Source organism: Klebsiella ornithinolytica NBRC 105727 = ATCC 31898 (genome assembly GCF_001598295.1).
GTDB classification, from domain to species: Bacteria; Pseudomonadota; Gammaproteobacteria; order Enterobacterales; family Enterobacteriaceae; genus Klebsiella; species Klebsiella ornithinolytica.
The window spans coordinates 56,374-111,726 of the sequence record NZ_BCYR01000011.1; the positions used below are offsets into that span (position 1 = coordinate 56,374).

Annotated in this window: 56 protein-coding genes, 2 tRNA genes and 1 pseudogene (2 of these 59 cut by a window edge); 23 read left to right on the forward strand and 36 right to left on the reverse strand. The window is 55.9% G+C overall.

Annotated elements, in window-relative coordinates; genetic code table 11:
* The 3 genes from ROR01S_RS19945 to hpxU form a co-directional block, all read right to left on the reverse strand.
* On the reverse strand, positions 1–195 hold the 5' portion of the coding sequence (locus ROR01S_RS19945) for an amino acid ABC transporter permease (protein ID WP_004860336.1). 471 nt of this gene lie to the left of the window's left edge; 195 of the gene's 666 nt are visible here — the first part of the coding sequence; it begins with the start codon at positions 193–195; the stop codon falls past the left edge of the window.
* Between the two features lie 9 nt (positions 196–204).
* Complete coding sequence (locus ROR01S_RS19950; RefSeq protein WP_004860334.1) at positions 205–990, reverse strand: transporter substrate-binding domain-containing protein; 786 nt, start codon at positions 988–990, stop codon at positions 205–207.
* Positions 991–1,203: 213 nt separating this feature from the next.
* A complete protein-coding gene (hpxU, locus tag ROR01S_RS19955; protein ID WP_004860331.1) occupies positions 1,204–2,043 on the reverse strand; it encodes a MurR/RpiR family transcriptional regulator HpxU in 840 nt (279 codons plus the stop codon).
* 165 nt (positions 2,044–2,208) lie between these two features.
* Here hpxU and hpxW point away from each other — a divergent pair, with 165 nt between their 5' ends.
* From hpxW to hpxZ, 4 genes are read left to right on the forward strand one after another with little or no spacing between them, the layout of a single operon-like run.
* Positions 2,209–3,792: an oxamate amidohydrolase gene (gene hpxW, locus ROR01S_RS19960; RefSeq protein ID WP_004860329.1), complete on the forward strand. Its 1,584-nt coding sequence runs from the start codon at positions 2,209–2,211 to the stop codon at positions 3,790–3,792.
* A gap of 9 nt (positions 3,793–3,801) precedes the next feature.
* Positions 3,802–3,990: an oxalurate catabolism protein HpxX gene (gene hpxX, locus ROR01S_RS19965; protein WP_004860327.1), complete on the forward strand. Its 189-nt coding sequence runs from the start codon at positions 3,802–3,804 to the stop codon at positions 3,988–3,990.
* A complete protein-coding gene (locus ROR01S_RS19970) occupies positions 3,987–5,384 on the forward strand; it encodes an AtzE family amidohydrolase (protein WP_032717658.1) in 1,398 nt (465 codons plus the stop codon). The genes hpxX and ROR01S_RS19970 overlap by 4 nt, the downstream gene beginning before the upstream one ends.
* Positions 5,381–5,767 carry an oxalurate catabolism protein HpxZ gene (gene hpxZ, locus ROR01S_RS19975; RefSeq protein WP_004860324.1) on the forward strand — a complete coding sequence of 129 codons (387 nt, stop codon included), beginning with the start codon at positions 5,381–5,383 and terminating at the stop codon, positions 5,765–5,767. The genes ROR01S_RS19970 and hpxZ overlap by 4 nt, the downstream gene beginning before the upstream one ends.
* A gap of 34 nt (positions 5,768–5,801) precedes the next feature.
* Here hpxZ and puuE read toward each other — a convergent pair whose 3' ends face one another.
* From puuE to ROR01S_RS19990, 3 genes are read right to left on the reverse strand one after another with little or no spacing between them, the layout of a single operon-like run.
* Entirely contained in the window at positions 5,802–6,734 is a 933-nt protein-coding gene (gene puuE / locus ROR01S_RS19980) for an allantoinase PuuE (RefSeq protein WP_004860320.1), read from the reverse strand.
* Between the two features lie 10 nt (positions 6,735–6,744).
* Positions 6,745–7,494, reverse strand: a complete 750-nt coding sequence (hpxA, locus tag ROR01S_RS19985; RefSeq protein WP_004860317.1) for an allantoin racemase — start codon at positions 7,492–7,494, stop codon at positions 6,745–6,747.
* Positions 7,494–8,210, reverse strand: a complete 717-nt coding sequence (locus ROR01S_RS19990) for a GntR family transcriptional regulator (protein ID WP_015584690.1) — start codon at positions 8,208–8,210, stop codon at positions 7,494–7,496. The genes hpxA and ROR01S_RS19990 overlap by 1 nt, the downstream gene beginning before the upstream one ends.
* 145 nt (positions 8,211–8,355) lie before the next feature.
* On the opposite strand from ROR01S_RS19990, the gene ROR01S_RS19995 reads away from it, so the two are divergent.
* Together ROR01S_RS19995 and guaD are read left to right on the forward strand one after the other, a co-directional pair.
* On the forward strand, positions 8,356–9,849 hold the full coding sequence (locus ROR01S_RS19995; protein ID WP_015584691.1) for an NCS1 family nucleobase:cation symporter-1: 1,494 nt from the start codon (positions 8,356–8,358) through the stop codon (positions 9,847–9,849).
* Positions 9,850–9,958: 109 nt separating this feature from the next.
* Positions 9,959–11,275 (forward strand): guanine deaminase, encoded by a 1,317-nt coding sequence (gene guaD / locus ROR01S_RS20000; RefSeq protein ID WP_004860311.1) that lies wholly within the window; start codon positions 9,959–9,961, stop codon positions 11,273–11,275.
* A gap of 33 nt (positions 11,276–11,308) precedes the next feature.
* Here guaD and uraH read toward each other — a convergent pair whose 3' ends face one another.
* Together uraH and uraD are read right to left on the reverse strand one after the other, a co-directional pair.
* The gene (uraH, locus tag ROR01S_RS20005) at positions 11,309–11,635 is read right to left on the reverse strand and encodes a hydroxyisourate hydrolase (RefSeq protein ID WP_004860309.1); all 327 of its coding nucleotides are present in this window, start codon (positions 11,633–11,635) and stop codon (positions 11,309–11,311) included.
* The gene (uraD, locus tag ROR01S_RS20010) at positions 11,632–12,132 is read right to left on the reverse strand and encodes a 2-oxo-4-hydroxy-4-carboxy-5-ureidoimidazoline decarboxylase (RefSeq protein ID WP_004860307.1); all 501 of its coding nucleotides are present in this window, start codon (positions 12,130–12,132) and stop codon (positions 11,632–11,634) included. Before uraD ends, uraH begins: the two co-directional genes overlap by 4 nt.
* A 498-nt stretch (positions 12,133–12,630) precedes the next feature.
* Here uraD and hpxO point away from each other — a divergent pair, with 498 nt between their 5' ends.
* Entirely contained in the window at positions 12,631–13,785 is a 1,155-nt protein-coding gene (hpxO, locus tag ROR01S_RS20015) for an FAD-dependent urate hydroxylase HpxO (protein WP_004860305.1), read from the forward strand.
* On the opposite strand, the gene hpxR is transcribed toward hpxO, so the two are convergent.
* Complete coding sequence (hpxR, locus tag ROR01S_RS20020; RefSeq protein ID WP_004860304.1) at positions 13,782–14,699, reverse strand: LysR family hpxDE operon transcriptional regulator HpxR; 918 nt, start codon at positions 14,697–14,699, stop codon at positions 13,782–13,784. The two genes, hpxO and hpxR, sit on opposite strands and share 4 nt — an antisense overlap.
* A 126-nt stretch (positions 14,700–14,825) precedes the next feature.
* On the opposite strand from hpxR, the gene hpxD reads away from it, so the two are divergent.
* The 3 genes from hpxD to ROR01S_RS20035 all read left to right on the forward strand — a co-directional run bounded on the left by hpxD (position 14,826) and on the right by ROR01S_RS20035 (position 17,413).
* Positions 14,826–15,863, forward strand: a complete 1,038-nt coding sequence (gene hpxD / locus ROR01S_RS20025; RefSeq protein WP_064359824.1) for a molybdenum cofactor-independent xanthine hydroxylase subunit HpxD — start codon at positions 14,826–14,828, stop codon at positions 15,861–15,863.
* Between the two features lie 13 nt (positions 15,864–15,876).
* A complete protein-coding gene (locus ROR01S_RS20030; protein WP_064359825.1) occupies positions 15,877–16,851 on the forward strand; it encodes a PDR/VanB family oxidoreductase in 975 nt (324 codons plus the stop codon).
* A gap of 220 nt (positions 16,852–17,071) precedes the next feature.
* Positions 17,072–17,413 carry a hypothetical protein gene (locus tag ROR01S_RS20035; RefSeq protein WP_044023548.1) on the forward strand — a complete coding sequence of 114 codons (342 nt, stop codon included), beginning with the start codon at positions 17,072–17,074 and terminating at the stop codon, positions 17,411–17,413.
* Positions 17,414–17,589: 176 nt separating this feature from the next.
* Here the strand turns inward: ROR01S_RS20035 and ROR01S_RS20040 are convergent, their stop codons facing one another.
* The 7 genes from ROR01S_RS20040 to ROR01S_RS20070 form a co-directional block, all read right to left on the reverse strand.
* A complete protein-coding gene (locus tag ROR01S_RS20040; protein ID WP_004860296.1) occupies positions 17,590–17,910 on the reverse strand; it encodes a hypothetical protein in 321 nt (106 codons plus the stop codon).
* A complete protein-coding gene (locus ROR01S_RS20045) occupies positions 17,907–18,149 on the reverse strand; it encodes a hypothetical protein (RefSeq protein ID WP_015584697.1) in 243 nt (80 codons plus the stop codon). Before ROR01S_RS20045 ends, ROR01S_RS20040 begins: the two co-directional genes overlap by 4 nt.
* Before the next feature lie 16 nt (positions 18,150–18,165).
* Positions 18,166–18,891 (reverse strand): DarT1-associated NADAR antitoxin family protein, encoded by a 726-nt coding sequence (locus tag ROR01S_RS20050; RefSeq protein WP_064359826.1) that lies wholly within the window; start codon positions 18,889–18,891, stop codon positions 18,166–18,168.
* Between the two features lie 4 nt (positions 18,892–18,895).
* A complete protein-coding gene (locus ROR01S_RS20055) occupies positions 18,896–19,951 on the reverse strand; it encodes a DarT ssDNA thymidine ADP-ribosyltransferase family protein (RefSeq protein WP_064359827.1) in 1,056 nt (351 codons plus the stop codon).
* A gap of 364 nt (positions 19,952–20,315) precedes the next feature.
* Positions 20,316–21,338 (reverse strand): ABC transporter ATP-binding protein, encoded by a 1,023-nt coding sequence (locus tag ROR01S_RS20060; RefSeq protein WP_004860286.1) that lies wholly within the window; start codon positions 21,336–21,338, stop codon positions 20,316–20,318.
* On the reverse strand, positions 21,339–22,913 hold the full coding sequence (locus tag ROR01S_RS20065; protein ID WP_048023103.1) for an ABC transporter permease: 1,575 nt from the start codon (positions 22,911–22,913) through the stop codon (positions 21,339–21,341).
* A 24-nt stretch (positions 22,914–22,937) separates the two neighbouring features.
* Positions 22,938–23,954 (reverse strand): iron ABC transporter substrate-binding protein, encoded by a 1,017-nt coding sequence (locus ROR01S_RS20070; RefSeq protein WP_004860282.1) that lies wholly within the window; start codon positions 23,952–23,954, stop codon positions 22,938–22,940.
* Positions 23,955–24,419: 465 nt separating this feature from the next.
* On the opposite strand from ROR01S_RS20070, the gene ROR01S_RS20075 reads away from it, so the two are divergent.
* Positions 24,420–24,866, forward strand: coding sequence for a GNAT family N-acetyltransferase (locus ROR01S_RS20075; protein ID WP_032717645.1), 447 nt, complete (start codon positions 24,420–24,422; stop codon positions 24,864–24,866).
* A 253-nt stretch (positions 24,867–25,119) separates the two neighbouring features.
* Here ROR01S_RS20075 and ROR01S_RS20080 read toward each other — a convergent pair whose 3' ends face one another.
* From ROR01S_RS20080 to ROR01S_RS20110, 8 genes and pseudogenes are all read right to left on the reverse strand, one after another.
* Complete coding sequence (locus ROR01S_RS20080; RefSeq protein WP_064359828.1) at positions 25,120–26,187, reverse strand: hypothetical protein; 1,068 nt, start codon at positions 26,185–26,187, stop codon at positions 25,120–25,122.
* 47 nt (positions 26,188–26,234) lie between these two features.
* Positions 26,235–26,813, reverse strand: a complete 579-nt coding sequence (locus ROR01S_RS20085) for a hypothetical protein (RefSeq protein ID WP_064359829.1) — start codon at positions 26,811–26,813, stop codon at positions 26,235–26,237.
* A gap of 414 nt (positions 26,814–27,227) precedes the next feature.
* The gene (locus ROR01S_RS27775) at positions 27,228–28,139 is read right to left on the reverse strand and encodes a helix-turn-helix transcriptional regulator (RefSeq protein WP_407046335.1); all 912 of its coding nucleotides are present in this window, start codon (positions 28,137–28,139) and stop codon (positions 27,228–27,230) included.
* A gap of 48 nt (positions 28,140–28,187) precedes the next feature.
* A pseudogene (locus ROR01S_RS27610) lies at positions 28,188–28,301 on the reverse strand (helix-turn-helix transcriptional regulator); the annotation flags it as partial.
* A gap of 561 nt (positions 28,302–28,862) precedes the next feature.
* On the reverse strand, positions 28,863–31,949 hold the full coding sequence (locus ROR01S_RS20095; RefSeq protein WP_064359830.1) for an efflux RND transporter permease subunit: 3,087 nt from the start codon (positions 31,947–31,949) through the stop codon (positions 28,863–28,865).
* Positions 31,946–33,055, reverse strand: coding sequence for an efflux RND transporter periplasmic adaptor subunit (locus ROR01S_RS20100; protein WP_015584704.1), 1,110 nt, complete (start codon positions 33,053–33,055; stop codon positions 31,946–31,948). Before ROR01S_RS20100 ends, ROR01S_RS20095 begins: the two co-directional genes overlap by 4 nt.
* Before the next feature lie 73 nt (positions 33,056–33,128).
* Complete coding sequence (locus tag ROR01S_RS20105; protein ID WP_004860265.1) at positions 33,129–33,743, reverse strand: TetR/AcrR family transcriptional regulator; 615 nt, start codon at positions 33,741–33,743, stop codon at positions 33,129–33,131.
* Between the two features lie 607 nt (positions 33,744–34,350).
* A tRNA-Ser gene (locus tag ROR01S_RS20110) sits at positions 34,351–34,438 on the reverse strand.
* A gap of 146 nt (positions 34,439–34,584) precedes the next feature.
* Here ROR01S_RS20110 and ROR01S_RS20115 point away from each other — a divergent pair.
* Positions 34,585–35,367, forward strand: coding sequence for a hypothetical protein (locus ROR01S_RS20115; RefSeq protein WP_004860193.1), 783 nt, complete (start codon positions 34,585–34,587; stop codon positions 35,365–35,367).
* A 156-nt stretch (positions 35,368–35,523) separates the two neighbouring features.
* On the opposite strand, the gene ROR01S_RS20120 is transcribed toward ROR01S_RS20115, so the two are convergent.
* Both ROR01S_RS20120 and ROR01S_RS20125 read right to left on the reverse strand, forming a co-directional pair.
* Positions 35,524–35,611 (reverse strand) — tRNA-Ser (locus ROR01S_RS20120).
* Between the two features lie 145 nt (positions 35,612–35,756).
* Positions 35,757–37,385, reverse strand: coding sequence for an ABC transporter substrate-binding protein (locus ROR01S_RS20125; RefSeq protein ID WP_015584707.1), 1,629 nt, complete (start codon positions 37,383–37,385; stop codon positions 35,757–35,759).
* Between the two features lie 268 nt (positions 37,386–37,653).
* On the opposite strand from ROR01S_RS20125, the gene yccA reads away from it, so the two are divergent.
* Positions 37,654–38,313: an FtsH protease modulator YccA gene (gene yccA, locus ROR01S_RS20130; protein ID WP_004860189.1), complete on the forward strand. Its 660-nt coding sequence runs from the start codon at positions 37,654–37,656 to the stop codon at positions 38,311–38,313.
* 88 nt (positions 38,314–38,401) lie between these two features.
* Complete coding sequence (gene tusE, locus ROR01S_RS20135) at positions 38,402–38,731, forward strand: sulfurtransferase TusE (RefSeq protein WP_004860187.1); 330 nt, start codon at positions 38,402–38,404, stop codon at positions 38,729–38,731.
* Here the strand turns inward: tusE and yccX are convergent.
* Genes yccX through ROR01S_RS20150 form a run of 3 tightly spaced genes read right to left on the reverse strand, consistent with a single transcriptional unit; the run spans position 38,728 to position 40,424 of the window.
* Positions 38,728–39,009, reverse strand: coding sequence for an acylphosphatase (gene yccX / locus ROR01S_RS20140; protein ID WP_015584708.1), 282 nt, complete (start codon positions 39,007–39,009; stop codon positions 38,728–38,730). The genes tusE and yccX overlap by 4 nt on opposite strands.
* Positions 39,010–39,060: 51 nt before the next feature.
* Positions 39,061–39,849 carry a helix-turn-helix transcriptional regulator gene (locus tag ROR01S_RS20145; protein WP_004860184.1) on the reverse strand — a complete coding sequence of 263 codons (789 nt, stop codon included), beginning with the start codon at positions 39,847–39,849 and terminating at the stop codon, positions 39,061–39,063.
* Between the two features lie 20 nt (positions 39,850–39,869).
* A complete protein-coding gene (locus tag ROR01S_RS20150; RefSeq protein ID WP_044349120.1) occupies positions 39,870–40,424 on the reverse strand; it encodes a kinase inhibitor in 555 nt (184 codons plus the stop codon).
* Positions 40,425–40,614: 190 nt separating this feature from the next.
* Between ROR01S_RS20150 and rlmI the strand changes: the two genes are divergently transcribed.
* Positions 40,615–41,817 (forward strand): 23S rRNA (cytosine(1962)-C(5))-methyltransferase RlmI, encoded by a 1,203-nt coding sequence (gene rlmI / locus ROR01S_RS20155; RefSeq protein ID WP_032717634.1) that lies wholly within the window; start codon positions 40,615–40,617, stop codon positions 41,815–41,817.
* Between the two features lie 59 nt (positions 41,818–41,876).
* Positions 41,877–42,194 (forward strand): heat shock protein HspQ, encoded by a 318-nt coding sequence (gene hspQ, locus ROR01S_RS20160; protein WP_004860177.1) that lies wholly within the window; start codon positions 41,877–41,879, stop codon positions 42,192–42,194.
* A 34-nt stretch (positions 42,195–42,228) separates the two neighbouring features.
* On the opposite strand, the gene ROR01S_RS20165 is transcribed toward hspQ, so the two are convergent.
* Positions 42,229–42,642 (reverse strand): CoA-binding protein, encoded by a 414-nt coding sequence (locus ROR01S_RS20165; RefSeq protein ID WP_004860175.1) that lies wholly within the window; start codon positions 42,640–42,642, stop codon positions 42,229–42,231.
* Positions 42,643–42,795: 153 nt separating this feature from the next.
* On the opposite strand from ROR01S_RS20165, the gene mgsA reads away from it, so the two are divergent.
* Entirely contained in the window at positions 42,796–43,254 is a 459-nt protein-coding gene (gene mgsA / locus ROR01S_RS20170; protein WP_015584710.1) for a methylglyoxal synthase, read from the forward strand.
* A 28-nt stretch (positions 43,255–43,282) separates the two neighbouring features.
* On the opposite strand, the gene helD is transcribed toward mgsA, so the two are convergent.
* A complete protein-coding gene (gene helD, locus ROR01S_RS20175) occupies positions 43,283–45,337 on the reverse strand; it encodes a DNA helicase IV (protein WP_032717632.1) in 2,055 nt (684 codons plus the stop codon).
* A 122-nt stretch (positions 45,338–45,459) separates the two neighbouring features.
* Here helD and ROR01S_RS20180 point away from each other — a divergent pair, with 122 nt between their 5' ends.
* Both ROR01S_RS20180 and yccS read left to right on the forward strand, forming a co-directional pair.
* Positions 45,460–45,906: a YccF domain-containing protein gene (locus ROR01S_RS20180; RefSeq protein ID WP_004860167.1), complete on the forward strand. Its 447-nt coding sequence runs from the start codon at positions 45,460–45,462 to the stop codon at positions 45,904–45,906.
* 17 nt (positions 45,907–45,923) lie between these two features.
* Complete coding sequence (yccS, locus tag ROR01S_RS20185; RefSeq protein ID WP_004860163.1) at positions 45,924–48,059, forward strand: YccS family putative transporter; 2,136 nt, start codon at positions 45,924–45,926, stop codon at positions 48,057–48,059.
* On the opposite strand, the gene ROR01S_RS20190 is transcribed toward yccS, so the two are convergent.
* Positions 48,047–48,670 carry a TfoX/Sxy family DNA transformation protein gene (locus ROR01S_RS20190; protein WP_004860161.1) on the reverse strand — a complete coding sequence of 208 codons (624 nt, stop codon included), beginning with the start codon at positions 48,668–48,670 and terminating at the stop codon, positions 48,047–48,049. The two genes, yccS and ROR01S_RS20190, sit on opposite strands and share 13 nt — an antisense overlap.
* 461 nt (positions 48,671–49,131) lie before the next feature.
* On the opposite strand from ROR01S_RS20190, the gene sulA reads away from it, so the two are divergent.
* Together sulA and ompA are read left to right on the forward strand one after the other, a co-directional pair.
* Entirely contained in the window at positions 49,132–49,641 is a 510-nt protein-coding gene (gene sulA, locus ROR01S_RS20195; RefSeq protein WP_004860159.1) for an SOS-induced cell division inhibitor SulA, read from the forward strand.
* Positions 49,642–49,993: 352 nt separating this feature from the next.
* Positions 49,994–51,064 carry a porin OmpA gene (ompA, locus tag ROR01S_RS20200; protein WP_004860157.1) on the forward strand — a complete coding sequence of 357 codons (1,071 nt, stop codon included), beginning with the start codon at positions 49,994–49,996 and terminating at the stop codon, positions 51,062–51,064.
* Positions 51,065–51,172: 108 nt separating this feature from the next.
* Here the strand turns inward: ompA and matP are convergent, their stop codons facing one another.
* Entirely contained in the window at positions 51,173–51,625 is a 453-nt protein-coding gene (gene matP / locus ROR01S_RS20205; RefSeq protein WP_004860155.1) for a macrodomain Ter protein MatP, read from the reverse strand.
* Between the two features lie 185 nt (positions 51,626–51,810).
* Between matP and ROR01S_RS20210 the strand changes: the two genes are divergently transcribed.
* Both ROR01S_RS20210 and fabA read left to right on the forward strand, forming a co-directional pair.
* Positions 51,811–53,568, forward strand: a complete 1,758-nt coding sequence (locus ROR01S_RS20210; protein WP_004860153.1) for an AAA family ATPase — start codon at positions 51,811–51,813, stop codon at positions 53,566–53,568.
* A gap of 69 nt (positions 53,569–53,637) precedes the next feature.
* Positions 53,638–54,156, forward strand: coding sequence for a bifunctional 3-hydroxydecanoyl-ACP dehydratase/trans-2-decenoyl-ACP isomerase (gene fabA, locus ROR01S_RS20215; RefSeq protein ID WP_004860150.1), 519 nt, complete (start codon positions 53,638–53,640; stop codon positions 54,154–54,156).
* Between the two features lie 66 nt (positions 54,157–54,222).
* Here fabA and rmf read toward each other — a convergent pair whose 3' ends face one another.
* The 3 genes from rmf to pqiB form a co-directional block, all read right to left on the reverse strand.
* The gene (rmf, locus tag ROR01S_RS26450; RefSeq protein ID WP_004871568.1) at positions 54,223–54,390 is read right to left on the reverse strand and encodes a ribosome modulation factor; all 168 of its coding nucleotides are present in this window, start codon (positions 54,388–54,390) and stop codon (positions 54,223–54,225) included.
* 255 nt (positions 54,391–54,645) lie between these two features.
* Complete coding sequence (pqiC, locus tag ROR01S_RS20220) at positions 54,646–55,206, reverse strand: membrane integrity-associated transporter subunit PqiC (protein ID WP_004860145.1); 561 nt, start codon at positions 55,204–55,206, stop codon at positions 54,646–54,648.
* A protein-coding gene (gene pqiB / locus ROR01S_RS20225; protein WP_004860144.1) for an intermembrane transport protein PqiB crosses the window boundary here: on the reverse strand, positions 55,206–55,353 show its end. It continues 1,490 nt past the right edge of the window; 148 of the gene's 1,638 nt are visible here — the last part of the coding sequence; the start codon falls outside the window, past its right edge; it ends in the stop codon at positions 55,206–55,208. The genes pqiC and pqiB overlap by 1 nt, the downstream gene beginning before the upstream one ends.

Genomic DNA, 55,353 nt, shown 5'->3' on the forward strand with positions numbered 1-55,353 from the left:
GCGAATCAGCTCCACATAGCCGCCCCAAATCCGACTCAACCACGATGGCCGCCCGCTGCGAATGGCGGCCCCCAAAATGCCGATAGCCAGGCCGCCGATCGTGGCCATGACCGTCAGTTGAATAGTCACCCACAGCCCGGCCAGCAGCTCCGGCCAGTGCGGCCAGAGCGCAGAAAAATGAAGTTGTTCCGTCATTCACTGACCTTATGCGGAAAAGTCGGCGGGCAACGGCGCTTTCAGCCACTGCTGCGATAACGCGTTGAGGGTACCGTCTTTGATGCCTTGCTCAATCAGCGCATCCACTTTGGCTTTCAGCGCCGGTTCATTCTTTTTCAGACCAATCACGCACGGCGAATCTTTCAGCATAAAACTCGGTACCGGCGCTTTCGCCGGATTCTGGCGGGCGATCGCCGCTACCACCAGGTTCCCGGTCGCCACGTACTGTACCTGCCCGGAGAGATAAGCCGACAGCGTGGTGTTGTTGTCTTCGTAGCGTTTAATCTGCGCCTCTTTTGGCGCGATACCGGTCAGCACCATATCTTCCACCGCACCGCGGGTCACGCCGATGGTTTTCCCGCTCAGCGCCGCCGCCTCTTTGATCTCCGCCCCTTTCGGGCCAAACACGCCGAGGAAGAACGGCGCATAGGCGCGGCTGAAATCAATCACCTTCTCGCGCTCGGCATTCTTACCGAGGCTGGAGATCACCAGGTCAACTTTATCGGTTTGCAGATAAGGTACCCGGTTGGCGCTGGTGACCGGCACCAGCTGCAGCTTGAGCTTCATCTGACTGGCAAGGTAACGCGCCATATCGATGTCATAGCCCTGCGGCTGGAGATCGGTTCCCACCGAACCGAACGGCGGGAAATCCTGCGGTACCGCAATGCGAATCACGCCGCGCTTTTCAATATCCTGCAGCTGGTCGGCTTTTGCCGCTGTGATTTGCGTGAACAGACAAGCGGCCCCGGCCAGTGCGATCAGCAGTTTTTTCATGATGTTTACCCGTTACGTTAGTATGAAACAAAAGATTCTTTAAATAAACTTCTGCAACTAATGTGCCAGATACAAAAAATGAGAGGGCCACGCCAGAAAGCGCAAAAAAAGAGAGAATAAACAGGATATAGCGGAAAGAAGTGGGAAAACGGAGCTCATTTCCCCACTATTTTATTGCACCACAAAAGAGCAAAGCACCAGTCTGAGGCCCCATTATCGTTGCTCAAGCTCGTCCAGCTGCTGATAGAGGGTGGCTATATCGTGGATGCGCGGACGGCCTTTATCGAGAATTTCGTGTAAAAACGCATTCGCCAGCAGGTTGATCAAGCTGTTTACCGAGCTGTAGCTGTCATAGGCCGAGACGCTATCCAGGGGGGCGCACAGCTGCCAGCGGGACAGCGGAAACAGGCTGTATGCCTGCGGTTCGCAAATCAGCAGTACCGGAATACCGCGCAGCTGGAGCTGCTGCAACAGCGGGCGAATAATGCGCGGACGGCGGCGAAAAGCCATAACCACCACCAGATCGTCCGCCGTCAGATCCACCAGCTCTTCGCTTAAACTCTGCCCCGGCTGCGGCAGCACCTGTACCTGCCCGCGCGCCTGCAGCAGCTGCTGGCGCAGGTGCAGCGCCACCGGCCAGGAGTTGCGCATTCCGATGATCGCAATGCGCCGGGCATCGACCATCCCGCTAATCGCATCGGCAAACTGCTGCGCGTCGAGCGCATTGACCCACTGCGTCAGATTCGCCATTTCCTGTTTATAGTGCCGCGCCAGCAGCGTGTTCCCCTGCACCGCATCGCGATGATCGGTCAGCGGCATTCCGCTCTGACGTAACGTGCGCAGCTCATCGCGCATATCCTTATATTTTTCGTAGCCCAGCCGCTTAAACAGACGGCTCACCGTGGCTTTTGACACCCCGCTCAGCTGCGCCAGCTCGGCGCTGTTATAGCTAATCAGGTCGTCGAAGTGATCGAAAATAAAATCCGCCACCCGCTGTTCCTGAGGCGACAATGAGGCATATTGCCCTTTCAAGCGTTCATCCAGTTGTTCCATACGGCCTCTGTAACTTTTGTTTCATCAAACTATACATGATGTGAGCCCTTTCATAATGCATGCCAGTTTAAGAAAAAGGTCCGTCCCCTGACGAATGAAACTTTACGCGCAAAGTGGAACAGCTTTTGCAGCGTTGGCATCACGTTTGGATCATGAGGACAACCCATGCAGAGTAATGTATCCGCCCACGGGATGGCGGTCGCCCCGCACCATCTGGCCAGCCAAAGCGCGGTTGCCGTGCTGCGCGAAGGCGGCAGCGCGATAGAAGCCATGGTCGCCGCGGCGGCCACCATTGCGGTGGTTTACCCACATATGAACGGCCTGGGCGGCGATGGCTTCTGGCTTATCGTCCCGCCGGAGGGCGAACCGATAGCCATTGACGCCAGCGGCGCGGCGGGGTCGCTGGCCACCCCGGAAGCCTACGCCGGGCTGGCGCAAATTCCGCACCGCGGGCCGCAAGCGGCGCTGACCGTCGCCGGGACCGTCAGCGGCTGGGATGAAGCGCTCAAGATCTCGCAGACGCTGACCGGAAAAGCGCTGCCGCTGGCGCGCCTGCTGGAGGATGCGATTCGCTATGCCGCTGACGGCACGCCGGTGACGGCGTCCCAGTCCAGCGCCAGCGCCGGAAAACTCGCCGAACTCCGCGACCTGCCGGGGTTCGCCGAGACCTTTCTGGTCAACGGCCAACCGCCGGTCGCCGGCAGTCGGTTTCGCCAGCCCGCGCTGGCATCAACGCTTAAGCAGCTGGTCGACGATGGCCTCGACAGTTTTTATCGCGGCCCGCTGGCCCGCCGTCTGGCTGCGGGGATGGCGGCCTGCGGCCTGCCCGTCACCCTTGCAGACCTCCAGCAGCATCGCGCCCGTCGCCCTGCGCCGCTGAAGCTTCAGCACCAGCACGGCGAATTGTGGAATCTGGCGCCGCCCACGCAGGGACTGGTCTCGCTGGCGATCCTCGGGATTACCGACCGGCTGGCGATGCACGATGCCGATGACGCGCAGACCGTGCACCGTATCGTCGAGGCCACCAAGCAGGCTTTTGGCCTGCGCGATGCCCACATTACCGACCCCCGTCATCTCGACGTGGATATTCAAAGCCTGCTCGACCCGCAGGCGCTCCAGCAGCTGGCCGAAAACATCGACGATCGGCAGGCCGCCCCCTGGGGAGCGGGAAAAGGCCCCGGCGACACCGTCTGGATGGGGGTGATAGACAGCAGCGGGCTGGCGGTCTCCTTTATTCAAAGTCTTTATCATGAATTTGGCAGCGGTGTCGTCCTGCCGGATAGCGGGATCGTCTGGCAAAACCGCGGCGCCTCGTTCAGTCTCGACCCCGCGCATCTGCTGGCGCTGGCGCCAGGCAAACAGCCGTTTCATACCCTCAACCCCGCCGCCGCGCGCCTTAACGATGGCCGGGTGATGGTATATGGGTCAATGGGTGGGGATGGCCAACCGCAAACTCAGGCGGCCATTTTCACCCGCTACATTCTGCAGGGCATCCCGCTGCAGGAGAGTATTTCGCGCCCGCGCTGGCTGCTGGGCCGGACCTGGGGACAAACCTCAGATTCACTGAAGCTGGAAGGTCGCTTCCCGCCGGATAGCATCGCCCGTCTACGGGCGCTGGGTCATGACGTGGAGGTGCTGGCCGATTATAGCGAAGCCATGGGCCACGCCGGCGCCATCGTCCGCCATCCCAACGGCCTGTTTGAAGGGGCCTCCGATCCACGCAGCAACGGCTCCGCCGCCGGTTATTAGGAGACCAACATGACGCATAGCGTAAACGACTGGCGCGCTTATCTGGCGCAAATGGAACACCTGCTGGCGCTGGAACTGGACGACACCCGCCGCGGCGAGCTTCAGCTACAGTTCGCCCGCATTGCCGCCATGGCTGAGCCGCTGATGGCCTTTCCCCTCGATGAACGCCTGGAGATTGCCGGAGTGTACAAAGCATGACGCTGACTGAGATGACGATTGCTGATATTCAACGCGCGCTGGCCGAGGGTGAGCTGAGCGCCAGAGAAATTGCCCGCCGCACCCTGGACGACATGGCGCAGGTTAACCCGCAGATTAATGCCTGGACGCAGATCACCGAACGCCGGATGCTCGCCGAAGCCGACCAGATTGATGCGCTGCGTCGAACCCGTCAGCCGTTACCGGCGCTGGCGGGGGTCCCCTACGCGGTAAAAAATCTGTTCGACGTTGCCGGGGAAACCACCCTCGCCGGCGCACAGCTGTTCAGCGACCGCCCGCCTGCCGTCAATGACGGCTGGGCGGTACGGCAGATCTGCGCGGCTGGCGGCCTGCTTAGCGGAATGGTCAATATGGATGCCTACGCCTACGGGTTCACCACCGAAAACAGCCACTATGGCGCCACCCATAATCCGCACGATCTGCAGCGTATTGCCGGCGGCTCTTCCGGCGGTTCGGCAGCGGCGGTTGCCGCCGGGCTGGTTCACTTCTCTCTGGGAAGCGATACCAACGGCTCAATCCGCGTCCCGGCCTCCCTGTGCGGCATTTTTGGTCTGAAACCGACGTTTGGCCGCCTGTCGCGTGCGGGCAGCCATCCGTTCGTCGCCAGCCTCGATCACATTGGCCCGTTTGCCCGCTGCGTCGACGATCTGGCGGCGGTGTACGATGCCTTACAGGGGCACGACCCCGATGATGATGCCCAGGCGGACGAAGCCGTTGCCCCCACTCGCCAGCGGCTGGAACGCGGGGCGGAGGATCTGCGCTGCGGAGTGCTGGGCGGCTATTTCAGCGACTGGTGCGATAGCGACGCCCGTGCCGCCGTGGCACGCGTGGCGCAGGCCCTTGAGGCCCGCGAAGAGCATGTTTTCCCCGAGGCGGAGCTTGCCCGTTCGGCGGCGTTTATCATCAGCGCCTCCGAAGGGGGCAATCACTATCTGCCGGCGCTGCGGCGTGAACCGGCTCGCTTTGAACCGAACTCGCGGGAGCGTCTGCTGGCCGGGGCGATGATTCCTTCGGCCTGGTATCTTCAGGCGCAGCGTTTTCGGCGCCATGCCCGGGAGGCGATAAAATCGCTGTTTCACCACGTCGATGTACTCATCGCCCCGGCGACGCCGTGCAGCGCCACCCTTATCGGCCAACCGACGATGACGATCAACGGCGAGATGCTGCCCGTTCGCGCCAGTATGGGCATGCTCACTCAGCCCATCTCGTTCCTTGGCCTGCCGGTGGTGACGGTCCCGTTGCGCACCGCGTCCAACCGCCCCATTGGCGTGCAGCTGATTGCCGCGCCGTTTAATGAACTGGCCTGTCTGCGCGCCGCGCGCGCGCTGGAACACGCGGGCATCAGCGAGGCCCGCCCTGCGGAGAGAGCACGATGATCAATCAGGATAATATTAACCGGCCGCGCGTTCTGGCCGAGGTAACGGCCGCCTTTTACCGCTACGAAGAGGCGCTGGTCAGCAACGACATTGCGGTGCTGGATGAGCTCTTCTGGCACGATAAACGGACGGTGCGCCTGGGCGCCGGCGAGAACCTCTACGGTATCGATGAAATTCGCGCCTTTCGCGCCGCCCGTCCGGCGGCGGGATTACAGCGCGAATTACGCCACACCGAGATCGTCACCTTCGGCGAGGATTACGCGGTGTGCAGCACCGAGTTTACCCGCGCCGGCAGCGATCGCATCGGCCGCCAGCAGCAAACCTGGGTCCGCTTTCCTTTTGGCTGGCGGATTGTTGCCGCGCAGGTCAGCCTGATGAGCTAGCCCGGCGCTGAGCCGGGCTACCCGGGAACGACAGCTATTCCCGGTACGGATGGACTTCGCGCCAGTGCGTGGCGATCTGCTGGCGCGTACAGACCCACACCCGCTCGTGCTGCTGGACATAATCGAGGAAACGCTGCAGGGCGCGGAAGCGCCCCGGCCGGCCAAGCAGGCGACAGTGCATACCGATAGACATCATCTTCGGCGCATCTTCCCCTTCTTCATACAGCACATCAAAACTATCTTTAAGGTAGGTATAAAACTGCTCAGCGGTATTGAACCCCTGCGCGGTGGCAAAGCGCATGTCGTTGGCGTCGAGGGTATAGGGGACGATCAGATGCGGCTTGCGCGAACCGTCGCCGCACGGCACCTCGGTCCAGAAAGGTAAATCATCGCCATAGTAGTCGCTGTCATACTCGAAACCGCCGTGTTCCACCACCAGCCGCCGCGTATTGGGACTGTCCCGCCCGGTGTACCAGCCGGTTGGCGGCTTGCCGAACAGGTCGGTTAAGACGTGCACTGCCTTGTGCAGATGCTCGCGCTCCATGTCGCTATCCATATGCTGATAGTGGATCCAACGCCAGCCGTGGCTAACCACGTCGTAGTCGGCGGCTTTAATCGCCGCGACGATATCGGGGTGACGCGCGAGGGCCATCGCCACGCCGAACACCGTCAGCGGCAGCCCGCGCCGGCTGAACTCCTGATGAATGCGCCAGAACCCGGCGCGGCTGCCGTACTCATACAGCGAGTCCATCGACATGTGCCGGTCCGGGTAGCTGGCGGCGCCGATAATATCGGAGAGAAACTGCTCGGAACCGGCGTCGCCATGCAGAACATGGTTTTCCGCCCCCTCTTCATAATTGAGGACAAACTGCACGGCAATGCGCGCCTGGTTCGGCCACTGCGCGTGCGGCGGTTGACCGGCGTATCCTCGCAGGTCGCGAGGGTAATTCTGTGCTGCTGACGTCATCTCCCACCCCTTAAATTGAAAATGTATTGAATGCCTGAAATTTACCGCTCAGGGTTTTGGCTTCCGGGAACGCCAGGTCCCCGCGTTTGCTGGTCGACAGCCCCAGCGCCACCAGCGACTCCACCATTTTTACCGCTGCGCTGACGCCATCAATGACCGGCGCCTGCAGTTCGCGGGTCAGCTCCTGGGCCAGGGTCGCCATTCCGCCGCAGCCCAGCACGATGGCGCCACAGCCATCCTCTTTTAATGCCTGGATACAGCGCGCGCGCACCTTCTCCTGCGCCACGCCGCTGCCGTCTTCCAGCGCCAGCACCGGCAGATCGATGGCGTGTAGCCCGGAACAGTGGTCGTAAAAGCCATACTGGTGCAGCAGATGGCGGGCGATGATCAGCGTACGCGGCAGCGTGGTCACAATGGAAAAGCGCGTGGCTACCAGCGTGGCCATATGCATCGCCGCTTCGGCAATGCCGATCACCGGCCCCTGCGCCAGTTCGCGGGCCGCCAGCAATCCCGGATCGCCGAAACAGGCGATGACGTGGCCCGAAACGCCCTGCTGGCGGCCGGCCTGAATCTGCTCCAGCACGCCGACGGCGGCGATGGCTTCATCAAAATGGCCTTCAATGGACGGCACCCCTTCCCGTGAAGAGACCGCCATAATCTCGGTCCCCGGCGCCGCCGCCATGCGGGCGGCGGTCGCGATGGTGTCGGTCATCCCGGCGTTGGTGTTGGGATTAATCACTTGTATACAAATAGCGGCCATCATGACTCCTTGTCGCCGGCAAAGAGCCGGGCAAAATCAGGCAGGCATTCACCAGCCCGCTCAAAGCAGAGGCTGGCAACAATATGTTCAAAATGGTGCGTTAACGCCGCGCTGAGGGGCGGCAGCGCTTTTTGCCGCAGCAGCTGGACAAGCTGCTGGTGATCGTCGCAGCGACAGCCCTGACGCCACGGCGCCCCCCATGCCGCAATCACTAATGAAGAGCGCTGACTCAGGCGGGTCACCATTTCGGTGAGGACCTGATTGCCGGAAATGGCCTGCAGCTGAATATGAAATTCGGCGGAAAAGCGAATCGCCGCCGGGCCATCACCGGTTTCATGCGCCTGCTGCTCCTGGCGAATAATCGCCTCCAGCGCCGCCAGGTGCGGTGGCTGGCAGCGGGCGATGACATCGGGCAGGTTCGCCACCTCCAGCAGCGCGCGGGTGCGGAAGATCTCCCGCGCCTCTTCCACCGTCGGGCTGGCGACCTGTGCACCACGTTTGGGCGCTAATGTCACCATTTGCACAGCATTGAGTCGTTGCAGCACCTTGCGGATCCCGGTCCGACTCACGCCGAACACTTCGGCCAGCGCCTCCTCCGGCAACCTGCTGCCCGGCAGGAGCTGATGTTCGACGATGGCGGTCATCAGGGCCTGATAGATGGATTCATCCTTGTCATGCGGCGCTGCCGCGGCCTGCTGACGGTTTTCATTACGCATTCACCCACTCCGGATTTTACTTTTCGATAGCCAATCGTATACATAAAATAAATTTCTTGTATACAAGATTAACGATTCTGGCCTGAATCCTGCAACAGCCTCAACCAGTAACGTAAAAGGGTTTTCATTCAGAGGAGCAGGTTTCATGCCAAACAGACAACATACCCATCAGGTTAAGGCCGCTGACTCCACCGTCGGCTACAGCCCACGGCTGTGTAATGAGGATCTGGCGCCGACGCGCGACCAGAACTGGAGCTGGTACAACATCTTTTCTTTCTGGATGTCCGACGTCCATAGCATGGGAGGCTACGTGGTCGCGGCGAGCTTCTTCACGCTCGGGCTGGCCAGCTGGCAGGTCCTTCTCTGCCTGCTGGTGGGAATTTGCATCGTCCAGCTGTGCGCCAACCTGGTGGCGAAGCCGAGCCAGATGGCGGGGGTACCCTATGCGGTCATCTGTCGTCAGGCATTTGGCGTCTTTGGCGCCAATATCCCGGCGGTGATCCGCGGTCTTATCGCCTTCGCCTGGTACGGCATTCAGACCTATTTGGCGGCCAACGCGCTGATGCTGGTGCTGCTCAAGTTCTGGCCTTCGCTGGCGACATTAACCGCAGCCTCCTTTCTTGGCCTGTCGCACCTCGGATGGCTCTGTTTCGCCACCATGTGGCTACTGCAGGCGATGGTTTTCTGGCACGGGATGAGCGCTATTAAGCGCTTTATTGATATCGCCGGGCCGGCGGTCTACGTGGTGATGCTGGCGCTGGCGGGCTGGATTGTATACAAAACCGGCTTTGACGGTATTTCCTTTACTCTGGCCAGCAAATCGCTGACCGCCGGCGAGCAGACCTGGCAGATGATCACCGCCACCGCGCTGGTGGTCTCCTACTTCTCCGGCCCGCTGCTGAACTTCGGCGACTTCTCGCGCTACGGCAAAAGCATGGGGGAAATCCGCCGCGGTAATCGCTGGGGTTTGCCGTTTAACTTCCTGCTGTTTTCGATCGTTACCGTGGTGATTGTCTCCGGCACCCAGTCGCTGTTCGGCCGGATGATCACCGACCCGATTGAAACCGTCAGCCGCGTGGGGAACGACCTGGCGGTCGCCATTGGTCTGCTGACGATGATTACGGCCACCATCGGTATCAATATTGTCGCCAACTTTGTCTCACCGGCGTTTGACTTCTCCAACTGCTCACCGCAGAAAATCAGCTTCCGTACCGGCGGCATGATCGCCGCGGTCGGCTCCATTGTGCTCACGCCGTGGAACCTGTTTAACTCACCGGAGCTGATTCACTATACGCTGGATGTTCTGGGCGCCTTTATCGGCCCGCTGTTTGGTATTCTGATTGTCGACTTCTACCTGATTAAGCGTGGCCAGGTGTCCGTCGACGACTTGTTTGATGCCACGCCGCAGGGTCAGTACTGGTATCGCAACGGCTTTAACCCGAAAGCAATTGCGGCGTTGATCCCATCGGTGGCGATCGGTCTGGTGATTAGCTTTATTCCGGCCCTGCATGAAGTGGCGAACTTTAGCTGGTTTATCGGCGTCTTCCTGAGCGGCGCGGCCTATCGCTGGATCGCCCGCGACGATCGCGCCCCCGCCGCATCGCGCTTGACCTCCCGCCCGCTTGCCCAGAAAGAGTAGCCCGCTCCCTTTTGCCGCGGCGCTGCGCCGCGGTATCTCCCGTCCGGCAAACTGGCATTAATTTTGCTCAATACCCCTGCCCCTGTCTGGAACAAAGAAGGTTGTCCTGATGATTGAATACCACACCGCCGTTCGCGGCGCTTTTTTCGATATCGCCCGCATCGCCGACAGCGCCGACGATATCGCTCGCCATGCGCGCTACCTTGATGATGGCGTGCTGTTTATCCAGCAGGGAAAAATTCAGGCGCTGCTGCCGTGGCAGGAGGGCGAACGGTACCTGCATCCGCAAACAGGCTATCTCGATCTGCGCGGGCAGCTGTTGCTCCCCGGTTTTGTCGATGCGCACGTGCATTATCCGCAAACTGAGATGATTGGCGCCTTCGGCGAGCAGCTGCTGGAGTGGCTGACCACCTACACCTTTCCGGTGGAGAGTCAGTTTTGTGATGAAGAGTATGCCGCAGAGATCGCGCAGTTCTTTATCAACCAGCTGCTGAGCCACGGCACCACCACCGCGCTGGTGTTTTGTACCCTGCATCCCGAATCGGTCGATGCGCTGTTTACCGAAGCCCTGCGGCTGAATATGCGCCTGCTCGCCGGTAAAGTGATGATGGACCGCCACACTCCGGACTATCTGAGTGAAACGGCGGAGCAGAGCTACCGGCAGACCCGGGAGCTCATTCAGCGCTGGCACCATCAGGGCCGCCTCGGCTACGCCATCACGCCGCGTTTTGCCCCTACGTCGACGCCAGAGCTGCTGACGGCGGTTCAACGCCTGCGGGAAGAGTTCCCGGATACCTGGCTGCATACCCATTTGAGCGAAAACCTCAATGAGATTGCGTGGGTGAAAAGCCTGTGGCCGGAGCATGAGCACTATCTTGATGTGTATCACCACTACCGCTTAACCGGCGAACGCAGCGTATTTGCCCACGGAATTCATCTCGCCGATGCGGAGTGGCGATGCCTGCACGAAACCGGCTCGGCGCTCGCCTTCTGCCCGACCTCAAACCTGTTTCTCGGCAGCGGTCTGTTCCGCTTGCCCACCAGCTGGCAGCAGAAGGTGCGTATTGGCATCGGCAGCGACGTCGGCGCGGGGACGACCTTCAGTATGCTACGCACTCTGGGTGAAGCCTATAAAGTGGCACAGCTGCAAAGCTATCGTCTGCGTGCCAGCGAAGCGTTTTACCATGCTACGCTGGGAGGAGCCCGCGCGCTGTGTCTCGATGAGAGGATTGGCAACTTCCAGCCGGGAAAAGAGGCCGACTTTGTCGCCATCACGCCAGGGGTGACGCCGCTGCAGCGGCTGCGCCTCTCCCGCTGTCAGGATATTTACGAACAGCTGTTTGTCCTGATGACGCTGGGCGACGAACGCAATATTCACCAGACCTGGGTCAACGGCGAGTGCGTCTGGCAGAGAGAGGCGGAATAAATAAGCCCGGCCAGCCGCCGGGCGTCGGTGCGCTCAGCTTCCGCGATAGGTTGACCAGCCCCCCGGGGCAATCAAGAACGGCAGATGGAAATGCTCATCCGCCTCCTCGGCAATCGCAAAATCAATCTGCGCGCACAGATACAGCGTCTCGAGGCCGCCGCGTGTGAACCAGTCGCCCGTCTCCGCCACCAGCCGGTAGCGACCGGCGGTTAGCTTGCCCGGCGCCAGCGACGCGATACGCCCCTTTTCATCCGTGATGCCGCTGGCGATAGATTGCCCTCCCCGCAGCAGATTGACCGCCACTCCCTGTGCAGGCTTACCGGTGGAAATATCCAGAATATGGGTACTTAACGTATTCATTCGCCAATGACTCCCGTTAGTCGTAATAAGGTAATTTCACGGAGCTGTGCCAGCGCGGACGCAACCTCTTGCGCCGCGTTGTGGGTCAGTCGTTGCCCCAGCGCCTGCAGTATCTCCTCCCCGCTGCGGCCCGTGGCGCGAATCAGGAATACCCGGCCAAAGCGCGCTTCGTAGCGGGCGTTCCCCTCCGTTAACGCCTGGATGAGCGACGCGTCACGATCGTTGACCGCCGCCTGTTCCTGCCGCGACAGCGCGGCATGCCCGTGCCGGGCGGCGGGTTTTTCGCCAATGCGCGGATGCGCGCTCAGCGCCAGATCCAGTTCCGGTTCGCCCCACGCCAGCGACGTCTGCCGCGCTACGGCGTGCAGCGTCGCAAGGTCCGGATATGGCCGGGCCTGCACCAGCGCCGTCACCCAGCTATCAATCGCCACGCACGGTTCCAGTAGACGCGCGGCCTCGTCGGGAGGAAGTTGGTTAAAGTGAGTCAGCGGGATCATTGTCGCTCCTTGCCGCCGCCCCGCGTTGTCCGCGTGATATCGCCCGGCGCAGGGTCGTCGCCAGCCGTTGACCGCGCCGACAGGATCCAGCGCCATTGCCCATTGTCCCGGCCGTAAACTGACCGCGGTTATTGTTTTGCAACATTATCATTCCCCTGTTTCACATCAACGTTGTCTGCACAGTGCACAAAGCAGGCCAGAGTGGCACCGCGGATCTCTCATCAGTTGCAGAGTTCAATAACCGATTGTTTATTAATGATAATTATCCTATGACACCGTTGCTTGTCCGCTCATCAGGGGGGCGCCACTCATGAAACTTTCGATTCCGTCATCACCCTTAAGAAATTTTTAGTTCATAAAATGGCAGTTGCCACCCTCCGACGCACCAGATGAGTGCGAAACCTTGCCGTGCTGTCGCCGCAAGGCCGATTTTGGTGCTTTGCGCAAGCTGGTACGCAAATTGCTCACCTCCTGATGACGCAATATAAGGAGAACAGCATGAAAGCATTAGTGATTGGTGCCGGCATCGGCGGTCTGAGCGCGGCGGTGGCCTTGAAGAATGCGGGAATCACCTGCGAGGTGTTTGAGGCGGTGAAAGAGATAAAACCGGTCGGCGCGGCGATCTCCATCTGGCCAAACGGCGTGAAGTGCATGAAAAACCTCGGCATGGGCGAGATCATCGAAACCTACGGCGGCCCGATGCACTTTTTAGCCTATAAAGAGTATCAGGGCGGAGAAACCCTGACCCGGTTTAGCCTTGCCCCGCTGGTTGAACGCACCGGCGGCCGCCCCTGCCCCGTGTCACGTAGCGAACTACAAAGGGAGATGCTCGATTTTTGGGGACGCGAGGCGGTGCAGTTTGGTAAACGGGTGACCCGTGCGGAAGAAAACGCCGACGGCGTGACCGTCTGGTTTAGCGACGGGACCACGGCCCACGGTGATTTTCTGATCGCCGCCGACGGCAGCCACTCGGCGCTGCGCCCCTATGTACTTGGTCATAAGCCCGAACGCCGCTATGCGGGTTACGTCAACTGGAATGGACTGGTGGATATCGATGAGAGCATTGCCCCGGCGGATCAGTGGACCACCTTCGTTGGTGAAGGCAAGCGCGTCTCGCTGATGCCGGTGGCGCATGGCCGTTTCTATTTCTTCTTTGATGTTCCGCTGCCCGCCGGTCTGGCCGAAGATCGGCACACTTTGCGCGACGATCTCAGCCGCTACTTCAGCGGCTGGGCGCCAGCGGTACAAAAACTGATTGCCGCTCTGGATCCACAGACGACCAACCGCGTTGAAATCCATGACATTGAGCCCTTCGATACCCTGGTGCGCGGCAAGGTCGCGCTGCTCGGCGACGCCGGACACAGCACGACCCCGGACATCGGACAGGGCGGCTGCGCGGCAATGGAGGATGCGGTGGTGCTGGGCAATATTTTCCTGGAGAATCGCGAGATTGTTTCCGCGCTGCGGCAGTACGAAGCGCTGCGCTGCGCGCGCGTGCGCGACCTGATACTCAAGGCGCGCAAGCGCTGCGACATCACGCACGGGAAAGATATGGCTCTGACCCAGGCGTGGTATCAGGAGCTCAAGGAGGAGACCGGAGAGCGAATTATCAATGGCCTGTGTGAAACCATCCAGGGCGGCCCGCTGGGCTAACCTCCGCCAACGGTTTGCATCTCCTCCATCACCGCCGTCAATTTTTGAATTGCCATTTGCGCCGGGCGAGATAGCTGGCGCGATGGCGCCGTACACAGCGCCAGCGTCAGCGGCCGCAGCAGCTTATTGCGCAGCGGAACAAACGCCAGCTGGCCGCTTTTCACGTCATCCAGAACATCCAGCAGGCTCAGAACGGTCACGCCGCTGCCCTTCAGCACCAGCGATTTAATCAGCCGGATATCGTTGCAGCTGATGCTGTTGGCCGGGCTAAAATCATAATGGCGATAGAGCATGCCGACACGGTCGTGCACAATCAGCGGAGCGCCAGGGACGATATGGCGCTGCTGGCTGAGCTCCCCCAGCGAGAGCGTAGCCGCATCCGCCAGGGGATTATCCGGACGCATGACCACCCCCATTTCCAGTTCAACAAACGCCAGTACGCTCAGCCCCGCCTGGCCTTCCGGATCAAGAATCAGGCCGAAATCAAGATCGGCCTGACGGACTTTTTCACTGACCGTATGGCTGTCGGCCACCTGCAAAACCAGCTCCAGCCAGTCCCAGGTGCCGATGATATCGGCCAGCGCCGCGGCAAAGCTCCCCTCCGCCAGCGCCTGCACCATCCCCACGCTGACCGTTCCACGCTTCAGCCCCTGCAGCTCATCAAACTTTTGCCGGGTCAGGCGAAACTCTTTTTGCCAGCGCAGCAGATTGTCATACAGCAGCTCGCCGGCGGCCGTCATCCGCAGACCTTCCGGTAGACGTTCGAACAGCGGCGTACCAAATGCCTCTTCGGCCTGCAGGATCTGGCGATTGATCGCCGAAGCCGAAATATGCAGCTTTTCAGCGGCGCGACGCAGGCTGCCGCTGCGGGCGACTTCAGCAAAATAGAGCGCAAAACGCGAAAACGGACTCATGCCTACCCTGTCCTCTTTTTTGCAACGGGTGAGTGAAATAATGCTGATGGATGTCAACACCCTAATATGACAACAATAAACTCACAACAATTAAACAAATGTATTCTGTGAGCAGGAAGGAAAATCATGAACAGAGCCGCGCCAACGCCCCCCGCCCATTGCACTTTCGATCCTGAAGACTGGCTACGCCTGGCCCGCTGCTGGCATCCGGTCGCCCGCGCCGAAGATATTGGCGCCGCGCCGGTGAAAGCAGTGCTGCTGGATGAACAGCTGGTTATCTATCGCGTTAAGGGGCAGGTCGTGGTTGCGCGCGACGTCTGCCCGCACCGCGGCGTGCCGCTGACGCTGGGCTTCCATGATGAAGAAGGGATCGTTTGTCCCTATCACGGCCTGCGCTTCGGGGAGGATGGCCTCTGCAATCGCATTCCCTCAAGCCCCGATCGTCCGGTGCCGGCGAAGCTTAATCTCACCTGCTACGCGGTCGAAGAGCGCTACGGGCTGATCTGGACCTGCCTGGCTTTCGACGCGGAAAACCCAATGCCGTTGCCCACCCTTCCCCACTGGGACGATGAGGGCTTCCAGCAGATTAACTGCCCCGGATTTGAGGTCAATGGCTTTGCCGGCCGCCAGGTCGAGGGATTTCTCGATGTTGCCCACTTCGCCTGGATCCATACCGACACCTTTGCGGATCCCGATAATCAGCTGGTTCCCGACTATATCCCGCAGGAGACCCCCTTTGGCTTCACCGCCGACTACTGGAGTTCGGTCGGCAATTACCCGGCCAGTTCTGAATTTCGGGCCCCGGACGGCTTCCAGTGGCTGCGCCATTTTGAGTTGCACCTGCCCTTCACGGCGACCCTGACCATCCATTTCCCCGGCGAGGCCCGACTGGTGATCATGAATGCCGCCTCACCGGTCTCATCGCGGATGACCCGAATGTTTGCCCCCGTTGCGCGCAATTTTGATCTGCATGTGCCGGTCGAAGAGGTACATGCCTTCAACCTGCGCGTGTTCGAAGAAGACCGTCTGATGGTGGAGACCCAGCGTCCGGAACGACTGCCGCTGGACTTAACGCTTGAGGCGCACATTCCCGCCGATCGCAGTTCAATCGCCTATCGTCGTAGCCTGAAGAAAATGGGCTTTGGTGAGTTTTTCCTGGTGTAAAGGGAGAAGAGTGATGAGTGACGTACTGAAGGTGGTTGTCGATGGCCTGTGGCGCGAGGGGGACAAAAGCCTCGCTATCAAATTGTTAGCCCAGGACGGCAGACCGCTTCCCGGCTGGCTGCCGGGGGCGCATATTGATGTTCACCTGCCCTGCGGGATAATTCGCCAGTATTCGCTTACCGGTCCCCACGCCGAAGCGGGCGCCGACGCTTATCTGATCTGCGTTAGCCGGGAGGAGACCTCCCGCGGCGGGTCACGTTATATTCATGAGACGCTGCGCCCGGGCCAGACGCTGCTTATCTCTCCGCCGCGCAATCTGTTTGCGCTGCAGCCTGCGCGACAGGTAACGCTGCTGGCCGCCGGCATTGGCATCACGCCGCTGTATACCATGGCGCTGTATCTCGACGCGGTGGGCACGCCGTTTGAGCTGCATTATTACGTTAAACGTCGGGAAAATGCGGCTTTTGTCGGCGAAATGGCAAAAATCATCAGCCACGGCACCTGCGTGGTCCATTGTTCAGATGAAGGGCAAAGTCCACGCGCATCGTTGGCTGATACGCTGGGCGATGCGCGCGCCGACCACCATCTGTATCTCTGCGGCCCGTCGGGTTTTATGGCTACCGCCCGGCGGATTGCGGCGGAAAAAAACTGGCCCGAGGCGCAGGTTCACAGCGAAGCCTTCCAGCCGCTGAAGGTCGCCGCGGCGACCGATGGTCAGGATACGTTTACCGTCACCCTGGCGTCGTCGGGCGAGACGTGGCCGGTCCCGGGCGATAAAACCATTGCCCAGGTGCTGCAGGAACATGGCGTTGCCGTGGCGCTCTCCTGCGAAATGGGGATGTGTGGCGCCTGCCTGACCCCGCTGATGGCCGGCGAGGCCGATCATCGTGATACGGTACAGTCAGAGGCCGAGAAAGCCGCCGCCGCGCAGCAGATAGCCCTGTGCTGCTCCCGCAGCCGCTCGGCCAACTTGCTGATTGATTTGTAATTTTTATCTTTCCGGGGTCTGATGATAGCGCACACCAGCCTCTCAGACGCCGGACCTGCCCTCTCCCGCGCATCACAATAAAATTTATTATAATCAGCAAGATATAAAATCATGCCATTCATTCATAATTAAGATAAAAATTATTCATTTTCCTTCTGAATCAATCATCGCCATATTTGTATGACAAATAACCCCACAGCGAACGGGCCGTGCCGATATCATGGTAACAACACTGCAAGAGAAACAGATTCAGGCGCAAAGTCTGCAGGAGCGGGGATTATTGCGGCGCGCCTTAGCGATCTGGAACGAAATAGCGCGACACGACGACAGCGAGCTGGCGCCGATAGCCCGCCAAAAGCAGCAGGAGATCGCCGCCCTGCTGGCGCAGCAAAAAGTAGAGAAAGAGGCAGCGAAATACCACTGCCGCTCCCATGTCGACGCCGATCGGCAATGGATTATGACCCATCTGCGTAACGGCATGAAGCCGAGGGAGATTGAAGGGTTAACCCGGCGTTCCAGCGCGTTTATCTACAGTTGCAAAAAGCTGCTGGCCGGAGAATAACCCCCGAGGCGACGATAGCTGGCCAGCTTTCTGGGTATTGCAGCGTCTACCGCCGTGTCCAGACAGGTGTTCAGGTTCCCCCGAAACACCAATCATAATATGGAGTTGTATCCGAAACTTTGCCAGCCAGTTCCTGGCTGGCTTTTTTTTCGCCGCCGGAATACAGCGATGGCGGCTTACTTTCCGGGGTGTTTTTCATTCAGCAGCCGGGCGTATCTGGCCCTGTTTTCTTCGTACAGCGCGTTAAACGCCTCCCGATTTTGGGGATCCATTCCCGCCAGCATCGCCTCATGTTTTTCCTGGCGCTGGATACGCTCCTGCACCGATTTCAAGGCCGCTTCCATCGCAATCAGCTCTCCGGAGAGCGCGCTCTCCAGCATTGAGCGATACAAATACTCGCGTGCCAGCGTCCCGAGCGCATTATTGGCCTGGTTGATGGCGTCGTGGGTTTTACTAAGGGATTCGGCAACGGCGGCCAGGATTTTATTCTCATTCATTTTTTCGTCTCCCCGACCGACAGCAATGCCAGCGTCTCCGTCAGACTACGGTGAAACATTTCGCGCTGGGTAATGGTCATCGCATCCACCTCTTTTTTCACAGCCTGGAGGCGCGCGTAATAGTCGTCCATCACCTCTTCCCGAATCGCCTGCTTACGCGCCTGCGGAATATCGTCAAAGGTATCTGCCGCAGAAGCGGTCGGCACAGGGATATCGCCATTGAGTCGTTGCCTTGCCATTATCGCTCCTGATTAGTTAGAAAAGAGACATATTGCGGAGATCGCCATCGCTGGTGTTGTAAATGGTGAAGCGTTCGATCAGTGCGATGAACGCATCTCGCGAGGGAATAGCCGTTGTTAACAATTGCCGCTGGCGTAGCGCGCACCACAGCGCCACGGAGTAGGCCTGGCAGTTGACCGATTTCGCCGGATTAAATTCGATATCGGTAAAGGCCGAATAGTTCAGCACCTGCTCTTTACAAGGCGAGTGGTACAGCGCGTTGAGATACAGCCAGTCATAGAACGCGCTTTTCGGCTCCAGCGGCCAGATAACCGGTTCACGCGCCTCGTTGGGCTGAAAGGAAAAGTGGGTTAAGCGCCCCGAAGTTTTGAGCACCTCCGCGCGTCGGGCCTCTTTTGGCGCCTTTCGCATCAGCTCGCGAAAGGGCCCGCGTACCGTTCCGCTATCGGTAAACACTTTCGAAGACTGGAACAGCGATTCCACGCTGATAAATTGTCCGCCGAGGCTACCGACGCCCATGTTAAAGGCGCTGAGCTGAACGCCCAGTGCATCCGGAGATTTACTGGATACTTCAAGAATCTTTGCTCCCGGCGACATCCGGGCGTAACCGTCATGCAGCGCGGCAATAGACTTTTGTTTCTGGCTGACCGCCAGACCCGGTGACCAGCTGAAATCCACGTTAACGATGTCAACCAGCGCCTCCCCTTCTCGGGTCGGGATAAAGACGGGACGAACGGCCATAAACTCACCTGAAAGAAAAATGTGAAGGGTCAACCACGATGTTCACCGTATAGTCGCGTAACCACGGCGGGATCTTATCCGCGGAATAAAAAATAACGTCACTAATAAACCAGACTGGGATCTCGCCAGAATATAAAATTTCGGCCTGGATATCATACGGGCGATCGCCGGAATCTTGATGATTATCACCGCAAAACATCGCCTGGAAAGCCTGATGTTTTTGCCGCTGCTCCACGCTGATGGCTCTGACAGCGGAAGACGCCGCGTTGTGGTGGCAAAAAATGGCTCGTTTGAGCAAAGCCCGATGATCGAATGAAGGTTGGGTGGGTCCGCTAATTAGCTCTTTTTTAATTTTGAAGATCACCCAGTCACGATCGCGCAGCCCCTGGGAATATTTGTAGAGCATTTTTTTATTCACCTCGCCTAACGACAGGGAAATCGCATCCCTTACCCCCTCCAGCCTCAGTTCATCATTATAGTGAAAACGGTGCCCACCCTCTTCGAGTCGTTGGCGGCTAATAATCCCAGATTTAAATATGCTTCTCAGATTTGACAGGTGGCTAAAGTGATATAACGAAGAAATATTTCTCCGCGGGGTAGAAGAAAAATCAATGACTCGTGCCCAGTTAAATTGCTGAATAGCATAGAAGGGTTTATTCACAATTAAGCGCATGAAATTATCATGGACATCGGACATATAAGCCGGTGCCAGGTGAGTTAATCCCGTTATTGCATAGCGCGTTAACATATACTCTTTAAACCCGTCGATATGCATAATAAGATTTAGCGCTTCCGCTATCGTAATACCGGGCGCAGCCTTATTTACATCGACCATTAACGAGCGCGGCGCCTTGTCATCCGTCGCTATGTCACTCAAAAGCATCCGCGGCTTCGTCACCGGCTTTACCGGGTCAACCTGCAGGGTATATGCTTTTCGTTTTTCAACGTCAACCAACGGCTCGGCCACCCGACTACCTGTTTTAGTAGGGGGCGTTTCTTTTTTCTTTATTACATTGCCGATAAAAACCAGAACTAAAAAAATGCCAATCACAGTCCACATATGAACTCCAGCACTATCATTATTCTCTTATTGTGCATTACCGCGCACGCCGTTACGCTTCACCGATAGCAAAGAGGAAGTGAGTGTTATCTTATTCGTATTTTTAGTTGTTCAGAGGCCCCACGGAACGTGCAAAGGATGGGTGAACGACGACTCACATTAATCGATTCATTCAGTTAACTCAAGGGCTAACGCTAGCCTGTACGCCGGCATGACGGGCGCGAAAATGCGGCGCGATTAGCCGACAGGGATCCGCAATCAGCATTTTTAGCCGCCAGACCGTGCGTGTCGATATTATTCATCCACGTCACGGTCGCCGGTAGAATAAATGACGCCAGAAATACCCTGGCGCGATTTTCATTTATTAAGGAATAAACACCCGCCCTTTACCGCTGACCTCAATATGTACCCGGCGGCCCGGCACCCAGTCCGCCCGGCTGACGGTTTTCAGGGTCAGCGTCTGCTGCGCGATCGCCAGCGTTAAAGTCGACAAATGGCCGGAAAAATCCACGTCGAGGATGGTGGCGGCACTCTCCTCATTCTGGCAAGGCGTAATCATCAGCTGTTCCGGACGCAGCATAACCCGCCCCTGCCCCGTGACATCGTCATTATCGGTCAGCAGCGCGCCAATCGCGCACTGCGCCCGTCCGCCTTGAAGCTCGGCAGGAAGCACCAGCGCATCGCCCAGAAACAGCGCCGTGGCTTCATCGGCGGGCCGCGAATAGACCTCAAACGGGGTGCCCACCTGGGTAAAGCGCCCCTGACGCATCACCGCAACCTGGCTGGCAAACGACAGCGCTTCATTCTGATCGTGGGTCACCAGAATCGCGGCGACGCCGGCCTGGGCAAGCAGGTCTGCCGTCGCCTTTCGCGTGGTGGCACGAAGTCCGGTATCGAGGGCGGAAAAAGGTTCATCCAGCAGCATCAGCGATGGCCGCTGCGCCAGCGCCCGGGCGAGGGCCACGCGCTGCTGCTGGCCGCCGGATATTTCATGCGGCCAGTGCGTGGCCAGCTGCCCATCCAGCGACACCATCTCCATCAATGCCGCGACCCGACGGCGCTTCTCCTGCCGGGAGCAATCTAAGCCCCAGGCAATATTGTCGGCGACGTTAAGGTGCGGGAACAAGGCTCCCTCCTGCGGGACGAAACCGATGCCGCGCTGATGGGCGGGAATAAAAATCCCCTCATCAAACAGCGTTCTGCCCTGCATCACGATGCGCCCGGCATCCGGCGTTTCAAACCCGGCGAGAATACGCAGCAGCGTTGTTTTTCCGGAGCCGGACGGCCCGACGATGGCCGTGCGGCTGCCGGGGGCCACCGACAGAAAAAGGTTATCCAGCACCTGAACATCGGCAAAAGATTTTGAGATCGAGGTTAATTCCAGCATTTACAGACCTGCAATTTTTTTCGACTGGTGATAGAGCACACCGGTCAACGGTAGAGAAATCGCGATCATCAGCATCGCGTAGGGCGCCGCAGCGACATAATCTATCTCGCTGGTTAGTGCCCAAAAGCCGGTGGCCAGCGTACGGGTTCCCAGCGGTGAAAGCAGCAGCGTCGCGGTCAGTTCGTTGCTGACGCCGAGAAAGACCAGAGCGGCCCCGGCCGTCGCGCCCGGCGCGGCGAGACGCAGCGTGATGCTCCACAGCGCCCGCCCCGGGCTTCTTCCCAGACTCCGCGCGACGTTTTCCAGCTCTACCGGCGCCTGGGCGATTCCCGCGCGAAGATTGATCAGCGCACGAGGCATAAACATCAGCAGGTAGGCCAGAAACAGCGTCACTTCAGTCTGATAGATGGGCCGGGCATAGTGGATGGTCACCGTAACCAGCGCCAGCGCGGTCACAATACCCGGCAGCGAACTGGTCATGTAATTGCACCCTTCAAGCAGGCGAAACAGACGATGCGGGTAGCGAATCCCCAGCCAGGCGATGGGGATACCGCAGGCGGTCGTCAGCAGCGCACCGCTGGCCCCCAGCACCAGCGTCTGGCGAAGAGAGTGCCACAGGTCGGCGTTCATCCAGTTCTCGAGGCCCCCCAACCACAGCCAGCGACACAGCACCAGCAGCGGTACCCCTAGCGCCAGCAGCACCAGCGCACACAGCAGCGACTGTGCAGCGAGAGTCGCCATCACATTCATGCGTTTGCGTTTCTGCTCCCGCGCAGCCCCGGCGCCAATACGGGCATAGCGCGCTTTCCCCCGGGTGGCGCTCTCCAGCAGCAGGAACGCCAGGCAGCACAGCGCCAGCACGCCGGCCAGCATATTGGCCGCCGGACCGCTGAACGTGGACTGGAACTGGTCATAGATCGCGGTCGTAAAGGTATCGAAACGGATCATCGCATACAGGCCGTATTCCGCCAGCAGGTGCAGCGCCACCAGCAGCGCGCCGCCGCAAATGGCCAGCTTCAGCTGCGGTAACACCACGCGGAAAAAAACCTTCCACGGCGGCGTGCCCAGCGAGGCGGCAACGTCTTCCAGCGTCGGATCCAGGCGGCGAAGCACCGCCGCGACCGGCATATAGATGAAGGGATAGTAGGCAAGCACCGAGAGGAACACGCCGGAGGAGAGGCCGTGCATCGATGGCACCGCGCTGACCCAGGCATAGCTCTGAACAAACGCCGGAATCGCCAGCGGGGCAACCGCCAGCGCCGACCAGACCTGCCGCCCTGCCAGGGTCGTGCGTTCAGTCAGCCACGCGACCGTCACGCCGAGCGCAATGCACGCCGGGACGGTCAGGGCGCTGAGCCACAGCGTATTGCTGAGCAACTCCCCGACGCGCGGACGGAACACCAGCGCCTTAATGGTCTCCCATCCGGTATCAATCCCCACGGCAACGACAAAACCCGGCGGGAGGAGTGCTAATAATGAAAACAGTACCGCTAATGCAACCATCGGAAATGCAGGACGCCTGCGCTCAGGCAGGCGTCGTACTTTTTTTCCGAGTGTAATACTCAGACCAGACATAAGGTATTCACTTCACCGGAGGGATCACAGCAGGCCAGCTTGCGTCATCAGTTCGATAACTTTTTTGCTGTTCAGCGAAGAAGGCTCTACTTTCGGCGCATCCAGTTCTTTCAGCGGCGTCAGTTTCGGGTTAGAGGCGGCATCGACACCTACGGCATATTCAAAGGCATTATTGGTTCTCAGCTCATCCTGACCCTGCTTACCGGTGATCCACTTGATGAAGGCCTGCGCCTGCTCTTTATGTTTGCTGGAGGCCAGCACGCCGCCGCCGGAGATACTCACGAAAGCACCCGGATCCTGATGTTTGAAGTAATACAGTTTGGTGTTTTTGCTGTTTTCACCGGTTTTGGCCTGATCGACAAAGCGGTAGTAGTGGTAAATCACCCCGCCATCAATTTGCCCGGCATTGACGGCCTTCATCACGGTGCTGTTGCCTTTATAGGCCACGAAGTTGGTTTTCATCGCTTTGAGCCAGTCCAGCGTCGCTTGCTCGCCCTTCAGTGCCAGCATCGCGCTGACAATGGCCTGGAAATCAGCACCCGATGGCGATGCCGCCCAGCGCCCTTTCCATTCCGGTTTCGCCAGATCCATCAGAGAATGCGGCAGCTGAGCTTCGCTGATTTTTTCCGGGTTATAGACAAAAACGGTGCTACGCGCCGCGATGCCGATCCAGCGGCCGTGCTCAGGGCGAAATTCCGGCGCCACCTGACTTAAGGTGTCGGCGTTCAGCGGCGCGAATAATTTTGCATTGTCGACCAGGACCATTGACGGGGAGTTTTCCGTCAGGAAAACGTCAGCCGGCGAAGCCGCGCCTTCCTGCACCAGCTGATTTCCCAGCTCGCTATCACCGCCGTTACGCAGAGTCACTTTAATACCGGTTTCTTTGGTAAAGCCATCCACCCACGACTTGACCAGATTTTCATGCTGCGCGTTATAGACAACAATGCCTTCACCGCTTTCGGCCGCCAGGACCTGAGGAGCAAGAAACACAGAAGCAGCGACGAGCGCGGCGGAGCAATAAGACGACAGGCGAAAATTCATGTGCTAATCCTTAGTATTAATGGATAAATGGCCGCCGATAGCCTGGCCGGAAAGGATTAAAACACAGAGAAATGGGAATGATAATGAAAACAATTCCCATAAAATAAAAACAGTTAAAAATATTGCCCCGCATCGCTTTCTTATCTGAAAATGCTTTATTTAAAACAAGATAAAATAAAAGATTAAAACAACCTTAAGATGCGATCGTTTTTCGCGGAAAATATTAAAAATATGATCCAGATTGCATTTATGCCGCGAACAAAAATCCTACACCATCAGCTCACCGGACGCCAGCGAGCGCGAATATGCGCCACAATAGCAGCGGGTCTGCCCGCTGACGGCACGTTCAACCGCACACCCACCGCGCTGTGGGTGAAATGGTCGGTATTTTGTTCCCCCACAAGGTTGGTATTTACAGTGGGATAATTCGGCCTACAATAATGGGTCTTTGCCACGAGGTTTAAGATGAATATTTATCAGGCGCAACCCAAGGATGTGGATAAAATCCTGCCGCTGTTTCTTGCATATCGCGAATTTTATGATGTCGGGACCCAGCGTGAGCAGGCGCGTGATTTTATTCTGCAACGCTTACAGCTTAATGAATCGACTATTTTCTTTGCTCAAATTGCCGACAAAGTCGTGGGATTTACGCAACTGTATCCGCTGTTCTGCTCATTAGAAATGAAGCGTATCTGGTTACTGTATGACTTGTTTGTTGATCCTTCGTCCCGTAAACAGGGGGTTGCTGAAGCGCTTATCGCCCGCGCCGGGCAGTTAGCCAAAGAGTCCGACTCGGCTTTTATTATGCTCAGTACCGCAACGGATAATACGCGAGCACAAGCGCTGTATGAGAAAAATGGCTTCGTACGCGACACGGATTTCTACGTCTATAATAAGCTGCTAAATAAATAACCGCTCTCGCCGCCGCGATAATAGATCGGGATTGCGCGCCCTGCACGCTGCCAGCGAGGAATGCAGAGCAGATGCTTTGGAGGCTTAGCGCCGAATGAGCGTAGAGGGCCAGCCGCCAAATATCGCGTGGGTCCTGCGCGGCAACTGCTGAAATAACGCAGTTGCCGACTTGTGCTTCAGCTCGCGTTGACGGTTCCCCGGCCGCAGCGGGAGAGACGCTACGCGCTAACCAGGCCGATCTTTGTTGGTTGCTTCAGACCGGGCGCAAAAAGAATTTCGTCGGTGTTTTACCCTTTCCGCTGGCGAGTCGTTCATGAGGTAGGGGTTGTTGATTATCGACAATCACCATTTTGTCGCTGTCCTGGCGTTCCAGCACCAGATAAATATGATCATAACCATGGTGGGCCGTCGGGCCGCAGGTAGAACCAACATCTCCAGGTTGCTGTTGTCCAACAGGAATTTTTTGCCATTTTCTTTCATCGTGAAGATAGTTGCCCAAAGCTAATGCTTGCGTAATATCGGGAACGACAATGCCACCTTCCTGCAAGAGATTAGCCAGATTTAACGCACAGCCGTCATGTGGCCAGCTCTCATGGGTTAGCTTAAAGAGCTCACTCGCGGCAATCTCCTGTACTTTTTCATAACGGGCTGGCGTTCTGGCAATATTTATCACCTCAATCATTTTATCTTTGTCGCTGAGCGGCCCGATACCTGCCGCGGAGAGCGTTTGGGACGATATTCGGGGCGAGAGGAATGTCTGAAATTCCTCTACGGCATCGCGCCGCACGTGGGAGATAACCTTAGTCGGGTCTTTTATCGTACCGCACCAGGCGGTGCTGATCCGCAATAATCGGGCACAATATTCCACGGCCAGGCCGTGGTCCGTTTTCATTTTAGTAATGAACGTTTCTGCCGTGTCTATGCCATGCTGTTTCGCAAAACCCAGCAGTGCCGATTGTCTGGTGCCAATACTGTCAAATGATACCTGGAAGGCTCCGGTCTCTTCGCTTTCAATGTGAGTCCGGGAACGATGATTTCCCGAATCGACGCCAGCATCCCAGCGCCAGTCCGATTCAAACCCCGCCTGCACGCGAAGTACTTCACACATCACTGCTTTTCGGTGTTTAAGGCTGGTGTAAGGCCCAAGCACACCTTTCATGACGGCATAGATATCATGAAGCTCATTTTCAGCAAAAACATCATCGGGTAACCCATCCAGAGTCTCCACCAGTTGTTGCAGAAACGCGATGGGCGGGCGACCATGTTGCGCGCTGACGGGATAGCGGGTCGTGATGAATATACGTTTGTTGATCGTCTCCATAATATTCTCCTTCATGGGTTTATTACTGCAGAGACGCGATTTCGTCTCTATTTATTTGAGGACAGGCTCTGAAACAAAGAAGAGAACTTATTCACCAGGTATGGTGCAAATAATGTCATCCCGGCAGACAGGAATTTAATAATCTCGCCAACGGATTCAGGACTTGATATTTTACCAGTCATGCCATAATCAAGTAATATTAAGGACCCAAAACCAATAAACATAAATAAAATGACCAGCATTCCTGTCAGTGCAATGAGTCGACTCGAGCTGGCTTTCATTACGGTTTCCAGAACAGGTTTGCCTGCCGGGTCATAAAGCGGTGTTTTGGTCACTGTATCAATACCATCTTTTGTTTCCTTAACTTCAGTGACGGCAGATAACTCCACATCTTCAGAAAGCGCATCCGCCAAAGACCACGTTTCAGGAAGAGAGCGGCGGATAACTAAAATAGAAACCAGCGTACCGCAGATGACAATAAAAAGTATGACAGGTAAGAAAATACATCTGTAATTTTCCTCACACAGATACTGCCCCTGTGCTGATGGTTCCCCGGCCAGGACTGAAGCAGAAAAAAAGAGCAGGCATATTGCATGTGCTGACCAGCATGTTTTGCGAGAAAACATAAATACACTCCTCATCAATATAACTTTCATTTATTATTGACATGTGAAGATAGCGTCATTCATATAATGACATCCGTTACACAGGATGCGATCTCGCTTCTTTTCGCCATTCCGGGGTTCCGTGCTTCGCGCCTGTTCAGAACCACACGCCGATAGCAGTGATGTCAGAATGATGAACGAAAGACGTTTCAGGTTATTTCTCATCAAATTCCACACACCAAACACAACCCGGCGCGCTAAAAACAGTAAGACGGTCAGATAAAGATAAAACATCATTCCCGCATCCCGTAAACAGACACGGATATACTGCCGGCATGAATGACGGTAGTGAAAATCCGGTCAGCCGTATAAGCATGAGTATAATGGCGGGAATGCAACTCTCACTCATTCATATGAAGGAGTGCGTGAAATAAATCAGCCGTAAATGGCCCGGATAATGAGCAGCAATTCGGACTGATTTCGGGTATGTGTTTTCCGGTACAGCGCACTGAGATGGCTTCTGATGGTGGTGATGGATACGCCCAGATGTAGGGCGCATTCATCCGGGGTCATCCCCCTGACCAGCAGTTCTGCCACCGCATTCTCGGCGGGTTTAACATCAAACACCTCCATTAAGGCGCTGCCGCTGAGGAAAGGCTCGGGGATGATAATGCAGGCGACTCCGGGAATACGGGAGGCCGGAAGCACCAGGATCGGTTTTGCAGGGCGTCTGGTGGTGTAGCACAATCCCGCCCGGGGGGGCGCCCCGGTTCGCGTGGCCTGTTCGATGGCATGTTTCAGTTTTTTGCTGTCAGTATCCAGACTGAGTGTATCCGCGCCGGCAGACCAGACCAATCGGACGCTCGCACGCTGGTAACTTTCGGCATGGGCACTGGCGTAAAGAATTTTCCCGCTACGATCCACCAGCCAGACCGGGTAAATACCGTTATCCATAATCGCAGTTTGATACTCAATCGTGTCACGAAGTTGCTCAAATCTGGCGTGAAGCTGACTGGCGGTAATTAACGCCGGGATGAGCCGCCGAAATACGTCAAATTGTGCAGACTGCGGATAGGCGGCATCGTTGGCTGTCATCAGCGATAAATAGGTGGAATAACCGTTGACGGTACACAGCTTGACACTGGTCAGATAATTCAGGTCATTCGGGTGATGAAATTCATTGTAATAAATGCTGTTAGCAATAAATTTATCGCCTAAAAACTCCCTGTCCCTGTACATCTGCCCGACAGGCAGCCCCGTCAGTATTTTTTCAGCAGGGTCAATGGCCAGAAATACATCCCGGTAGGCCGTAAATACCTTTTCTTCAAAGAGGAAGGAATCGGTCATCAGATGCGCATTACCTTTATCATAAAAAAGTAATGCCGCGTACTGATGACCTGTCAGGAACGACAGCTTCTGCAGCGCGAGTTTCCACAGCTGGGGATCCAGCGTGGCCATCAGGATAGTTTCCAGGATCTCAAGATAAATCAGTTCCGGATCAGTGGCCATAACAACACCTGTTAATCAGTGTTTAACCTGCCTGGACGGCACATGATGCCTGCTCATTCAGCATAGACCCGGAAGATAAATCATGGCAATCCTGACAGGGAAATACAGCAACAACGCCGATCCCGTGAGTTTTACGACGTCAGGCATGGCGCAAGACTCGTGGCGATAGCATTATCTGGCGGGCATCATCTGGAAAAGCGCAAATAGCCTGCGCCAGACAGATGTTCTCGCTCAGCGGCCTATAGCCCAGCGATGGATGAGTGAATCCCTGGCGCAAGGTCAAGAACGCGTTGGCTGGAATGTGTTGGATTCGGTGCTGGTTTCGGCCATTGAATCCGCCTGACGTGCAGCCGATCGCCGGTCAGCACTCGCGGGAAGAAAAAAAACCCGCAGAGATAGAGCGGGTCGATTCAAATTCAAATCCATTGCATGCAAGTAACATCACAATAACCGGGGGTTATTTTATGACTTGCATCACAAAAATACCCCTCCCCGTTCAGGGGGGGAGCCTGAGGTCTCCTCCCCTCCTGGTCGGTCGCGCGCGATGCGAAGAAATACCGTTTACGCCTGTGGTCGTACCGAATGGAACGGAACCTCAGGACGGATCCGGAACCAGATCGCATACATCGCCGGTAAGAAGACCAGCGTCATGATGGTGCCCCCTAACGTTCCGCCAATCAGCGTATAAGCGAGGGTCCCCCAGAACACCGAATGGGTCAGGGGAATAAACGCCAGCACAGCGGCCATTGCCGTCAGGAGTACGGGTCTTGCCCGCTGTACCGTAGCTTCTATCACCGCATGGTACGGGTCGAGGCCTTGCCTCTCGTTATGATGGATTTGGCCGATAAGAATCAGCGTATTACGCATAAGGATCCCCGAAAGCGCGATCAACCCGACAAGAGCATTGATGCCAAACGGTTGATTGAAAAGCAGCAGCGCAGGAACCACGCCGATCAGCCCCAGCGGAGCGGTAAGAAACACCATCACCATGGCTGACATTGAACGTACCTGCAGAATGATGATCAGCAGCGTCAGGGCGATCATGATGGGGAACAACGGCGCCATCGCCTGAGTGGCTTTGCCCGATTCCTCAATCGAGCCCGCCATGTCGATACGGTATCCGGGCGGGAGCGAATCAATAATTGGCTGTAGCTGCTTCATGAGGGCGGCAGAAACGTCCGGCGGCTGAAGATTATCGGCAATGTCCCCCCGCACGGTAATGGTGGGCGTTCGATCGCGACGACGCAGTAGCGGGTCTTCCATTCTCACCTCCACCTCGCCGATTTGCGCCAGAGGAATGCGCTGTCCCGCCTTGCCCACCAGGGTAAGCCCCTCAATTTTCGCCGGATCCAGACGTATATCACCGGCGGCGCGCCCCGTTACCTGCACCGAGCGAATATCTTCCCGTACCGAGGTAATGGGAATACCCGATAACAGGAACTGGAGCTGTTGGGCCACGGCATTCGACGTTAAACCGGTTGCCTGCAGACGGTCCTGATCGAGGATGAAATGTAAGGCTGGTACCTTTGTCCCCCAGTCGGTATTGACGGTCCTCATCATCGGGCTTGCCTGCAGCACAGCCTTAACCTTATCGGCGATGTCGCGCAATTTATCACTATCTGGCCCCATCACCCGCCATGCCACCGGGAAAGGTGAATACGGGCCAAACACCAGTTGCGTTACGCGAACGCGCGCTTCTGGCGCCAGTCCGCTGGCGACGGCTTCCCGCAGTCGAAGTTTGAGCGCATCGCGTGATTGCTGGCTGTCCGTCAATACCACTATTTTGGCAAACGACGGGTCGGGTAGCTCGGGGGCCATCGCCAGATAAAAGCGCGGTGAGCCCTGGCCGATGTAGGCGGTAACAATTTTCGCTTCCGGCTGTTTTTGCAACCACGCCTCTATTTTGGCCGCCGCTGCGCTGGTCTGCCCAATCGAGGTGCCATAGGGCATCTGCACTTCGACCAGAACTTCCGGCCGGTCAGAGGTGGGGAAAAATTGTTTTTTCACCAGCCCCATTCCGAGAACGGCCAGAACGAAAATAGCGACGACGGAACCGGCCACTCCCCATTTGCTTGCGATAACGCGGGCCAGCATACGGCGGAAGCGGTTATAGCGCGGCGTGTTATAGATAGCGGCATGGCCGCCTTCCACTTTTACAATATCCGGCAGCATCTTCACGCCCAGATACGGTGTGAAAACAACGGCAACCAGCCACGAGGCGATCAGAGCGAGGCCGACAATCCAGAACATATTGCTGGTGTATTCTCCGGCCGTAGACTGCGCAAAACCATTTGGCATAAAGCCAATGGCTGTCACCAGCGTTCCTGCCAGCATTGGCGCGGCGGTATGGCTCCAGGCGTAGGCCGAAGCTTTAATTCTGTCGTAGCCCTCCTCCATTTTCACCACCATCATTTCGATGGCGATAATGGCATCATCGACCAGCAGGCCGAGAGCAAGAATAAGCGAGCCGAGGGTGACGCGGTCAAAATTGATACCGGAGGCTTCCATCACCACAAAAACAATCGCCAGCGTCAGGGGGACCGCCGCCGCGACCACAACGCCCACGCGCCACCCCATGCTGACAAAACAGACCATCATAACGACCAGCAGGGCGGCGAAGAATTTGATCATGAACTCGTCGACCGACGCGCCGATATTCACCGACTGATCGGTGACTTTCGTCAGGGTCAGCCCCAGCGGCATAGCCGCATTGATTTTTGCCGCTTCGGCATCCAGCGCTTTACCTAACGCCAGACCATTCCAGCCTTCGCGCATGACAATACCGAGCAGCAGCGCTGGTTCAGACTGGTTACGAATCTGCAGCGTGGGAGGATCTTCATAACCTCGTTCCACCGTTGCCACGTCGGATAGCTTGAGCGTTTTACCCTGAGCGATAAATGGCGTATCGCGGATCTTCTGCAATTCGTCGAAAGCGCCATCGAGGCGAATAAAGATCTGCGCGCCGCGAGTCTCGATGGAGCCCGCCGGGGTTAAGGCGTTCTGGCTGTTAAGCGCATTGAAAATATCCTGCGGAGAGAGTCCCATCGTAGCCAGACGCTCATGCGAGAAAGAGATATAAATCCGTTCAGCCTGCTCGCCGATAATATTGACTTTCTTCACGCCAGGGACGTGCAGGAGCTGCTGGCGTAATGTTTCGGCATCACGAACCAACAGGCGCTGCGGCTCCCCTTTCGCTTTCAGCGCAAAGAGCGCGAAAGTCACGTCGGCGAATTCATCATTGATCATCGGCCCGGTCACGCCAGCGGGGAGATTTTTGGCCTCATCCCCAAGCTTTTTTCGCGCCTGATAGAACTCTTCCTGCACCTGAGATGGCGGCGTGCTGTCCTGCAATGAGAGCGTGATAAATGCCATGCCGGGGCGGGTATAGGTTTCCGTACGGTCATACCATTTGAGCTCCTGCAGACGTTTTTCCAGCGGCTCGGCAACCTGATCCTGAATTTCCTGCGCGGTCGCCCCTGGCCAGACGCTGATAATGGTCATCTGTTTGACCGTAAAGGGCGGATCTTCCGCTCGCCCAAGGCCAAAAAACGAATAAATACCGGCTATCGTAATCAGAATAATCAAAAACAGCGTGATCGAGCGCTCGCGCACCGCAAGCGCTGACAGATTGAAGCGTTTTGCGCTCATGGTTTGCTCCCCGCATGGGCAGCATCGCGTGGTTCAGCAAGTCGGACAGACTCGCCTTCATGCAGAAGATGCGCCCCTAGCGCCACAATCTTCTCGCCCGGCCGCAGATCGCCAGTCACCTGCACCGCTTCCGCACCTACGCTAAGCACCTTCACCGGCTGCCAGACGACCTTTGTCGGCCGCGCGGAAATGCGCCAGATACCGGGCCCTTTGCCCGCATCGTACAGAGCAGCCAGCGGAACCTGCATCACCGGGCGCTCCCCGCTATTTTTTTGGATTTGCAGCGTCACGGTCGACCCCAGCGGGGCGTTCGCCAGCGGCCCTTCCAGCACGTACCGCGCCTCGAATGTGCGGGTCGTCGCATCGGCCGAATCCGAAAGCAGCCGCAGTCTGGCAACGACAGGCTCTGTTTCGTTGCCATAGCGCGTAGCCTGAGCTTCGCTGCCGATGGCGGGACGCAACGTCTCCGGTAGCTGCACCAGCGCCTCGCGCTGCCCCGCTCTCGCCAACCGGATCACCGCCTGTCCGGCGCTGACGACCTGACCGGGTTCGCCGAGGGTCTCCATCACCACGCCGTCGGAATCGGCCAGCAGCACGGCATAGCCCGTCGCGTTTTGCGCCACGTTTGCCTGAGCCTGGGCGGCGCTGAGCTCCGCTTTAGCCGAATCGGCCGCCGCTTTAATCTGGTCATACTCTGACGCGGATACGGCGCCAGAGGCAACGAGGCCACGATAGCGCGCCTCATCACTGATTGCTTTTCTTGCGCGTGCCCTGGCGGCATCAACGGCCTGTTGCTGCGCCAGCGCCTGCAGCTTCAGGTCAACAGGGTCCAGTCGCATCAATGGCTGACCACGTTTAACGCTCTGGCCAGTATCCACAAAACGTTCGAGGATCTTACCCTGCACCCTGAAACCAAGATCGCTTTGCGTTCGTGCTACCACCACGCCGGTAAAGCTCCGGGAAGTGGTGTTCGCGAGTTCAACGGACCCGGCTCTGACGAGCGGCGGCCGCGTGCGCGGATCGTCATTAGCGGAATTGTCGCCGCAGGCCCCCAGGATGAACGGCAGGAGGCAGACGGCAAGGCGGGCTGAATTAAGCCTGAGCATGGGAACCTTATTGCATTAGCAGAATGGTATCCGCATTCTCAGACTAGTGACCAATAAAGTCAATGGTCACAAATCAGGGGGCCAGGCTTCTTAAAATCAGTGAAGAAAGCAGTACCGCTGCTTTGGGAGCCGCTTCGAGATTAAACTGCAGCTGGACGGGGTTAACGAAAGGACACATCACCAGATATACCGCGTGCGTGGCTTCATCCAGCGGCGTTTTTCTTTCAAACTCCCCGTTCTTCCTGCCTTCAAGCAGAATGCCCTCAATCAGCTTCATCAGATGTTCTGTATACTTTTCCGTCGCAGGCCACCGGTCCCTTGCGGCTACGGCGGCAATGTCGTAAAGCTTACGATCGTGGAAAAACAGCTCGCTCCCCGCTTCGGTGAGCGCCCCGAAGAGACGACGGAGTTTCTCGCTGGCTGACGGCGCATCGGCTATTGCCGAATGCACGGCCTCCATGATCAACGACAGACGGTTAGCGCAGATCACCTCGCCGATAGCCTGTTTAGAATCAAAAAATTTATAGATGTAAGATTTTGAAAAACCTATAGATTTAGCAAGCTCTGCCACGGTGGTTTTTTCGTAGCCGTAGTGGCCGAAATGCTCAAAAGCAGCTTCGACAATTTGCTCTCGGACGCTGTGATCAAGTGGACCACGTGATGATGGGACGTTCATATTCTTAGTCATTTTTTCAGCTTAGCGTGATAGCCATTGATTGAAATTTGTGACCACATTGGAATTTAGTCACCTTTCCGGCTAGTTTCAAGGTCGCGCAATGTTATCCTCGCCGGCGACGCTACCTGCGCAGCGCATCTGTTCGCTGCGGGATATGCTGGCGGATCGGTTCGAATGCTCCAGTACCGAAATTGTACCAGACAAATACCTTTGCCAATAAAAGTGCCGAATCCCTATATGAAAGCTTATCTCAATGACAGAAGTGAATGCCCCCGCAGGAATGGTCTCTGCTTTTCATCAATGCGAGCAAGCAGTAAGGCGATGCGTTGCAATCTATCCATAACAGATAAGTTCCCTGGGAGGGGTTATTCCGGGCCAGGCAAGATAGTCACTATCGCTGAGCAGGATGCTCTACTTTTGGCGCCTGATAGCAGACTTGATGAACGGGTGATGCCGGGAAACGGCGAATAGACAACGGCCCGGAACTCAGTTCGCGGCCCCGGCGCAGCAGGGTCAAGAGCGTGGCGTCCTGAGCGCCTCACAATGGAGGCGATGTTACTGATGGGGAAACGACCCCAAAGCAAAAAGGGGTTACCTTTCGGTAACCCCTTTTTTTATTTGGCGGAAGCGTAGAGATTCGAACTCTAGAACCCTTTCGGGTCGCCGGTTTTCAAGACCGGTGCCTTCAACCGCTCGGCCACGCTTCCAGAATGACGCGCACTATAAACACCTCTTAGCGCCATGTAAAGCAGGAATTTATCGAACGCGGAGGTTTCTCTCGCAATGGCGCAAAAAACGAGCAATGCGCTAACATCGTTATTTACAACGGCGCCCATAGAGAAGGTTCGCCGATATGAAAAGGGTCAACGCCTTAGCTATTTTGGCGTTTATTTTATTGCTCCCCTCTGAAGCATCGGCTCAATATCCTGCATTTGCGGCATTCACCCCACCGTCGAAAGAATATGTGGTGCAAAGCGATCTGAGTGAAGTCACTAACTTACCCAACGTGCCTGCACAGGGTGGCCGGGGGATCTGTTACGCCGCCTCTGCGGCAGTCATGCTTACTGCAGAAAACGGCCTCAAATTACCTGAGGATTGTACTCGCTATACGCCAGACAAGATTTTTTCACCTTACGGGCTGGTAAAACCTTTTGGTGAAGAGGATTCAGGAAGTCATGAGCCTCTTGCAGATGAAGGCGGGAGTGCAATAAATGCCTTAAATTATGCCGCATATGTCGCGTTCGGTAACCCATCACTGGAGTGCTCGTCAAAAGATAAAACGATGCCTGATTTCGCCGATAACGATGATGGTGGTATTCGGGAATATACAATGTGGAATCAGGTTTATAATATTTACGAAAACCTCACAAACACAGTTCAAAAAATAAACTTTAATTGTCAGGCATGCATTGAGAATTTTTTTCATACTCACAAAACAGCATTCTCAACCTTAAAGAAAATATTTCCCAATATAAAACAGGAGTCGGTCAGTTTTCTCAGGCTCATGCGGGAACCTACTTATCGCGACTTCGTGGTTAAACTTACCGTGCCGATGAAATGCCAGCGGAAATCCGTGCATAGAGGTTCTGAAGGTTATAAACAGCTGGGGAGAATCCTGGCAAAAAGAAGTCAATGATGGCTGGGTGCAAGCAAAGCCTCTGCTGGATAGCACACGTTACGCTGAATCTATGATGGGCTGGCGCAGTGACAAGACCAGGCCCTGACAGCAAGATTCCGCAGTGTAGACAAAAAAAAATCCCGCGATATTTCTATCGCGGGATTTTTTTGTATCTGGCGGAAGCGTAGAGATTCGAACTCTAGAACCCTTTCGGGTCGCCGGTTTTCAAGACCGGTGCCTTCAACCACTCGGCCACACTTCCGTAATGAGGCGCACTATAAACAGCTACTTGCGTCGTGTAAAGCCAGCAACCGTTCACTTGCTTCAAAAATAACCAAAATGCTGTTAATCGGTTGAATCAACAACAGATTGACCGTTTTTTCAGCACAAAATCTTACCCCTGAGCGTTAGTGCTTTTTGATGTACATATCTTTGGTGAAGTAGTATCCCAGCTTATCCGGCGTAAATCCCCCCACCCACGGTTTTACCAGGTGGGTACGAACATAGTGATAAACCGGAACCGCCGGCACATCTTTCGCAAGCAGATCCTCTGCCTGCTGGTAGTACTTACCGCGCGTCACCCCATCTGACGCTTTGGCGGCGTTCTTTAAGGCTTCATCATAGGCAGGATTGCTGTACTGGCTGGTATTCTCACTGTCGCCGGTGCGGAAGTTATTCAGGAAAGTGGCGGCATCGTCATAATCGGCAATCCACGCATAGCGCACCGCATCAAAATTGTGCGTGTGCATGGTGTCGAGCATCGTCTTCCACTCCTGGTTTTGCAGCTTCGCCTCCACGCCGAGATTTTTCTTCCACATCGAACTGGCGGCAATCGCCACGCGCTGGTGTGATTCCGATGTGTTGTACAGCAGATTAAACACCAGCGGGTGACTATCTGAGTATCCCGCTTCGCTCAGCAGTTTTTTGGCTTCGGCAATGCGTTTCTCGCGCGGCCAGCTGGCGTATTCCGGATTTTGCAGTTTTACGCCGCCGATATCAGGCTGGCTAATCAGCCAGGCCGGGCGTTGTCCCTGCCCCAGTACTTTTTCCGCAATGATGTCTTTATCCAGTGCCATGTTCAGCGCCAGCCGGACACGCGGATCGTTAAATGGCGGCCTGGTGGTGTTGAACTCGTAATAATAGGTCGCCAGCTGCGGCGACACATTCAGCTGATCGCCCATGGTCTTTTTAAGCTGCGCGAACTGGTTAATCGGTACCGTATAAACAATATCGATTTCACCCGCTTTATAACGGTTAACGTCCGCCGCTTCTGAATGAATCGGCAGCCAGGTCACTTTATTGATTACCGTATGCTGATTGTCCCAATAACGCGGGTTACGTTCGGCCACGATGCGCTCGTTAACGACCCACGCAGACAGCTTATATGGACCGCTGGTCACGATATGCTCCGGTTTGGTCCACTGTTCGCCAAAGCGGTTTACCAGCACTTTATCAATCGGAACCAGCGAAGGGTGCGCCAGCATCGCTAAAAACGCCGCGTTCGGCTGGGTTAATGTAACTTCCAGCGTCGCATCATCCACCGCCTTCACCCCCAGCGTCTCCGGCGCTTTTTTCCCTTCGGCAATCTCCTTCGCGTTCACAATATGCATATTGCCCGGGTAGCTGGAATAAGGTGATGCCGTCAGAGGAGAGACCAGTCGCTGCCAGCTCCAGACAATATCCTGAGCGGTAATGGCGGTCCCGTCCGACCAGGTAATGCCCGGACGTAAATGGAAGGTCCAGACGGTGTTCTCTTTATTTTCCCACTTTTCCGCCAGCCGCGGCTGTATTTCACCAGCCGGTGAGACGCTGACCAGCCCTTCGAAAAGATCGCTGATAATATTAAACTCAACGTCACTCTCGACCTTATGCGGATCCAGTGATGCCGGCTCGCTGCCGTTATTTCTTACCAGTTCCTGCTTCTCTGCCAGCACCGTCCCGGGGGGAACCTGAGCGGCAAATACCGTGGCCGTCGTGCAGAGTAAACCGAGAGCCAGCACTGCTTGCGTGATGTGATTGTATTTTTGTGATTTCATATCCCTTGCCTTTATTACGCTTCGTTTGTACCCTCTCCACACTTAGCCACAGAACGGCAATAACGCAATATTTTTCAGTAACCTATCAGATTCCGATCTGGTTCCTGAAGCCAAACACACAAACTCACCACCTTTCCATTATTTATTAGCATAATATGCTGCGTGATTGCCTCGGGGGTCTAAGTAAAGATGGGTAAAAGCACTATGGCTTCCGTCGTGGTTTTTTTATGCTTCATTATTAATTACATCTGTCATAAGAGAGTGACTCATGGATCGTATTATTACGTCGTCGCGTGACCGTTCATCGCTGCTCAGTACGCATAAAGTTCTGCGGAACACCTATTTCCTCCTCAGTCTGACGCTGGCATTTTCCGCCATTACGGCAACGGCCAGCACGGTGCTGATGCTGCCTTCTCCAGGGCTGATTCTGACGCTGGTGGGTATGTATGGTCTGATGTTCCTGACCTATAAACTGGCCAATAAGCCGACAGGTATTCTGGCGGCCTTCGCTTTCACCGGCTTCCTGGGTTATATCCTTGGGCCAATGCTCAACGCCTATCTGTCTGCGGGCATGGGTGACCTGATTGGTCTGGCGCTGGGCGGTACCGCTCTGGTGTTCTTCTGCTGCTCGGCCTATGTGTTGACCACCCGTAAAGACATGTCCTTCCTCGGCGGAATGCTGATGGCAGGCGTAGTGGTGGTGCTGATCGGTATGGTTGCTAACATCTTCCTGCAGCTGCCGGCTCTGCACCTGGCCATCAGCGCGGTGTTTATCCTGATTTCTTCAGGCGCAATCCTGTTTGAAACCAGCAATATCATCCGCGGCGGTGAGACCAACTATATCCGCGCTACCGTCAGCCTGTACGTGTCGCTGTACAACATCTTCGTCAGCCTGCTGAGCATCCTTGGCTTCGCAAGCCGGGACTAACCTCTGCCGACGCTGTGCTCAGGCCCCGCTTATGCGGGGCCTTATTTTTTGCTACACTGCGGCCAGTCTGAACGGTATGTGAAGAATTATGTTTATCTTTGAAGGCAACGAAATTGAGACCGATAGCGAAGGCTATCTGAAAGAGACGACACAGTGGAACGAAGCCATGGCGGAAGTTATCGCCGGGCAGGAGGGCATTACGCTTTCCGTTGAACACTGGGAAGTGGTGCGTTTTGTGCGCGAATTTTATCTGGAATTCAACACATCGCCCGCCATTCGCATGTTAGTAAAGGCGATGGCGAATAAGTTTGGCGAAGAGAAAGGCAACAGCCGCTATCTCTATCGCCTGTTCCCGAAAGGACCGGCTAAACAGGCCACCAAAATTGCCGGCCTGCCTAAACCGGTGAAATGCATCTAATAGAGGATGGCAAATTTTTGCCACTCTCTGGTGGGTTGATGAGGCTCAGTATTGACCCTGTCAACCCGCGCACTGCGCGGCCCGCCGGCATTTAGCCAGGCGATAAGTGCCGCAACCTGGTCTTCTTCCCCGCAGGCCAGCACCTCCACGCTGCCATCATCAAGATTACGTGCATAGCCCGTCAGCCCAAGGCGTAGCGCCTCCCGCTGCGTCGAGTAGCGAAACCCCACGCCCTGAACCGAGCCATATACCCATGCCATTGTGCAGATTGTCGCCATCGTTACACTCCTTTTTTGGCCTGCCCTGATGCACAGAATAGCAAATTCTCGTCAGCGCACATGCTTCGGCAACAGGCCATAGTGTTGACGAAAACGCGCGGTAAAGCGTGACCCGGACTGATAGCCGCTGTTGAGTGCGATCTCACCTATAGGCAGCGACGTTGACTGCAGCTGGCCTAAGGCGTACGCCATACGAACCTCTTCAACGATCAGGCGAAAACTTTGCGATTCCTGCTGTAAACGGCGGCGCAGCGTCGACTCCCCCAGAAACAACATCCTGGCCACCCGAGGAACGCTCCACGCTTCCGCCGGCGACAGCATGATAATTTGCCGTACCTGGCCGGTCAGATCCTGCTGTCTTTCGTTTAATAGCGGTCCGGCATATCCCGCCTGCTGCAATGCCAGCAGCAGCCCCATCGCCTGGTGATGCTGCAGCTCCGTCGAGAGTCCCCCTCGCACCGCTTGCAACACGTTCTGCCACATAAACGACAGCTCCGGGGTCATCGGCGCGCATAGTGATGTCAGCCGGCCGGGCGGCGGCTCGCTCATGTAACGTGCTTTAAAATCCGCGAGCAGGTCTGCGGTCAACGAGAGCAGGTCGGAACAAAATAGCCCATTGTCCGGCTGATTAATGACCTCAAGCTCAAGGTCGGCGGGCAAAATAATCAGCTGCTGCGGGGTGACCTGCATCTGACTGGCCCCCTGCACGATGATTTTACTTCCACGATTGACCCGACACAGCGCAGGCGAAAAAAGCCTGACGCGGTGCAGTTTATATAATCGCCGGGAGGTGATTTCTGCCGCCGATAACGCGTTATGCTGAAAGTGAATATTCCGCATTTGAGCTCTCTGTCTGTCGTTTAGCGTCCTGACATGGCTGTCAGCCGGGCGCTGGCGATAGCATGGCTGCGCAGCATAAAGCCCACCAACGCGCCGCTGGCCTGTGCATCAATCGGTAAAGTCGGCGTATTCAGCGCCCATACCGTAAAGTGGTAATGATGAGGCTTATCCCCGGGCGGAGGACACGCTCCGCCAAAGCCCGCATAGCCGAAGTCATTTCGCCCCTGCACGGCACCTGCAGGCAGTTTAGCGTTGTTTTTATCTCCGGCACCAGTCGCCAGGCTGGAAACCGTCGACGGTATGTTCACAACCGTCCAGTGCCACCACCCGCTTCCGCTGGGGGCATCCGGGTCGTAGGCGGTCACCGCAAAACTGCGGGTGCCCGTCGGCGCATGTTCCCAGACCAGCTGGGGCGAGACATTCCCCCCGCGACAGCCAAAACCATTAAACTGTTGGGATGCCGCCAGGCTATCCCCTTCGCGCATGTCGCTGCTGGTGACGCGAAATGGCGCCGCTGCCGCGCTGGTACTGATAACCGCAATTAAGATTGCCGCTAACCGGGATCCTGTTTTCATCGTATTTTCCTCCGTTGGGTGAGGAATCACTGTAAGATCGCGGGAAGGTTTTTATTGTGCCAAAGCGCCTGCGTTTTGTGCCGAAACGCTCACCTGTCGGCGCAGGTGGAATGATGCTTGCGCCGGTCACTTGTGCTAACCTACGCGCCATTTTTCGGTGCCGACATTCCCGTTGCTTAAAGGTAGCTCCATGACAGATTCCATTTTCCCCCGCTTAGTGTTAACCAAAGGACGCGAGAAATCCCTGCTGCGTCGCCATCCGTGGATTTTCTCCGGCGCCGTCGCCCGGATGGAAGGTAAAGCTCGCTCCGGTGAGACCATCGATATCGTTGATTCGCAAGGGAAATGGCTGGCCCGCGGCGCGTATTCGCCCTCTTCGCAGATCCGCGCTCGCGTCTGGAGCTTCGATCGCAATGAAGCTATCGATAACGCCTTTTTCGAGCGTCGCCTGCAGCAGGCGCAGACCTGGCGCGAATGGCTGGCGGCTCGCGATGGCCTTGACAGCTATCGTCTGATCGCCGGTGAATCCGACGGTCTGCCGGGCGTGACCATCGATCGCTTTGGTCACTTCTTCGTCCTGCAGCTGCTGAGCGCCGGTGCTGAATACCAGCGTGCCGCCATCATCAGCGCGTTGCAAACGCTGTTCCCGAACTGCTCTATCTACGATCGCAGCGACGTCGCGGTGCGTAAAAAAGAGGGGCTGGAGCTGGCGCAAGGTCCGATTGTCGGCGAACTGCCGCCGGCCCTGCTGCCGATTACCGAGCACGGTATGCAGCTGCTGGTCGACATTCAGGGCGGCCACAAAACCGGTTACTACCTCGACCAGCGCGATAGCCGTCTGGCGACCCGCCGCTATGTCGCCGACAAGCGCGTTCTTAACTGTTTCTCCTATACCGGTGGTTTCGCTGTTTCCGCCCTGATGGGCGGCTGCCGCCAGGTTATTAGCGTCGATACCTCCCAGGAGGCGCTGGACGTTGCGAAACAAAACGTAGAGCTGAACAAGCTGGATCTTTCCAGAGCGGAATTTGTTCGCGACGACGTCTTTAAACTGCTGCGTAAATATCGCGATCAGGGGGAGACGTTTGACGTTATCGTCATGGATCCGCCGAAGTTCGTCGAGAATAAAAACCAGCTGATGGGCGCCTGCCGTGGTTATAAAGATATCAATATGTTGGCGATTCAGCTCTTGAATCCCGGCGGCATCCTGCTGACCTTCTCCTGCTCGGGTCTGATGGCGACCGATTTATTTCAGAAAATCATTGCCGATGCCGCAATTGATGCCGGACGTGATGTACAATTTATAGAACAGTTCCGTCAGGCTGCCGATCACCCGGTGATTGCAACCTACCCGGAAGGGCTGTATCTGAAAGGGTTTGCCTGTCGCATCATGTAACTTGAAAAGCGGAACATTGCCCGCATATAGCAGGTAATAACGTTTCCCAGGAGGTGCCTATGATTGCCAGCAAATTCGGTATCGGCCAGCAGGTTCGCCATACGCTATTAGGCTACCTCGGCGTGGTTGTTGATATCGATCCGGTATACTCGCTCGCCGAGCCGGAAGAGGATGAAATTGCAGCCAATGACGAACTGCGCGCCTCGCCCTGGTATCATGTGGTCATGGAAGATGAGGACGGCCAGCCGATCCACACTTATCTTGCGGAAGCGCAGCTGAGCGGTGAAGCCAGCGATGAACATCCGGAACAGCCGTCGATGGACGAGCTGGCCAGAACGATTCGCCGACAGCTGCAGGCCCCGCGGCTACGTAACTGATGTAAAAAAACCCCGCTATTGCGGGGTTTTTTATTTACTTCGCCAGCCCTAAGCGCGGTATTTCAATCGCCGGGCAGCGATCCATCACCACATTCAGCCCAGCCTCGCGCGCCAGTACCGCCGCCTGTTCGTTAATCACTCCCAGCTGCAGCCACAGCGTTTTCGCACCAATTGCGATAGCCTCCTGAGCAACGGCCAGCGCCGCATCGGAGTTGCGGAAGACATCGACCATATCCACTTTTTCCGGTACATCGCCAAGGGTGGCGTAACCTTTCTGCCCCATCAGCGTGGTACCAGCAACTTTCGGCGAAACGGGGATAACGTGATAGCCCTGTTCAAGAAGGTATTTCATCACCCGATAACTTGGGCGATCCGGTTTGTCACTCGCCCCCACCAGCGCAATCGTCTGGGTTGAGGTGAGAATGCCTGCGATATCGTTCTCTTTCATTTTATCCTCCACTCTTTAGCCCAAGTGTATGCTAATCCGACTGAACGAGCCATTCATCCTAACTTACGGATGCGTCAAAAATTTTCACCCGGACACTTGCAGCAGCAGTCACTTCCAGTAATCTGTCTGCAGGTCAAAATGTGGAATGAAAATATGGAACTGACGACACGTACGTTACCCGCACGCAAACATATCGCGCTGGTTGCTCACGATCACTGTAAAGATATGCTGATGAAATGGGTTGCGCGCCACCAGCCGCTGCTGGCCCAGCACGAACTCTATGCAACCGGCACCACCGGTAACCTTATCTCCCGCGCAACCGGGCTGGAGGTTAACGCGATGCTGAGCGGACCGATGGGTGGCGATCAGCAGGTCGGCGCGCTGATCTCGGAAGGTAAAATCGATGTGCTGATTTTCTTCTGGGATCCGCTCAACGCCGTGCCGCACGACCCGGACGTCAAGGCACTGCTGCGCCTGGCTACGGTGTGGAACATCCCTGTAGCCACCAATGCCTCAACGGCCGACTTTATTATTCTGTCGCCGAATTTCGCCGAACCTCTCGATATTCTGATCCCGGATTATCAACGTTACCTCGCCGACCGTCTGAAGTAATCCCGGCCGGCGGCCCGCCCGCCGGCACTTACGGTTTTCTCGCCACCGGCACATCCAGATCTTCTAACATTTCGACAAACGGCGAAGGCCGCGCTTTGTTGAACAACAGCCAGACGCGAAGCCGCGCACGCGTAATAGCGACATAGAGCAAGCGCCGCTCTTCCGCATCCGGAAAATCCTCCGGCTGCGGCAGTAGCGCCTGCTCCATAATGGATTCGCGCGCCGGGGCCGGAAACGCATCGTCCCCCTCCTGCAGCCCCAACACAATGACATAATCCGCCTGCTGGCCTTTACTGGCATGAATGGTCATAAAATCGAGCTGCAGATGCGGCCAGCGCGTCGCCGCTTTTTCCAGCGCCTCGGGTTTCAAATGATGATAGCGCGCCAGCAATAAAATCCGCTGGTCCGGTTTCGCATAGCCGCTGAGTTTATCGAGGAGATCGTCGAGCTTATCGTCCGCCAGCAGCGTCACGGCTTTCTTGTCTCCGGTCGTCAGGCTGTTCAATGGTTTACTCAACTGATGCGGGTTTTGTTGTATAAAACCGTTCGCCACCTCCCCAATACGCCCGTTAAACCGGTAGGTGGTATCCAGCGCACAGCAATCGCCTTCGCCAAAATAGTGATTGAATGCGGTGGTCAAAGAGAGTTGAGCCCCGCTGAAGCGATAGATAGCCTGCCAGTCATCGCCAACGGCAAATAACGTCGCCTGCGTGTTCTGCCGACGCAGCGCAGCAAGCAAGGCGGCGCGCTGCGGCGAGATATCCTGAAACTCGTCGACCAGAATATGTTTCCACGGGCTGACGAAGCGCCCTTTATCCAGAATATTAATCGCCTGATGTATCAGCCCGGAAAAATCGACCGCGCCTTCGTCTTTCAGCGCCGTTTTCCACGCTTTTAACAGCGGCGCCATCAGCTTAACGCGCTTGCCGAACAGGTCGCGCACCTCTTCCGGCGCGCCGGCGATCATCTCCGCCTGCGATCCCCCGTGCATGCGCATCAGGCTAACCCAGCGATCGAGGCGACTGGCCATTCGCCGCTGGATTTTTTTATCCTGCCAGAATTCGCCGTCCGGCACCTGCCAGCCCATCTCTTCCTCCAGCCACTGCCGCCACCCCTTGGCCTGCGCTTTTTTCTCCTGGCACTGCTGGCGCCAGTTTTTCAGCAGCAAGGTCTGGCGGGCCGTGCTGTCGCTCTCCAGCTTGCTGATGGTCGGCACTTTTTTGCTGCCCTGCTGAATAATATGTAATGCCAGAGAGTGAAAGGTACGAGCCGCGATCTCTTCTGAACCCAGACGTTCACGAATACGCTCATCCATTTCCTGCGCCGCCTGGCGGCCAAATGCCAGCAGCAGAATCTGATCGGCGGCGGCTTCTCCCCGCGTTAATAACCACCCGGCTCGCGCCACCAGCACGGAGGTTTTGCCGCTTCCGGCCCCGGCAAGCACCAACAAAGCGCGCTCGCCGTTGACCACCGCCCGCGCCTGCGCGGGATTCAGCGGAGAAGTTTCGACGCTGGCAAAAAATCCGTGATACTGCTCGAGCATCGATTCGGTAAAAGCCTGATTATGAGCCAGCCGGGCCTCTTCGGTATCAGCCAGCCAGCTTTGGCACTGCCGCCACAGCTCACGACAGTTCTCGAAAGCGTCAAGACGGCTGGTCGGCATCGGCAGACCGGTCAACGCACGACGAATCTTCACCTGAATATCAGTAACCTGCTGACGGGTTAGCCACTTGCCTTCGGCGCTGGCGCGGGCAACCTCCTCCAGCTGCTGCTGGAGAACACCGGCGGCAATACCGCTCATTTCCGCGCTCCACTGCTGCCAGAGGGTATTCAGATGATGATAAAAACGCTGCGTTTCATTCCACTCGGTGCCGTGTAAACGCACGACTTTGCTGTCCGGTAAAACGAACTCCAGTTCGCCCCAGACCAGGCCGCGCTTACATTGAACTGACAATAACTGATTGAAAGGGATAAGATACTCATGGTTATCACCCGAGACTTTTACTCCCGCGTTAAGCAGTTGCACCCGGTCGTAGGGATGCTGTGCCATACGTTTGCCCAATGTTGTCGCTTTAAGTTCCATATCATGCCGAATTTCAATCAGGTTGGATGTTTTTAAGTTTAACCGCCAGCGACCAGGTGCTCCAGCGTAAAAAACGTTACAATGGTCAGGTCTTATTATCTCCAGGACTGAACTGAGGGTTTATGCGTACCATTCTGAATATTTTGAACTTTATCCTTGGCGGTTTCGCCACCACGCTGGGCTGGCTGCTGGCAACCCTGGTCAGCATCATCCTGATCTTCACCTTGCCATTAACTCGCTCATGCTGGGAAATTACCCGACTCTCCCTGCTGCCTTACGGGAATGAAGCCATTCATGTCGATGAACTTGAACCGCAAGGCAAAAATAGCCTGCTGAATGCCGGTGGTACGATTCTGAATATTTTGTGGTTTATCTTTTTTGGCTGGTGGCTGTGCCTGATGCATATTTTCAGCGGTATCGCCCAATGCCTGACCATCATTGGCATCCCGGTCGGTATTGCTAATTTTAAAATTGCCGCCATTGCATTATGGCCGGTGGGACGTAGAGTGGTTTCCGTCGAAACGGCTCGTGCCGCGCGTGAAGCAAATGCGCGTCGTCGCTTTCAGTAACCGGACGGAACACGACCATGCTTAGCCCCTTGCTACGCCGTTATACATGGAACAGTGCCTGGCTGTATAACGCCAGGATTTTTATCGCACTCTGCGGCACAACCGCCGTTCCATGGTGGCTTGGCGAAGTCAAACTGACCATTCCCCTGACGCTGGGCGTGGTGGCCGCGGCATTGACCGACCTCGACGATCGTCTGGCCGGCCGGTTGCGCAATCTGGCCATCACGCTGGTGTGTTTTTTTATTGCTTCCGCCTCGGTGGAGCTACTGTTCCCCTGGCCCTGGCTGTTTGCGCTTGGGTTAACCGTATCGACCACCGGATTTATTTTGCTCGGCGGTCTGGGACAGCGTTATGCCACTATCGCATTTGGCGCCTTGCTGATCGCCATTTATACCATGCTGGGCGTAACGCTCTACGATCGCTGGTATCTGCAGCCGTGCTTTCTGCTGACCGGTGCGGTCTGGTACAACCTGCTGACCCTCTGCGGACACCTGATTTTCCCGATTCGCCCCCTGCAGGATAATCTTGCGCGCAGCTATGAACAGCTGGCGCATTACCTTGAGCTCAAATCCCGTCTGTTTGACCCGGATATTGAGGATGAGAGCCAGGCGCCGCTGTATGATTTAGCCATTGCCAATGGTCAACTGGTGACGACGCTCAATCAGACCAAGGCCTCTCTGCTGACGCGTCTGCGCGGCGACCGTGGCCAGCGCGGCACCCGCCGCACGTTACAATACTACTTTGTTGCTCAGGATATTCACGAGCGCGCCAGTTCATCACACATTCAGTACCAAACGCTACGCGATCATTTTCGCTATAGCGATGTAATGTTCCGCTTCCAGCGCATGCTGTCGATGCAGGCGCAGGCATGCCAGAAATTATCCCGCGCGATTCTTTTACGCGAACCTTACCAGCACGATGCCCATTTCGAGCGGGCATTTATGCACCTTGATGCCGCCCTCGACCGCGTACACGCCAGCGGCGCTCCGGCTGAACAGATGAAAGCGCTGGGCTTTCTGCTTAACAATCTCCGTGCGATCGATGCTCAGCTGGCAACAATTGAATCGGCGCAAACCAGTGCCCCGGCAAACAGCGCGACCGAAAACCTGCTCGCGGACGATGGACTTAACAGTTTCAGCGATATTTGGCTGCGGCTGCGCCGCAACATGTCGCCAGAATCGGCGCTGTTCCGTCATGCGGTCAGGATGTCACTGGTCCTCTGTACCGGCTATGCGTTTATCCAGTTCACCGGCTTAGACCACGGATACTGGATACTCCTGACCAGCCTGTTTGTCTGCCAGCCGAACTATAACGCCACCCGTCATCGGCTCGCGCTGAGGATTATCGGTACCCTGGTTGGGGTGGCCATAGGCCTGCCGATATTACTGCTCGTGCCATCTGTTGAAGGCCAGCTGCTGCTCATTGTCCTGACCGGCGTGCTGTTTTTTGCTTTTCGCAACGTACAGTATGCCCACGCGACAATGTTCATCACCCTGCTGGTTCTGCTGTGTTTTAACCTGCTAGGTGAAGGTTTCGAGGTCGCGCTACCGCGTATTTTCGACACGCTGATTGGCTGTGCGATCGCCTGGGCGGCCGTGAGCTTTATCTGGCCAGACTGGAAGTTCCGCAATTTGCCGCGGGTGCTGGACCAGGCTATCAACGCCAACTGCCGATACCTCGATGCCATTCTCGAGCAATATCACCAGGGACGCGATAACCGCCTGGCCTATCGCGTTGCCCGCCGCGATGCCCATAGCCGGGATGGCGAACTGGCATCTGTGGTATCAAACCTGTCGACGGAACCGCGGGCAAACTCAGCCATGCGCGAAACGGCATTCCGTTTACTTTGCCTGAACCATACCTTTACCAGCTATATTTCCGCACTCGGCGCGCACCGGGAAAAACTCACGACGGCGGAAATTCTCGCCCTGCTTGATGATGCCGTCTGCTACGTGGATGATGCGCTGCACCACACGCCTGCCGACGAGCAGCGGGTGCAGCAGGCGCTTAATAGTCTGCAGACCCGGATCCAACATCTTGAGCCCCGGGCTGACAGCAAAGAGCCGCTGGTGCTTCAGCAAATTGGTCTGCTGCTGGCGCTGTTACCGGAAATCTGCAGGTTGCAAAAACAGGTTGCGGTTCAACCCGAGTAAGCATCGATACTCTTGTGCTGGCTGTCGGCCCAAACCTTAAGCTCCTGACGCCGCTGCGTCGGGAGCGCTGCGGAATGCACGCCGGCAATCGCGCCTTCCAGCGCATAGAGAACATTCAGGGTGAGGGCTTTATTTGACTCGCGCAATTTCAGCCAGACTTTCTCTGCCCCAAACTGACGGAGCATGTTTTCATCGCTCACGCCCGCGTTAATCAACAGCAGCTCCATGTGAAAACTGATGTTCGGGAGATCTTTTAATCTTCCGGACGCGCGCTGTCGGTGCTTTTCATTACGTGCACTTTGTAATGAGGACGCCGATAGATTGAAAAGCGTTTTGCTATCCCCCCAGAGAGTCTCGTCAACCTGATAATATTTCAGTAATACCGGGCGACCATTTTTCCGCATCGTCAAAAGAGGGGTAGCATGCACAACGCGATATTCCGCGCTCTGCTCACAAATTTTAAGATAGATTTCGCCCTCGGCAACCATGGCAAAAACGGTATCGTCTATGGCAAGGCTATAGCCCCCAAAGAGCGGGCGACAGCTTATTTTGCCGAGTGGAGATAAACATTCCTGGAGTTGATGGAACCGTAAAGATGAAATTTTCTTCATGATTATTCCTTTGTTAATCATGTAAATAGAATATTATTTGTGAACGGATCCGTTAATATAGAAAGTAAGTGACTTCGTATATTGCAGCAAGATGATTTTTACACTGTTCAACATTTAATCATCATTTTGCGAGGTGCTTTCAGAAAACTGTCTGCCGGGAATACCCGATATATAAGGAATAAATACGCAAGCCCCGCGCACTGAAATACAAGTGAATAGTTTGGCGAGCAGGGTGAAAAATTTGAGAGATATGAATATAGCGATGGACCAGACGATCTGGTCCCTGCCATAACCATTGCCGAGAAGTATCGACCTCTCCACTCTCCCCACCAGGAAGGTCTGACGCGGAAGCGACAAAAATCATGTACAATTTTCAACCAATGAAGTGATAAATGAGGTTGATCTTTTCCCCTGCTGGATATACTGTATATTCATACAGTAACCCACAGGCGGGATAGACTATGTTTACTTCAGCTTACGCAAATCGTTCATCACTGACTTCTGCTTCAGTACGTCGCCCTTCACATGACGTCGTCGAACAACCGGCCAGCGGGCTGATCAGTGAAATTGTCTACCGTGAAGATCAACCTATGATGACGCAATTACTCCTGCTACCTTTATTACAGCAGCTTGGCCAGCAGTCTCGCTGGCAGCTCTGGCTCACGCCGAAGCAGAAATTGAGTCGCGAATGGGTTCAGTCTTCCGGATTACCGCTGTCGAAGGTTATGCAGATTAATCAGCTCTCCCCTTTCAACACCGTCGATTCGATGATCCGCGCGCTGCGCACAGGGAATTACAGTGTGGTGATTGGCTGGCTGACAGATGAACTGACGGCAGAAGAGCACGAACGTCTGGTCATCGCCGCACAAGAAGGACATGCAATGGGGTTTATCATGCGGCCGGTTGGAAATACGAACCCGGCTGGGAGACAACTCAGCGGGCTAAAAATTCACTCGAATTTGTACCATTAAGCCAAATTAGGATTAATCCTAGAATTTTTTTTGCTTACAACAATACCATTTTCTGAACAGGGTGATTTGTACCGGAATGCCTGTCTGATGCGGTTTCGCGGCTTTATTTGGCGAACAAAAATTAACCATATTTGTTAAATCTTGTGTACACAACCCTTTTTTTTCATATGCCTGACGGAGTTCACACTTGTAAGTTTCGAACTAAGTTGTAGACTTTACATCGCCAGGGGTGATCGGCTTACGCTGCATGTATCAGCATAGTTAACAACAAGTCACGCCCCGGGTGAAGGATTTAACCGTGAGGTCTTTTGTAACTTCATGGCGAATTTTGGATGATAATGAGGCGCAAAAAATGAAAAAGACAGCTATCGCGATTGCAGTGGCACTGGCTGGCTTCGCTACCGTAGCGCAGGCCGCACCGAAAGATAACACCTGGTATGCAGGTGGTAAACTGGGCTGGTCCCAGTTTCACGATACCGGTTTCTACGGTAACGGTTTCCAGAACAACAATGGCCCAACCCACAACAGCCAGCTCGGTGCTGGTGCGTTCGGTGGTTATCAGGTAAACCCGTACCTGGGTTTTGAAATGGGTTACGATTGGCTGGGTCGCGTTGCATATAAAGGCAGCGTAGACAACGGCGCTTTCAAAGCTCAGGGCGTTCAGCTGACTGCTAAACTGGGTTACCCGATCACTGACGATCTGGATATCTATACCCGTCTGGGTGGTATGGTCTGGCGTGCAGATGCTGACGGCAACTACGGTTCTACCGGCGTTTCCCGCAGCGAACACGACACTGGCGTATCCCCGGTATTTGCTGGTGGTTTAGAGTGGGCTGTTACTCGTGACATCGCTACCCGTCTGGAATACCAGTGGGTTAACAACATCGGTGACGCAGGTACCGTTGGCGCGCGTCCTGACAACGGCATGCTGAGCCTGGGTGTTTCTTACCGTTTCGGTCAGGAAGAAGCAGCTCCGGTTGTTGCTCCGGCACCGGCACCGGCTCCGGAAGTGACTACTAAGCACTTCACTCTGAAGTCTGACGTTCTGTTCAACTTCAACAAATCTACCCTGAAACCGGAAGGTCAGCAGGCACTGGATCAGCTGTACACTCAGCTGAGCAACATGGATCCGAAAGACGGTTCTGCAGTGGTTCTGGGCTACACCGACCGTATCGGTTCTGACGCTTACAACCAGCAGCTGTCTGAGAAACGTGCTCAGTCCGTTGTTGATTACCTGGTGTCTAAAGGTATCCCGGCTGGCAAAATCTCCGCACGTGGCATGGGTGAATCCAACCCGGTTACCGGCAATACCTGTGACAACGTGAAAGCTCGCGCTGCACTGATCGACTGCCTGGGCCCAGATCGTCGCGTAGAGATCGAAGTTAAAGGTTACAAAGACGTAGTAACTCAGCCGCAGGCTTAAGTTTAACTACCGATAAAAAACCCCGCTTTGGCGGGGTTTTTTTTGGGCTAAATTCTGGTATCAACACACAGTCTGCCCGGTACTGTCGTCCTGCCCTGTCCTTTGCAGCTACTCTTTCCCCAACAGCACCTGTAGATCGTGCTTCAGGCTGGACATTTTACTGGCGTACTTCTCTTTATGCTCGGCGTCTTCAATCAACTGTACGATGGTTTCAGACAGGGTTTTTCCACGCCGCTGCGCGAGTCCCGCCAGTCGCTGCCAGACGATAAACTCCAGATCGATCGACTTTTTGCGCGTGTGCAGATGCTCAGCGTTGAAGTGCCGTTTCCGACGCGCGCGGATTGTCTGCTTCATCCGGTTCATTAACTCCGGATTCATATGCTGCTCAATCCAGGTATGCACCAGAACAGGTTCATTTTCGAGCGTCAGTAAGACATCGACCGCGGCTTTCGCTGCGCTGGCTTCAATGTAGCGGGTAATCAGCTCACCTTCCCGGTGCTTTTTTACCAGATATTTCCATTTCCAGCCGCTTTCAAGATTTTCCAGTTGTTGATATTTCATTGCGATCTCAATGTGACCGTGTAACTCATTTCAGGATATCAGTTTTTTCCCAATGTGCTGAGAATAAATCATCATTCGTGATGCAGGTAGCCCGGTAATCATCACGGCAAACGCAATCCCCCGTGTGCTCAGACGCAGCATAAGGTATAATCGCGCGTTTTACATCTGACTAAAAAACAGCGACTTTGACCATTACGAAACTTACCCGAAACGACCTCGCTCCTGATACGGAAAGTTATCAGGCGCTGTTTGCACAAGCCGATTTAGCCCAGGCAGAAGATGGCCTCTCCGGCGAACTGCAGCCCCGTTTATTCTATGGTCTGGAGCAACTTCTGGTGACTCCGACCATCTCGCCATTCATGCTGGTGAAAGCCCCGGAAGAGCCGGAGTACCTGCAGTGGCTGGCGACGGAAACGCGAACCTTACATGAGCCTGCCGCACCGCTCTACGGTGTGCGCTATCAGGTCAATGGCGGCAACGTCACCCTCACCCCGGCTAAAGATGCCGACGATAATTTTGCCAGCTCCGCGCCGGTTGAAACTGCCGACTGGGTAGAAGCGGAGCAGCTCTTTGGCTGCGTGCGCCAATTTAACGGCGAAATCACTCTCCAGCCGGGACTGGTACACCGGGCCAATGGCGGCGTACTGATTATTTCTCTGCGCGCGTTACTCGCTCAGCCGCTGCTCTGGATGCGTCTGAAAAGCATGGTCACCCGCCAGCGCTTTGACTGGCTGTCCATTGACGAGTCTCGTCCTCTGCCGGTCGCGATTCCCTCTATGGCGCTCAGCCTGAAAGTGATTCTGGTTGGGGAACGTGATTCATTGGCCGATTTCCAGGAGATGGAGCCCGAACTCTCCGCTCAGGCGATTTACAGCGAATACGAAGAGAATATACAGATTGCCGATGCGGATACGCTCAAACTGTGGTGTCAGTGGGTAGGGAAAAACGCGCAGCAGCTCGGACTACCGGGAGTGGCCGCTGACGCCTGGCCCCTGTTGATTCAGGAAGCCGCGCGTTATACCGGCGATCAGGAGACATTACCGCTGTGCCCGCTCTGGATAGCCCGCCAGCTACGCGAAGCGGCGGCGTTCTGCGAAGGTGGGCAGATCACCGCGGAAGAGATGCAAACCATGCTGGCCCGCCGCGAGTGGCGTGAAGGCTATCTCGCCGAGCGGATTCAGGACGAAATCCTGCAAGAACAGATAATGATTGAAACCGAAGGCGAATGCATCGGCCAGATTAACGCCTTGTCGGTCATCGAATTCCCCGGACATCCGCGTCCGTTTGGCGAACCGTCTCGCATCAGCTGCGTGGTACACATCGGCGACGGTGAGTTCATTGACGTTGAACGTAAGGCGGAACTGGGCGGCAACATCCATGCCAAAGGCATGATGATCATGCAGGCGTTCCTGATGTCCGAGCTGGAACTCGAACAGCAGCTCCCCTTCACGGCTTCGCTGACCTTCGAACAATCCTACAGTGAAGTCGACGGCGACAGCGCCTCGATGGCCGAGCTATGTGCGCTAATCAGCGCTCTCGCTGGCGTACCGATTAATCAGAGCATCGCCATTACCGGTTCCGTCGATCAGTTTGGTCGCGTGCAGCCGGTAGGCGGCCTTAATGAGAAAATCGAAGGCTTTTTCACCATTTGCCAGCAGCGCGGATTAACCGGTAAGCAAGGGGTCATTATTCCCGCGGCAAATATCCGCCACCTGAGTCTGGCAGCAGAACTCCGGCAGGCCGTTGCTGACGAGCAGTTTTTCATCTGGGCGGTGGAAGATGTCACGGAAGCGCTGCCTGTTCTGACCCAGCTGCTCTGGGACGGTGAAGGGCAAACTTTACGGCAAACCATCCAGGAACGGATCGCGCAGGCGACGCAGCAAGAGAGTCGTCATCGTTTTCCGTGGCCGCTACGCTGGTTAGGTGGTTCAGGTTCGAACTGATCGGACTTGTTCAGCTTACACGTGTTAGCTATCCTGCGTCCCGAACTCAAAATAAGGCTTACTGAAAACATGGTAGATAAACGCGAATCCTATACGAAAGAAGACCTTCTTGCCTCTGGCCGTGGTGAACTGTTTGGCGCAAAAGGCCCACAGTTACCCGCGCCGAATATGCTGATGATGGACCGCGTCATCAAAATGACTGAGACGGGTGGTAACTACGATAAAGGTTATGTTGAAGCAGAACTCGATATTAACCCGGACCTGTGGTTCTTCGGTTGCCACTTTATCGGCGATCCGGTTATGCCTGGCTGTCTGGGACTGGATGCCATGTGGCAGCTGGTTGGTTTCTATCTGGGCTGGCTCGGCGGCGAAGGCAAAGGCCGCGCACTGGGCGTTGGCGAGGTAAAATTCACCGGCCAGGTCCTGCCGACTGCGAAGAAAGTCACTTACCGTATTCACTTCAAACGCGTTGTTAACCGTCGTCTGATTATGGGCCTGGCGGATGGTGAAGTGCTGGTTGACGATCGTCTGATCTACACCGCAAACGATCTGAAAGTCGGTCTGTTCCAGGATACGTCTGCATTCTGATAAGCAGCGATGCTTAAAAAAGGCGAAGCCCCCGCTCTGCGGAGGCTTCTTTTTTTAAAGAGACAGTCAGGCAGTTTGTACCCTGTCCTCCATGGCTTCTCGCCAGCCTCCTAGCCAGTAGGACCTTTGGTTCAAGGTCTGGTAGGGACACATTTCTTTCGATCTTCCGGTTATCCCGGCCTGGTATCCACGTTGATGTGCCCGTTCCAGGCGATCTCGTTTTTGTCTCTTCATGCCTCGTTTCCCTCATTATTTGATCTGGTGGAAAAGAAAACAGTGGTCACTAAACGTGCAACCACGGTTAACGAATACCGCGAATCAGAGGCAACGTCAATGCGCAAAATTCACGCCATTGTCATAATTGTGAGCTACATGAAAATTCATTTGTACAAAAAATGTGAACCGGCACAAGTAACGATCTGACGAGACAAATAAAAAAACCGCGGGGTTTTTCAGACCACCGCGGCGCTTCATTTTCATTCATTTTGCTTATGGCAGGCGATTCAATTCGCTGGCAATTGCCGTGGCTTCCTGAGACCAGGCCTGAGCCAGGGTCTTCACCATCGCATCATAGCCATCCTGCTGCTGCTTAAGCTCAATATTGAACGGACGCTTAATCAGCTGCCCCTGATGCTTGAGCAACCACTCACCGCTGACAATGACCCGGCCATCGTAACGGCCATGGAAACCATTAACCGCCACGTTGAGCGTATCCTGTTCGCTGCCCAGAGGCTGTGAAGCAACCACCCAGCCCGGAAGTTGAGCACTCAGATTCGCCACCAGCGTCGTACGCAGCTGCTGATCGAGCGGGCTGGCCCACAGATTGTTATTGGCAATGACATACTGCACGTCACTGGTCTGATAGACCACCCCGTTGCCCGCCAGATAATCCGGGATACTGACCTGTTCAACCCACAGCAGATTTCTGCTCTGGTGGGCGGCGCTTTGCGCGCCGCTTTGTACAACCGGAAGCTGATAGTAGGTTTTATTTTCCCCACTGCTGCAGGCCGCCAACGCGCAGGCCGCAGCCACAATTAGCCATTTTTTCATTATTTCGCTCCCTTCGGCTGAGGATCTTTCTTATCCTTGGCCTCGAATACCAGCGCATTGCTCTTATCATTGAGCGTTTTCAGTACCGGCTGCAGTTCGCGAAGAACCTGATCCAGTCGCTGCATATCGGCCACCATTTTATTGTAT

Excerpts from the sequence above, each read along its gene's own strand:
- ROR01S_RS20030 (WP_064359825.1), top strand. The coding sequence starts at position 15,877 with ATGAGTGACGTACTGAAGGTGGTTGTCGATGGCCTGTGGCGCGAGGGG.
- ROR01S_RS20035 (WP_044023548.1), top strand. The coding sequence starts at position 17,072 with ATGGTAACAACACTGCAAGAGAAACAGATTCAGGCGCAAAGTCTGCAG.
- ROR01S_RS20060 (WP_004860286.1), bottom strand. The coding sequence starts at position 21,338 with ATGCTGGAATTAACCTCGATCTCAAAATCTTTTGCCGATGTTCAGGTG.
- ROR01S_RS20080 (WP_064359828.1), bottom strand. The coding sequence starts at position 26,187 with ATGGAGACGATCAACAAACGTATATTCATCACGACCCGCTATCCCGTC.
- fabA (WP_004860150.1), top strand. The coding sequence starts at position 53,638 with ATGGTAGATAAACGCGAATCCTATACGAAAGAAGACCTTCTTGCCTCT.
- ROR01S_RS20145 (WP_004860184.1), bottom strand. The coding sequence starts at position 39,849 with ATGCGGAATATTCACTTTCAGCATAACGCGTTATCGGCGGCAGAAATC.
- hpxW (WP_004860329.1), top strand. The coding sequence starts at position 2,209 with ATGCAGAGTAATGTATCCGCCCACGGGATGGCGGTCGCCCCGCACCAT.
- rmf (WP_004871568.1), bottom strand. The coding sequence starts at position 54,390 with ATGAAGAGACAAAAACGAGATCGCCTGGAACGGGCACATCAACGTGGA.
- matP (WP_004860155.1), bottom strand. The coding sequence starts at position 51,625 with ATGAAATATCAACAACTGGAAAATCTTGAAAGCGGCTGGAAATGGAAA.
- hpxU (WP_004860331.1), bottom strand. The coding sequence starts at position 2,043 with ATGGAACAACTGGATGAACGCTTGAAAGGGCAATATGCCTCATTGTCG.
- yccS (WP_004860163.1), top strand. The coding sequence starts at position 45,924 with ATGCTTAGCCCCTTGCTACGCCGTTATACATGGAACAGTGCCTGGCTG.
- ROR01S_RS19970 (WP_032717658.1), top strand. The coding sequence starts at position 3,987 with ATGACGCTGACTGAGATGACGATTGCTGATATTCAACGCGCGCTGGCC.
- ROR01S_RS20115 (WP_004860193.1), top strand. The coding sequence starts at position 34,585 with ATGAAAAGGGTCAACGCCTTAGCTATTTTGGCGTTTATTTTATTGCTC.
- ROR01S_RS20040 (WP_004860296.1), bottom strand. The coding sequence starts at position 17,910 with ATGAATGAGAATAAAATCCTGGCCGCCGTTGCCGAATCCCTTAGTAAA.
- ROR01S_RS20045 (WP_015584697.1), bottom strand. The coding sequence starts at position 18,149 with ATGGCAAGGCAACGACTCAATGGCGATATCCCTGTGCCGACCGCTTCT.
- ROR01S_RS20050 (WP_064359826.1), bottom strand. The coding sequence starts at position 18,891 with ATGGCCGTTCGTCCCGTCTTTATCCCGACCCGAGAAGGGGAGGCGCTG.
- hpxX (WP_004860327.1), top strand. The coding sequence starts at position 3,802 with ATGACGCATAGCGTAAACGACTGGCGCGCTTATCTGGCGCAAATGGAA.
- ROR01S_RS20150 (WP_044349120.1), bottom strand. The coding sequence starts at position 40,424 with ATGAAAACAGGATCCCGGTTAGCGGCAATCTTAATTGCGGTTATCAGT.
- pqiC (WP_004860145.1), bottom strand. The coding sequence starts at position 55,206 with ATGAAAAAATGGCTAATTGTGGCTGCGGCCTGCGCGTTGGCGGCCTGC.
- ROR01S_RS19990 (WP_015584690.1), bottom strand. The coding sequence starts at position 8,210 with ATGCGTAATGAAAACCGTCAGCAGGCCGCGGCAGCGCCGCATGACAAG.
- hpxZ (WP_004860324.1), top strand. The coding sequence starts at position 5,381 with ATGATCAATCAGGATAATATTAACCGGCCGCGCGTTCTGGCCGAGGTA.
- guaD (WP_004860311.1), top strand. The coding sequence starts at position 9,959 with ATGATTGAATACCACACCGCCGTTCGCGGCGCTTTTTTCGATATCGCC.
- uraH (WP_004860309.1), bottom strand. The coding sequence starts at position 11,635 with ATGAATACGTTAAGTACCCATATTCTGGATATTTCCACCGGTAAGCCT.
- tusE (WP_004860187.1), top strand. The coding sequence starts at position 38,402 with ATGTTTATCTTTGAAGGCAACGAAATTGAGACCGATAGCGAAGGCTAT.
- ROR01S_RS20125 (WP_015584707.1), bottom strand. The coding sequence starts at position 37,385 with ATGAAATCACAAAAATACAATCACATCACGCAAGCAGTGCTGGCTCTC.
- hpxR (WP_004860304.1), bottom strand. The coding sequence starts at position 14,699 with ATGAGTCCGTTTTCGCGTTTTGCGCTCTATTTTGCTGAAGTCGCCCGC.
- ROR01S_RS19995 (WP_015584691.1), top strand. The coding sequence starts at position 8,356 with ATGCCAAACAGACAACATACCCATCAGGTTAAGGCCGCTGACTCCACC.
- ROR01S_RS20070 (WP_004860282.1), bottom strand. The coding sequence starts at position 23,954 with ATGAATTTTCGCCTGTCGTCTTATTGCTCCGCCGCGCTCGTCGCTGCT.
- uraD (WP_004860307.1), bottom strand. The coding sequence starts at position 12,132 with ATGATCCCGCTGACTCACTTTAACCAACTTCCTCCCGACGAGGCCGCG.
- yccA (WP_004860189.1), top strand. The coding sequence starts at position 37,654 with ATGGATCGTATTATTACGTCGTCGCGTGACCGTTCATCGCTGCTCAGT.
- puuE (WP_004860320.1), bottom strand. The coding sequence starts at position 6,734 with ATGACGTCAGCAGCACAGAATTACCCTCGCGACCTGCGAGGATACGCC.
- hpxO (WP_004860305.1), top strand. The coding sequence starts at position 12,631 with ATGAAAGCATTAGTGATTGGTGCCGGCATCGGCGGTCTGAGCGCGGCG.
- ROR01S_RS20085 (WP_064359829.1), bottom strand. The coding sequence starts at position 26,813 with ATGTTTTCTCGCAAAACATGCTGGTCAGCACATGCAATATGCCTGCTC.
- ROR01S_RS19950 (WP_004860334.1), bottom strand. The coding sequence starts at position 990 with ATGAAAAAACTGCTGATCGCACTGGCCGGGGCCGCTTGTCTGTTCACG.
- ROR01S_RS20065 (WP_048023103.1), bottom strand. The coding sequence starts at position 22,913 with ATGTCTGGTCTGAGTATTACACTCGGAAAAAAAGTACGACGCCTGCCT.
- rlmI (WP_032717634.1), top strand. The coding sequence starts at position 40,615 with ATGACAGATTCCATTTTCCCCCGCTTAGTGTTAACCAAAGGACGCGAG.
- sulA (WP_004860159.1), top strand. The coding sequence starts at position 49,132 with ATGTTTACTTCAGCTTACGCAAATCGTTCATCACTGACTTCTGCTTCA.
- ROR01S_RS20055 (WP_064359827.1), bottom strand. The coding sequence starts at position 19,951 with ATGTGGACTGTGATTGGCATTTTTTTAGTTCTGGTTTTTATCGGCAAT.
- hspQ (WP_004860177.1), top strand. The coding sequence starts at position 41,877 with ATGATTGCCAGCAAATTCGGTATCGGCCAGCAGGTTCGCCATACGCTA.
- mgsA (WP_015584710.1), top strand. The coding sequence starts at position 42,796 with ATGGAACTGACGACACGTACGTTACCCGCACGCAAACATATCGCGCTG.
- ROR01S_RS20100 (WP_015584704.1), bottom strand. The coding sequence starts at position 33,055 with ATGCTCAGGCTTAATTCAGCCCGCCTTGCCGTCTGCCTCCTGCCGTTC.
- hpxA (WP_004860317.1), bottom strand. The coding sequence starts at position 7,494 with ATGGCCGCTATTTGTATACAAGTGATTAATCCCAACACCAACGCCGGG.
- ROR01S_RS20165 (WP_004860175.1), bottom strand. The coding sequence starts at position 42,642 with ATGAAAGAGAACGATATCGCAGGCATTCTCACCTCAACCCAGACGATT.
- ROR01S_RS20190 (WP_004860161.1), bottom strand. The coding sequence starts at position 48,670 with ATGAAGAAAATTTCATCTTTACGGTTCCATCAACTCCAGGAATGTTTA.
- ROR01S_RS20075 (WP_032717645.1), top strand. The coding sequence starts at position 24,420 with ATGAATATTTATCAGGCGCAACCCAAGGATGTGGATAAAATCCTGCCG.
- ROR01S_RS20095 (WP_064359830.1), bottom strand. The coding sequence starts at position 31,949 with ATGAGCGCAAAACGCTTCAATCTGTCAGCGCTTGCGGTGCGCGAGCGC.
- ROR01S_RS20180 (WP_004860167.1), top strand. The coding sequence starts at position 45,460 with ATGCGTACCATTCTGAATATTTTGAACTTTATCCTTGGCGGTTTCGCC.
- helD (WP_032717632.1), bottom strand. The coding sequence starts at position 45,337 with ATGGAACTTAAAGCGACAACATTGGGCAAACGTATGGCACAGCATCCC.
- hpxD (WP_064359824.1), top strand. The coding sequence starts at position 14,826 with ATGAACAGAGCCGCGCCAACGCCCCCCGCCCATTGCACTTTCGATCCT.
- yccX (WP_015584708.1), bottom strand. The coding sequence starts at position 39,009 with ATGGCGACAATCTGCACAATGGCATGGGTATATGGCTCGGTTCAGGGC.
- ROR01S_RS20105 (WP_004860265.1), bottom strand. The coding sequence starts at position 33,743 with ATGACTAAGAATATGAACGTCCCATCATCACGTGGTCCACTTGATCAC.
- ROR01S_RS27775 (WP_407046335.1), bottom strand. The coding sequence starts at position 28,139 with ATGACCGATTCCTTCCTCTTTGAAGAAAAGGTATTTACGGCCTACCGG.
- ompA (WP_004860157.1), top strand. The coding sequence starts at position 49,994 with ATGAAAAAGACAGCTATCGCGATTGCAGTGGCACTGGCTGGCTTCGCT.